At 68.4% G+C, this 57671-nt stretch carries 53 protein-coding genes and 3 pseudogenes (1 of these 56 running past the window's edge); 29 read left to right on the forward strand and 27 right to left on the reverse strand.

The genetic code is table 11. The annotated features are described in order from the left end of the window. Positions 1 to 100: 100 nt before the first annotated feature. The 4 genes from ACWD5O_RS28565 to ACWD5O_RS28580 form a co-directional block, all read right to left on the reverse strand. Positions 101 to 811, reverse strand: coding sequence for a hypothetical protein (locus ACWD5O_RS28565; protein WP_450087161.1), 711 nt, complete (start codon positions 809 to 811; stop codon positions 101 to 103). A 66-nt stretch (positions 812 to 877) separates the two neighbouring features. Next, positions 878 to 1576 carry a response regulator gene (locus ACWD5O_RS28570; protein ID WP_450087162.1) on the reverse strand — a complete coding sequence of 233 codons (699 nt, stop codon included), beginning with the start codon at positions 1574 to 1576 and terminating at the stop codon, positions 878 to 880. After that, entirely contained in the window at positions 1573 to 2763 is a 1191-nt protein-coding gene (locus ACWD5O_RS28575; protein WP_450087163.1) for a sensor histidine kinase, read from the reverse strand. Before ACWD5O_RS28575 ends, ACWD5O_RS28570 begins: the two co-directional genes overlap by 4 nt. Positions 2764 to 3046: 283 nt before the next feature. Then, positions 3047 to 3961 (reverse strand): aminoglycoside phosphotransferase family protein, encoded by a 915-nt coding sequence (locus tag ACWD5O_RS28580; protein WP_450087164.1) that lies wholly within the window; start codon positions 3959 to 3961, stop codon positions 3047 to 3049. A gap of 449 nt (positions 3962 to 4410) precedes the next feature. On the opposite strand from ACWD5O_RS28580, the gene ACWD5O_RS28585 reads away from it, so the two are divergent. Next, positions 4411 to 5331 carry an NAD-dependent epimerase/dehydratase family protein gene (locus ACWD5O_RS28585; RefSeq protein WP_354968617.1) on the forward strand — a complete coding sequence of 307 codons (921 nt, stop codon included), beginning with the start codon at positions 4411 to 4413 and terminating at the stop codon, positions 5329 to 5331. Between the two features lie 9 nt (positions 5332 to 5340). Next, positions 5341 to 6201 carry an RNA polymerase sigma-70 factor gene (locus tag ACWD5O_RS28590; RefSeq protein ID WP_450087165.1) on the forward strand — a complete coding sequence of 287 codons (861 nt, stop codon included), beginning with the start codon at positions 5341 to 5343 and terminating at the stop codon, positions 6199 to 6201. 601 nt (positions 6202 to 6802) lie between these two features. Here the strand turns inward: ACWD5O_RS28590 and ACWD5O_RS28595 are convergent. Then, positions 6803 to 7702 (reverse strand): alpha/beta hydrolase family protein, encoded by a 900-nt coding sequence (locus ACWD5O_RS28595; RefSeq protein WP_450006198.1) that lies wholly within the window; start codon positions 7700 to 7702, stop codon positions 6803 to 6805. Between the two features lie 123 nt (positions 7703 to 7825). Between ACWD5O_RS28595 and ACWD5O_RS28600 the strand changes: the two genes are divergently transcribed. Next, entirely contained in the window at positions 7826 to 8407 is a 582-nt protein-coding gene (locus tag ACWD5O_RS28600) for a TetR/AcrR family transcriptional regulator (RefSeq protein ID WP_450087166.1), read from the forward strand. A gap of 194 nt (positions 8408 to 8601) precedes the next feature. Then, positions 8602 to 9117 (forward strand): GNAT family N-acetyltransferase, encoded by a 516-nt coding sequence (locus ACWD5O_RS28605; RefSeq protein WP_449940786.1) that lies wholly within the window; start codon positions 8602 to 8604, stop codon positions 9115 to 9117. A 17-nt stretch (positions 9118 to 9134) separates the two neighbouring features. Here ACWD5O_RS28605 and ACWD5O_RS28610 read toward each other — a convergent pair whose 3' ends face one another. Both ACWD5O_RS28610 and ACWD5O_RS28615 read right to left on the reverse strand, forming a co-directional pair. After that, entirely contained in the window at positions 9135 to 9794 is a 660-nt protein-coding gene (locus tag ACWD5O_RS28610; RefSeq protein WP_450087167.1) for a LuxR C-terminal-related transcriptional regulator, read from the reverse strand. Beyond that, a complete protein-coding gene (locus ACWD5O_RS28615) occupies positions 9782 to 10969 on the reverse strand; it encodes a histidine kinase (RefSeq protein WP_450087168.1) in 1188 nt (395 codons plus the stop codon). The genes ACWD5O_RS28610 and ACWD5O_RS28615 overlap by 13 nt, the downstream gene beginning before the upstream one ends. Positions 10970 to 11221: 252 nt before the next feature. On the opposite strand from ACWD5O_RS28615, the gene ACWD5O_RS28620 reads away from it, so the two are divergent. The 3 genes from ACWD5O_RS28620 to ACWD5O_RS28630 all read left to right on the forward strand — a co-directional run bounded on the left by ACWD5O_RS28620 (position 11222) and on the right by ACWD5O_RS28630 (position 15036). Next, on the forward strand, positions 11222 to 11980 hold the full coding sequence (locus ACWD5O_RS28620; protein WP_354968598.1) for an ABC transporter ATP-binding protein: 759 nt from the start codon (positions 11222 to 11224) through the stop codon (positions 11978 to 11980). Next, complete coding sequence (locus ACWD5O_RS28625; protein WP_450087169.1) at positions 11980 to 14544, forward strand: FtsX-like permease family protein; 2565 nt, start codon at positions 11980 to 11982, stop codon at positions 14542 to 14544. Before ACWD5O_RS28620 ends, ACWD5O_RS28625 begins: the two co-directional genes overlap by 1 nt. Positions 14545 to 14628: 84 nt before the next feature. After that, positions 14629 to 15036, forward strand: a complete 408-nt coding sequence (locus ACWD5O_RS28630; protein WP_450087170.1) for a serine hydrolase — start codon at positions 14629 to 14631, stop codon at positions 15034 to 15036. A gap of 116 nt (positions 15037 to 15152) precedes the next feature. Here ACWD5O_RS28630 and ACWD5O_RS28635 read toward each other — a convergent pair whose 3' ends face one another. Further along, positions 15153 to 15599 carry an anthrone oxygenase family protein gene (locus ACWD5O_RS28635; RefSeq protein ID WP_387329531.1) on the reverse strand — a complete coding sequence of 149 codons (447 nt, stop codon included), beginning with the start codon at positions 15597 to 15599 and terminating at the stop codon, positions 15153 to 15155. 91 nt (positions 15600 to 15690) lie between these two features. Here ACWD5O_RS28635 and ACWD5O_RS28640 point away from each other — a divergent pair, with 91 nt between their 5' ends. Next, positions 15691 to 16269, forward strand: a complete 579-nt coding sequence (locus ACWD5O_RS28640; protein WP_450087171.1) for a TetR/AcrR family transcriptional regulator — start codon at positions 15691 to 15693, stop codon at positions 16267 to 16269. Positions 16270 to 16320: 51 nt separating this feature from the next. After that, on the forward strand, positions 16321 to 16908 hold the full coding sequence (locus ACWD5O_RS28645) for a serine hydrolase (RefSeq protein ID WP_450087208.1): 588 nt from the start codon (positions 16321 to 16323) through the stop codon (positions 16906 to 16908). A 53-nt stretch (positions 16909 to 16961) separates the two neighbouring features. Here ACWD5O_RS28645 and ACWD5O_RS28650 read toward each other — a convergent pair whose 3' ends face one another. After that, positions 16962 to 17738: a hypothetical protein gene (locus ACWD5O_RS28650; RefSeq protein ID WP_450005363.1), complete on the reverse strand. Its 777-nt coding sequence runs from the start codon at positions 17736 to 17738 to the stop codon at positions 16962 to 16964. 268 nt (positions 17739 to 18006) lie between these two features. Between ACWD5O_RS28650 and ACWD5O_RS28655 the strand changes: the two genes are divergently transcribed. Together ACWD5O_RS28655 and ACWD5O_RS28660 are read left to right on the forward strand one after the other, a co-directional pair. Next, the gene (locus ACWD5O_RS28655) at positions 18007 to 18579 is read left to right on the forward strand and encodes a hypothetical protein (protein ID WP_450087172.1); all 573 of its coding nucleotides are present in this window, start codon (positions 18007 to 18009) and stop codon (positions 18577 to 18579) included. Next, positions 18572 to 19414: a TRM11 family SAM-dependent methyltransferase gene (locus ACWD5O_RS28660; RefSeq protein ID WP_450087173.1), complete on the forward strand. Its 843-nt coding sequence runs from the start codon at positions 18572 to 18574 to the stop codon at positions 19412 to 19414. Before ACWD5O_RS28655 ends, ACWD5O_RS28660 begins: the two co-directional genes overlap by 8 nt. Before the next feature lie 998 nt (positions 19415 to 20412). Here ACWD5O_RS28660 and ACWD5O_RS28665 read toward each other — a convergent pair. After that, positions 20413 to 21384 carry an IS30 family transposase gene (locus ACWD5O_RS28665; RefSeq protein WP_450005394.1) on the reverse strand — a complete coding sequence of 324 codons (972 nt, stop codon included), beginning with the start codon at positions 21382 to 21384 and terminating at the stop codon, positions 20413 to 20415. Between the two features lie 393 nt (positions 21385 to 21777). Continuing rightward, positions 21778 to 22674: a hypothetical protein gene (locus ACWD5O_RS28670; protein ID WP_450087174.1), complete on the reverse strand. Its 897-nt coding sequence runs from the start codon at positions 22672 to 22674 to the stop codon at positions 21778 to 21780. Between the two features lie 211 nt (positions 22675 to 22885). Here ACWD5O_RS28670 and ACWD5O_RS28675 point away from each other — a divergent pair, with 211 nt between their 5' ends. Continuing rightward, complete coding sequence (locus tag ACWD5O_RS28675; protein ID WP_354968608.1) at positions 22886 to 23140, forward strand: hypothetical protein; 255 nt, start codon at positions 22886 to 22888, stop codon at positions 23138 to 23140. 19 nt (positions 23141 to 23159) lie between these two features. Here ACWD5O_RS28675 and ACWD5O_RS28680 read toward each other — a convergent pair whose 3' ends face one another. Continuing rightward, positions 23160 to 24209 (reverse strand): CapA family protein, encoded by a 1050-nt coding sequence (locus tag ACWD5O_RS28680; RefSeq protein WP_450087175.1) that lies wholly within the window; start codon positions 24207 to 24209, stop codon positions 23160 to 23162. Positions 24210 to 24351: 142 nt separating this feature from the next. Here ACWD5O_RS28680 and ACWD5O_RS28685 point away from each other — a divergent pair, with 142 nt between their 5' ends. After that, entirely contained in the window at positions 24352 to 24987 is a 636-nt protein-coding gene (locus tag ACWD5O_RS28685; RefSeq protein WP_450087209.1) for a low temperature requirement protein A, read from the forward strand. Positions 24988 to 25687: 700 nt separating this feature from the next. Here ACWD5O_RS28685 and ACWD5O_RS28690 read toward each other — a convergent pair. The 3 genes from ACWD5O_RS28690 to ACWD5O_RS28700 all read right to left on the reverse strand — a co-directional run bounded on the left by ACWD5O_RS28690 (position 25688) and on the right by ACWD5O_RS28700 (position 28466). Next, complete coding sequence (locus tag ACWD5O_RS28690; protein ID WP_450087176.1) at positions 25688 to 26557, reverse strand: hypothetical protein; 870 nt, start codon at positions 26555 to 26557, stop codon at positions 25688 to 25690. A gap of 142 nt (positions 26558 to 26699) precedes the next feature. After that, a protein-coding gene (locus ACWD5O_RS28695) for an IS3 family transposase (RefSeq protein ID WP_450087177.1) occupies positions 26700 to 28144 on the reverse strand; the annotation gives its coding sequence in 2 pieces (ribosomal slippage) (positions 26700 to 27775 and positions 27775 to 28144; 1446 coding nt in all). A 79-nt stretch (positions 28145 to 28223) separates the two neighbouring features. Next, on the reverse strand, positions 28224 to 28466 hold the full coding sequence (locus ACWD5O_RS28700; protein ID WP_354968832.1) for a VWA domain-containing protein: 243 nt from the start codon (positions 28464 to 28466) through the stop codon (positions 28224 to 28226). A 405-nt stretch (positions 28467 to 28871) separates the two neighbouring features. On the opposite strand from ACWD5O_RS28700, the gene ACWD5O_RS28705 reads away from it, so the two are divergent. The 5 genes and pseudogenes from ACWD5O_RS28705 to ACWD5O_RS28725 all read left to right on the forward strand — a co-directional run bounded on the left by ACWD5O_RS28705 (position 28872) and on the right by ACWD5O_RS28725 (position 36649). Next, positions 28872 to 29300 carry an ADP-ribosylglycohydrolase family protein gene (locus ACWD5O_RS28705; RefSeq protein WP_354968831.1) on the forward strand — a complete coding sequence of 143 codons (429 nt, stop codon included), beginning with the start codon at positions 28872 to 28874 and terminating at the stop codon, positions 29298 to 29300. Then, a complete protein-coding gene (locus ACWD5O_RS28710) occupies positions 29245 to 30267 on the forward strand; it encodes an ADP-ribosylglycohydrolase family protein (RefSeq protein ID WP_354968836.1) in 1023 nt (340 codons plus the stop codon). Before ACWD5O_RS28705 ends, ACWD5O_RS28710 begins: the two co-directional genes overlap by 56 nt. Before the next feature lie 431 nt (positions 30268 to 30698). Beyond that, positions 30699 to 31622 (forward strand): alpha/beta hydrolase, encoded by a 924-nt coding sequence (locus ACWD5O_RS28715; protein WP_387330297.1) that lies wholly within the window; start codon positions 30699 to 30701, stop codon positions 31620 to 31622. Between the two features lie 920 nt (positions 31623 to 32542). After that, positions 32543 to 33231: pseudogene (locus tag ACWD5O_RS28720) on the forward strand (IS6 family transposase). A gap of 457 nt (positions 33232 to 33688) precedes the next feature. Then, positions 33689 to 36649, forward strand: coding sequence for a family 16 glycoside hydrolase (locus ACWD5O_RS28725; protein WP_450087178.1), 2961 nt, complete (start codon positions 33689 to 33691; stop codon positions 36647 to 36649). 272 nt (positions 36650 to 36921) lie between these two features. Here the strand turns inward: ACWD5O_RS28725 and tnpA are convergent. Next, a pseudogene (tnpA, locus tag ACWD5O_RS28730) lies at positions 36922 to 37110 on the reverse strand (IS200/IS605 family transposase); the annotation flags it as partial. A 12-nt stretch (positions 37111 to 37122) separates the two neighbouring features. Here tnpA and ACWD5O_RS28735 point away from each other — a divergent pair. Next, a complete protein-coding gene (locus ACWD5O_RS28735; RefSeq protein WP_450087179.1) occupies positions 37123 to 38355 on the forward strand; it encodes an RNA-guided endonuclease InsQ/TnpB family protein in 1233 nt (410 codons plus the stop codon). A 279-nt stretch (positions 38356 to 38634) separates the two neighbouring features. Here the strand turns inward: ACWD5O_RS28735 and ACWD5O_RS28740 are convergent, their stop codons facing one another. Then, positions 38635 to 38859: a hypothetical protein gene (locus ACWD5O_RS28740; protein WP_450087180.1), complete on the reverse strand. Its 225-nt coding sequence runs from the start codon at positions 38857 to 38859 to the stop codon at positions 38635 to 38637. 935 nt (positions 38860 to 39794) lie between these two features. On the opposite strand from ACWD5O_RS28740, the gene ACWD5O_RS28745 reads away from it, so the two are divergent. After that, a complete protein-coding gene (locus tag ACWD5O_RS28745) occupies positions 39795 to 41570 on the forward strand; it encodes a CocE/NonD family hydrolase (protein ID WP_450087181.1) in 1776 nt (591 codons plus the stop codon). A gap of 341 nt (positions 41571 to 41911) precedes the next feature. Here the strand turns inward: ACWD5O_RS28745 and ACWD5O_RS28750 are convergent. Beyond that, positions 41912 to 42163 (reverse strand): annotated as a pseudogene (locus ACWD5O_RS28750) (helix-turn-helix domain-containing protein); the annotation flags it as partial. Here ACWD5O_RS28750 and ACWD5O_RS28755 point away from each other — a divergent pair. Further along, positions 42101 to 42277, forward strand: coding sequence for a hypothetical protein (locus tag ACWD5O_RS28755; protein WP_450087211.1), 177 nt, complete (start codon positions 42101 to 42103; stop codon positions 42275 to 42277). The pseudogene ACWD5O_RS28750 and the gene ACWD5O_RS28755 sit on opposite strands and share 63 nt — an antisense overlap. 157 nt (positions 42278 to 42434) lie before the next feature. On the opposite strand, the gene ACWD5O_RS28760 is transcribed toward ACWD5O_RS28755, so the two are convergent. Further along, on the reverse strand, positions 42435 to 42575 hold the full coding sequence (locus ACWD5O_RS28760; protein WP_450087182.1) for a hypothetical protein: 141 nt from the start codon (positions 42573 to 42575) through the stop codon (positions 42435 to 42437). A 75-nt stretch (positions 42576 to 42650) separates the two neighbouring features. Then, positions 42651 to 45167, reverse strand: a complete 2517-nt coding sequence (locus ACWD5O_RS28765) for a S8 family serine peptidase (protein ID WP_450087183.1) — start codon at positions 45165 to 45167, stop codon at positions 42651 to 42653. 66 nt (positions 45168 to 45233) lie between these two features. Here ACWD5O_RS28765 and ACWD5O_RS28770 point away from each other — a divergent pair, with 66 nt between their 5' ends. After that, the gene (locus tag ACWD5O_RS28770) at positions 45234 to 45440 is read left to right on the forward strand and encodes a hypothetical protein (RefSeq protein WP_450087184.1); all 207 of its coding nucleotides are present in this window, start codon (positions 45234 to 45236) and stop codon (positions 45438 to 45440) included. Positions 45441 to 45798: 358 nt separating this feature from the next. On the opposite strand, the gene ACWD5O_RS28775 is transcribed toward ACWD5O_RS28770, so the two are convergent. The 7 genes from ACWD5O_RS28775 to ACWD5O_RS28805 all read right to left on the reverse strand — a co-directional run bounded on the left by ACWD5O_RS28775 (position 45799) and on the right by ACWD5O_RS28805 (position 49716). Beyond that, a complete protein-coding gene (locus ACWD5O_RS28775; protein WP_450006664.1) occupies positions 45799 to 46293 on the reverse strand; it encodes a MauE/DoxX family redox-associated membrane protein in 495 nt (164 codons plus the stop codon). A gap of 266 nt (positions 46294 to 46559) precedes the next feature. Continuing rightward, the gene (locus ACWD5O_RS28780) at positions 46560 to 46745 is read right to left on the reverse strand and encodes a hypothetical protein (RefSeq protein WP_450006652.1); all 186 of its coding nucleotides are present in this window, start codon (positions 46743 to 46745) and stop codon (positions 46560 to 46562) included. Positions 46746 to 46765: 20 nt separating this feature from the next. Next, positions 46766 to 47122 carry an ATP-binding cassette domain-containing protein gene (locus tag ACWD5O_RS28785; protein WP_450087185.1) on the reverse strand — a complete coding sequence of 119 codons (357 nt, stop codon included), beginning with the start codon at positions 47120 to 47122 and terminating at the stop codon, positions 46766 to 46768. A 407-nt stretch (positions 47123 to 47529) separates the two neighbouring features. Further along, positions 47530 to 48111, reverse strand: coding sequence for a dihydrofolate reductase family protein (locus ACWD5O_RS28790; protein ID WP_450087186.1), 582 nt, complete (start codon positions 48109 to 48111; stop codon positions 47530 to 47532). Between the two features lie 66 nt (positions 48112 to 48177). Beyond that, positions 48178 to 49128 (reverse strand): helix-turn-helix domain-containing protein, encoded by a 951-nt coding sequence (locus ACWD5O_RS28795; protein WP_450087187.1) that lies wholly within the window; start codon positions 49126 to 49128, stop codon positions 48178 to 48180. Positions 49129 to 49236: 108 nt separating this feature from the next. Beyond that, a complete protein-coding gene (locus ACWD5O_RS28800; RefSeq protein WP_387329465.1) occupies positions 49237 to 49395 on the reverse strand; it encodes a hypothetical protein in 159 nt (52 codons plus the stop codon). Next, complete coding sequence (locus ACWD5O_RS28805; RefSeq protein WP_450087188.1) at positions 49396 to 49716, reverse strand: Tn3 family transposase; 321 nt, start codon at positions 49714 to 49716, stop codon at positions 49396 to 49398. A gap of 982 nt (positions 49717 to 50698) precedes the next feature. Between ACWD5O_RS28805 and ACWD5O_RS28810 the strand changes: the two genes are divergently transcribed. The 7 genes from ACWD5O_RS28810 to ACWD5O_RS28840 form a co-directional block, all read left to right on the forward strand. After that, on the forward strand, positions 50699 to 51826 hold the full coding sequence (locus ACWD5O_RS28810) for a hypothetical protein (RefSeq protein WP_450087189.1): 1128 nt from the start codon (positions 50699 to 50701) through the stop codon (positions 51824 to 51826). A gap of 178 nt (positions 51827 to 52004) precedes the next feature. Continuing rightward, positions 52005 to 53039, forward strand: a complete 1035-nt coding sequence (locus ACWD5O_RS28815) for a DUF4192 domain-containing protein (protein WP_450087190.1) — start codon at positions 52005 to 52007, stop codon at positions 53037 to 53039. A 5-nt stretch (positions 53040 to 53044) separates the two neighbouring features. Continuing rightward, positions 53045 to 53497: a hypothetical protein gene (locus tag ACWD5O_RS28820; RefSeq protein WP_450087191.1), complete on the forward strand. Its 453-nt coding sequence runs from the start codon at positions 53045 to 53047 to the stop codon at positions 53495 to 53497. A gap of 253 nt (positions 53498 to 53750) precedes the next feature. Next, complete coding sequence (locus tag ACWD5O_RS28825; RefSeq protein WP_450087192.1) at positions 53751 to 54029, forward strand: hypothetical protein; 279 nt, start codon at positions 53751 to 53753, stop codon at positions 54027 to 54029. 274 nt (positions 54030 to 54303) lie between these two features. Beyond that, positions 54304 to 54981 (forward strand): GGDEF domain-containing protein, encoded by a 678-nt coding sequence (locus tag ACWD5O_RS28830; RefSeq protein ID WP_450087193.1) that lies wholly within the window; start codon positions 54304 to 54306, stop codon positions 54979 to 54981. Between the two features lie 206 nt (positions 54982 to 55187). Further along, complete coding sequence (locus ACWD5O_RS28835; protein WP_450087194.1) at positions 55188 to 56273, forward strand: hypothetical protein; 1086 nt, start codon at positions 55188 to 55190, stop codon at positions 56271 to 56273. Positions 56274 to 56548: 275 nt separating this feature from the next. Further along, positions 56549 to 57671 (forward strand): IS3 family transposase gene (locus tag ACWD5O_RS28840; protein WP_450087195.1). Its coding sequence is split into 2 segments (ribosomal slippage): positions 56549 to 56833 and positions 56835 to 57671, totalling 1167 coding nucleotides; it runs 45 nt beyond the window's last position; the frame shifts between segments, so codons are not numbered across the junction.

Here is a 57671-nt window from a genome sequence, read left to right on the forward strand (position 1 = left end):
CCACTCCGGGCTAACTGCCGTGATCACCTGCACCCCCGGCATCCTGCCCGATCGTCCTCAACAGACAGACGCCAGGGTTACGAGACATCCCTTAGGCAGGTCATCCTCCTGACGCTCCGCGCGGGGCGCTCGCGGGACTGGCCGCCCGGCGCAGCATCGTGAGCCCGGTCGCCAGCAACCATGCCTGCGCGAGGATGGAGGCGAGGACGCCGTAGAGCAGCGCGCCGGGAAAGAGCGCCGGCGACAGGAACAGGCCACTCGCGGCTACCACTGTGACGGTCCCGACGGCCGTGCCGGCCCAGCCGAGCCAGGAGGGGTAGTCGTCCAGGACCATCGCCAGCCCGATCAGTGCCAGCGCGACGCCGTACAGCAACGCCATCGCGATCAGTGAGGGGCCGTGTGTGGCCGCGGCCACCGCATGCGCGGCCCGGATCAGGTCGGCGCGCTCGTCAGGAGCGGCGTGCGCGGCGGCGTGGGCCAGTTCCGGCAGCGCCAGGCCCTCGCTGGTGCTCTCGACGGCGAACACGGCCAGCCCGACCAGCGCGCTCGCCATCCCGGCGCGGCCCATCAGCGACGCCGCCGGCCGGGTCAGCGAGACCACCAGTGCGATCAGTCCGGCCAGCGCCAGCACGGCGGCGAAGACGGCGAAGAGGTGGACCGCCGCGTATGTTGGCCGGGAGGCGACGAAGTGCAGCGCCGCCTCGGCGTGGGCCGCCGGTGTGTCGCCGTGCAGAAGGCGGGCCGTGGTGAACGCCACGGCGCCGAGGACGGCGCAGACGCCGCCGGTCTTGAGATTCAGAGCGTCAGTCATGCCCGTGATGCTCCCGGCCCCGGCGCGCCGGTGCGTCCTCGCGAGGAAGGCGTCGTGCTGGCGCCGCTACCGCGCGGCCGTACTCCCAGGGGAGTACCCGTCCGGCGTGACCAGCCCGCTCTGATACGCGAACACCACCAGCTGGGCCCGGTCGCGTGCGCCCACCTTGACCATCGCCCGGGACACGTGGGTCTTGGCCGTCAACGGGCTCACCACCAGGTGGTCGGCGATGTCGTCATTGGACATGCCTTCCGCGACCAGCCGGACCACCTCCCGCTCCCGGGTGGTCAACAGCGCCAACTCCAGTGACTCCGGTCGCGGCCTGGCCTGCGGCTGGGCCACACCGGCCGACCGGGCGATCACCATCCGGGTGACGGCGGGCGACAGCAGCGCGTCACCGCGGGCGATCACCCGTACCGCCTGCAGCAGCTCGTCGGGCTCGATGTCCTTGACCAGGAACCCGCTCGCGCCAGAGCGCAGCGCGGCGAAGACATTCTCCTCCTGCGCGAACGTGGTGAGCACGACCACGCGGACTGCGGACAGGTGTCGGTCGTCGGTGATCCGGCGAGTCGCCGTGACCCCGTCCACGTCGGGCATCTGGATGTCCATGAGCACGACGTCGGGCCGCAGTTGGCGGGTGAGCGCGATCGCCTGGCCGCCGTTGGTGGCCTCGCCGACGACCTCGATGTCGTCCGCGCTGTCCAGCAGCGACCGGAAACCCGCCCGTACCAGCGCCTGGTCGTCGGCCAGGAGCACCCGTATCACGCCATCCCTCCCGGATCCGCGCTCGCTCGCGCCGCCTGCCGGGGCAGGCGGGCCCGGACGCGGAATCCGCCCTCACGCCCGGGGCCGGCGTCGAACTGCCCGCCCAGTCGCTCGACGCGTTCCCGCATGCCCGCCAGGCCGTGCCCGCCGCTCGTGGCCGGGGCGTCGGCACCGGCACCGTCGTCGGTCACCTCGATGTCGAGCCACTCCGGCTCCCAGCCCAGGCGCACCCGGGCACGCGCCGACGACCCGGCGTGACGCAGCACGTTCGTCAACGACTCTTGCAGGATCCGGTACGCCGCGTGGTCGACCGGTCCGGCCAGCCGGTGATCCGCCGGCTCGCCGTCGAACCCGACGTCCAGGCCGGCGGCCCGCACCGCGGCCAGCAGGTTCGGTACCCGGTCGAGGCCGGCGCCGCGACCGTCCACCGGTGGCGCACCATCGCTTCGCAACATGCCCAGCGTCGTCCGCATCTCCGCGAGGGCGGCCTTGCCGGTCTGCCGGATCGCTGTGAGCGCCTCCCGCAGCCGCTCCGGCTCCCGGTCGACGAGGTGCAGCGCGGCGCCGGACTGCACGGTGATGGTGGCAATCGCGTGTGCCACCGTGTCGTGCAGTTCCCGGGCGATGCGCAGCCGTTCCGCGGTGACCTGCCGTTCGGCGTCGCGGCGCCGTTCCTCCTCGGCCAACTGCAGCCGTCGCCGGACCTCCGCCGCGTATGCCCGCCGGCTCCGCACCAACGCGCCCAGCAGCATCGCCACCGCCACCACCGCCACCTGGGGCAGGAACATCGCGACCGCCTCGAGGGGACGCAGGCCGTCGCGAATCGACACCAGGAAGCCGATTGAGAGGAACATCGCCGGCACCGGCGTTGCCCACCACAGGCGCCCGGCCAGCAGCGCGTCGCACAGCGGAACCACGAGCACGAGCGACGGCGGGAAGCCCGGGTATCCCAGCGCGTAGAACAGGAACAGCACCGCAGCGACGACATACAGGGTCGCCACCGGAAACCGCCGCCGCGCCAGCAACGGCACGGCCATCGCCCCGCCGAGCAGGTACGCCAGCCAGTCTCGGGGAACGGCGTGCGGCTCCCGGCCAGTGACGATCGCGATCTCCGCGACGGTCAGCACTGCGGCAACGACGGTGAGGTCGATCAACCATCGCCGTACAACCGGCCGCAGCCCCGCCACGCGGACACGGTACGCACTCTGGCACCACATGACCAGAGATCACCCCGCCCGTGCGGTGCCCACCCCTCTCCACTCGGGGTTCATGCGCCCGACGGCGCACTCACGAGCGTGGCTACCCGCCGGTTCGGTGGGACGAGCCGGCCGACCTTCGGCTCGACCTGTTCGAGGTCGAGCATCCTCATTTGCCGCTGTCCGCGCTCAGGTGCTCAGCCACGGTGCGCGGTCATGCCGATGTGCGGATGGTTGATCACGCCGTCTGTCGGACGCAGTGGCGATCGCCGGGTCAGCGGATTGTGGCGATGAGGCGTTGCAGGGCGGCGTGGGCGGGCGGGCCCCAGGTGGGCTTGCCGCCGGGGCGGCCATGGACGCCGGCGTCGCCGATGAGGATGCCGCCGAGGGCGCGTGCCATCGCCCAGCCTCGGGCACGGCGCATGGTGGCGGTGTCCGGGGTCGACTGGTAGGCCGCGTAGAAGTGGTCGGTGGTGTCGTCCGGTAGCAGGAGCCACACGGCGGCGAGGTCATATGCCGGGTCGCCCGCGCAGAGGTCGCCGAAGTCGATCACGCCGCAGAAGGTGCCGCCGGCGGTGAGGACGTTGGCCGGGTGCAGGTCGGCGTGGAGCCATAGCGCCGGGCCCGTCCATTGAGGCGCGGTGACCGCGTCGTGCCAGACGGCGCGGACGGCGTCCGGGTCGTTGATCAGCCCTCGCTCGGTGGCGGAGGTGAGCCCCTTGGCGAATCCCTCGGCGCGGTCGGCCAGTGGCCCGCCGCGGTCCCGGCCTGCGGGCGCGCCGCCGGGCGCGGGTTGGTGAAGAGCCGTCAGGAAAGTGGCCAAGGATTTGGCCGCGTCTGCAGCACGCGTGACGGGGATCCGGTCGGCGGGTGTGCCCGGAACCCAGGTGGTGATGAGCCAGGGCCGAGGGAACCGTGCGGAGGGCTCGCCGAATCGCTGCGGGACGGGGATCGGCAGCGGTAGGCGCGGGGCAAGCGTGGGCAGCCAGGAGTACTCCTTGCGCAGCAGTGCGTCCGCGGACCCGGTCGCCCAGGGAAGCCGGACGGCCAGGTCGTCACCGAGCCGCCACAGTTGGTTGTCCCATCCACGTGCGCCTAACCGAACCGGGCGATCGGCGAGGTCGGGGTGCTGGTCGCGTACCAGATCCCGGACCAGCTCCGCGGTGATCTCGATCTCGACGTGGGTCATCCGGAGCAACAGTAGTCCCGCAGCGCCGCCTGTTAACCCGGCAGCGGATCGCCGTCAACTACTGCTCACACCGGTTCGTATCGCGCTTCTTCTGGTCCGCCGCCCGCTCGTGCTTCAGACAGGGCGCGCTCCACCCCGCGCATGCCGGACCCGCATCCGCTCTTGCCGCGATCCGCGCGCTACCCAGCGTTACGGTGAACCGGCGCGGTCGACGCTCGGACATGCCGATGACAGTGCACTCGATCATGCCGATGAGAGGTGCACCGACTGAGGCGTCGCCACAGCTTTCCCGTGGGCGTTTTCAAGCCTGCATCGCCAACTCGGCACCGAGACGACTATCGAGCTGCCACAAGATCCTCTCACTGTTGGAATTCAAGGCCCGGAGTGGAGGACTCGAGTGACCGGGGTCACGCCCGGGTATGTCACGGATCGGAAGGCCGCCTTGTCCCATGGCCATGACGGAGATGAAGAACCAGAGTGTGATCGTGGCCGGAGCCAGTGGTGTTTTCGGCCGGCACATCCGCGAGGCGCTGACCGACGCCGGGCACACCGTGCTAGGCGTGGGCCGCGGCGAGGGCAACGAGATCCGCGCCGACCTGCTCGACCGCGACGGACTGCTGCGGGCGTTCGAGGGGATCAAGGCCGACGTCGTGGTGCACGCCGCGACCGCGTTGCGCAAGCCGCCGATGACGCACAAGGGCATGTTCGGCACCGACGACCTGCGGGTCACCGGGACCGCAAACCTGATCGAGGCGGCCAAACTTGCGGGCGTACGCCGCTTCATCGGCGAGAACGTCGCCGTCGGCTACGGCTACCGCGACTTCGGCGACCGCGTTTTGACCGAGGCCGACGAGTTCGGGGCGTCCGTGACGGACCCGAACATCAACCGGCACCTGGAGGGCATGCGGGAGAAGGAGCGCTTGCCCCGGGAGTCGGGGCTGGAGGCGATCTCACTGCGATTCGGCTTCTTCTACGGGCCGGGGGGCACCGAGACGATGGTGCACATGCTGCGGAAGCGACAACTGCCGGCGTTCAACGACCACGGTCACATCTCGCCGTGGACGCACCTGGCCGACGCGGCCGCCGCCGTCGTCGCGGCGATCGATCGCGGCCGGCCCGGTGAGGCGTATAACGTCGTCGATGACCACATGGGCTTCGGGGAGATGATCCGGGCGATCGCCGAGACCTTCGGCACACCCAAGCCGTTCACCGTGCCCACGTGGATGATGGCGGTCGCGCCCTACATGCACCTGATGCTCGGCGTCACCATGCGAGTCTCGAGCGAGAAGGCCCGCCGCGAGCTCGGGTGGCAGCCCGCGTACGCGACGGTGCTGGACGGGCTGCGGGCGCAGGCGCTCGGTCACGTCTAGCCTGTTCCCATGATCGATAGCCAGGTCTTCGCTCAGCATCGGCGGCTGCTCTTCGACGTCGCGTACCGGATGACGGGGAGCGTCGCCGATGCCGAGGACATCCTGCAGGAGGCCTGGCTGCGGTGCCGCGACGTCGACGGCGGCCAACTCGCGAACCCCCGGGCGTACCTGGTCAAGACCATCACCAACCTCTCGCTCAACCAACTCACCTCGGCCCGCGCCCGCCGCGAGACGTATGTCGGGCCGTGGCTGCCCGAGCCGGTGCTCACCGCGCCCGACGCGGGCCAGGAGGCCGAGGTGGCCGAGTCGATCTCGATGGCGATGCTCGTCGTCCTGGAGACGCTCACCCCCGCCGAACGCGCGATCTTCCTGCTCCACGACGTTTTCGGCTACAACCACGCCGAGGTCGCATCCATTCTGGACAGGTCCGAGGTCGCGGTGCGGCAGACCGCGGTCCGGGCGCGGGCGCACGTCGCGGCCCGCCGGCCTCGCTTCGACGTCGACCAAGGCGTACGCCGAGAAGCAGTGGACCGGTTCCGCAAGGCCTGTGCCGGAGGCGACCTGAACGCGATGATGGAACTCCTGGCGCCCGAGGTGATCTGCTGGTCGGACGGCGGTGGCAAGGTGACCGCGGCCCGCCGGCCGCTGGAAGGCGCCGACAACGTCGCCCGCTGGCTGCTCGGGGTCTTCGCCAAGCCGGAGACGCAGAACACACGGCTCGTGATCACCGAGATCAACGGCGAGCCGGGCATCCTGGGCCTGGCCGACGGGCAACCGGCCGGGGCGATCTGCCTCGACTTCGACGGCGAGCGGATCACCGGCGTACGCATGCAGGGCAACCCGGACAAGCTCCGAGGCCTCACCCGCTGATCCCACCTCCCCCGTCGATCATGAACCTAAGATGATCCTCAACGGAACAGTTCCGGATCACCGTTCCATTCAGCCAGCCACATCAACGAGTACGCCGACAAGCGGTAAGTTGAACAGCCGGCGACCTGGTCGGCCACCGCAAAACACGGCCACGTCGCCCTCAACGCACGGATTTGCCGATGAGAGTGCGTAGAACGACCTCAGCTGCCTGCGGGCTGCCGTCTTCGACCTCGCTGCAGAAGCGAGCTATCTGGAGCGGATCCAGCGACGCTTCGGACCCGTCCGGACCGCCGTTGGATGTCCCCACCAGGCGAGATTTAGAGGCCCCGGTTGTCGGCCCTTGCCTGTGGCCGCCTGCGGCTGGGGATCGGTGCTGTGGGGCGACAACGAGGCCGAGTGCAAGCAGCGCGGCGGCGAGAAGGGAGCGTCTTCCCGTGTGCCCTTTCCGTGTTCCGGGTGCGGCGGCGTGAGGACCCGCACCACCCGCATGGTGTGGTGTCGGCCGCGCCCGGAACACGGAGAGGTGAACACATTCATCCTGATCGTAACCATCAATAGATGTGAGTTCAACCATTCGGGTACGCGTGGTGTCCGCTTGTCTTTACTTGGATTCGAGTCGGCCCAGGGTGCTCTCGACCGGTGCCGGCCAGGTGGAGTCCTTGAGGCCGAGGGCGTCGCGAAGGTAGGCCCACGTGAGCCGCTGGATCAGTGCAACCCGCTCGGGGCTCTCGTCCGTCGTCGCTTTGGCTTCGTAGTCGGAGATGCCGCCGAGCGAGTGCTCTGCTCCGAACAGGGTGAGCAGGCTCTTGCTGCCCGGGCTCAGGTGATACGCGTCGGTGAACCAGTCCGGCCCGCGGACTGACAGTGGGGAGTCGTCCTGGTCGCCCGCGACGACGAGGGCCGGGGTGGTCATGTCCGCGAAGCTCGGGCTCATGAAGGGGAAGTGCTCGGCCGCGAACGGGGAAAGGTCGGCTCCGCCCCGGCCGGTCACGGCCAGCAGGACGCCCGCCTTGATCCGTGGGTCGGACATGTCCTCTCCTGGGCGGCCGTCGGCGTCGAGGACTCGCGCCCCCAGCAGCGTGCTCGCCGTCTGGGCGCCATAGGAGTGCCCGGCCACGGTGATGCGGGTGCGGTCGAGGCGTCCAGCAAGGCCGGGGACGGACGACTCCAGCAGGTCGAGCTGGTCGAGGGTGCGCTTCAAGTCGTCGACACGGATTCGCCAGATCAGCGGTGTGCGGGGGTCGTCGGGCGGGAGGTTCAGTGTCCGCGAGTCGAGGTGGGTGGGCTGGATGACGACGAAGCCGTGGGAGGCCCAGAAGTCGGCCAGAGGGCGGTTGTTGGTCGCCGACTGGCTGAAGCCGTGCGAGAAGACGATGACGGGCAGTTCGTGGCCGGTCGTGGGTGCGGAGACCCGTACGTGCAGATCGTCGCCGCGATCGGGGGCCGGCAGCGTGATGGGGTGCACCGAGACGACGGGTGTGGGCTCTGGCATTGCGTGCATGGTCGTTCCTTCGTGACTTGGCATTGGCCTGCCGTTCTGGCATGCTGTCAATGCGGAACTTGGTTCCGTTAAAAACGATACGGAACACGGTTCCGATTTTCAAGGGATGTGACGGGGGTAACGGTGGCCGGCACGGGCGGTGAATTGGGTTCCCCGCGGAAGCAGCGGGCTGATGCCCGGCGTAACGAGGAGGCGCTGCTGGCGGCGGCCGCCGCGGTGTTCGTCGCCTCCGGAGTCGATGCGCCTGTGCGTGACATCGCCGCCAAGGCCGGCGTCGGCGTCGGCACCATCTACCGCCACTTCCCGACGCGGGCTGATCTCATCGTCGCGGTCTACCGGCACCAGGTCGAGGCGTGCGCTGCGGCCGGTCCGGCGCTGCTGGCGGAGAGTGCCACACCGCACGCCGCCCTGGCGAGCTGGATTGACCTCTTCGTCGACTTCCTGGTCACCAAGCACGGCCTGGCTGAGGCGATGCAGTCCGACGATGCCGCCTTCCAGACGCTGCACGCCTACTTCCTCGACCGCCTCGTCCCCGTCTGCGCCCAGCTGCTCGCCGCCGCCGCAACGGCGGGTGAGATCATCCCCGACATGGACGCCCTCGTCCTGATGCACGGCATCGGCAATCTCTGCATCGGCGCCGACAACCCTAGCTACGACGCGCGCCTCATGGTCGGACTCGTCATCGCAGGCTTGCGGCTCCGCTAGCGCTCAAAGGAAGTACGCGGCGCGCGGTCGCCCGCAGAGACGCGGCAAGGCGGTGGCATATGCTCCGCGATTGATGGGACTCGCGGTAGGCCACTGGCAGAGCCGAATCTCTGCCCGTCCGCCATCCGCATCTGCCGCGATCCGCGCGTTCATGCCGATGACAGGCCGTCTTGCCTCTATGAAAAGGTGAGGATGTGGCTTCCCCGCTGATCCGTTCGGCAAGACAGTCGGAGCTCGATGACTTGGCCCTGCTTGAGGTCCAGGCTGGCGAGCTCTTCCGCTCGGTTGGCATGTCAGAGGTGGCCGACCATGTCCCCGATCAGCAGGCCCTGAGTCGAAGTCAGCAGCAAGGGCTGATCTGGGTTGCCGAGGAAGACGGGAAGATTGCCGGCTACATCGTGGCAAGGGCGCTGGACGGTAATGCCCACATAGAGCAGGTATCGGTAGCTCCCACTCACGCTCGGCGGGGCATCGGCCGCCGGCTCATATCGCACCTCGAGACATGGGGCAGGCGCAACGATCGGCCAGCGACGACCCTGACGACATTTCGCGACGTGCCCTGGAACGGCCCCTACTACCGGACACTTGGGTACCGAGAGCTACTCGGCGCGGAGATCGGACGCGAGCTGGCAGCCGCGATGCAACACGAAGCGTCGCTGCCCGGAATAGATGCTTCCCGTCGCTGCGCGATGATCAAGTGCAACGGTTGAGCGAGTCACCGGCGTACTCAGTCGCCGCCGATCTGGCCCGCGCCGTTGAGGTAGGTGAGAACGGCGAGGACGCGGCGGTGGCCGCTGTCGGTGACGGCGAGGCCGAGCTTGTTGAAGATGTTGCCGATGTGCTTGTGCACGGCGTTGTCGGTGATGAAAAGCCGGTCAGCGATGGTGTTGTTGTCGTGTCCCTGTGCCATCAGCGCGAGTACCTCGCGTTCGCGAGGGGTGAGGACGGCGATCGGGTCGCCGCGGTTGGTGAGGAGTTGGGCGATGACTTCGGTGTCCATGGCGGTGCCACCGGCGGCCACTCGGCGCAGCGCGTCGACGAACTCATCCACCCGGCTGACGCGATCCTTGAGGAGGTAGCCGACGCCGCCGCCGGTGGTGGAGAGGAGTTCGGCGGCGTACTGCTGCTCGACGTACTGCGACAGCACCAGGACCGGCAGGCCAGGGTGCTCTCGACGGGCCTGCAGGGCGGCTCGGATGCCCTCGTCGCGAAATGACGGCGGCAGCCGGACGTCGACGATGGTGACGTCGGGCCGATGGTCCCGCACGGCGGTGAGGAAGCCCGTCGCGTCGCCCGCGATGGCGGCGATCTCGAACCCCACGCTGTTGAGCAGCAGTTCCAGTCCGGTGGCCAGCAGCACGTTGTCTTCGGCGATTACAACCCGCACGGCAGCTCCATTGTGATCGTCGTCGGCCCGCCGGCCGGACTATCGACGTCGACGGTGCCGTCGAGAGCGAGCACCCGGCGACGGATCCCGGCCAGGCCGGTGCCCAGCCGATCGTCGGCGCCGCCAGCGCCGTTGTCGGTGATCACCACCGATAACCGGTCTGCCGTGCGGCTCACCCGTACGCCGGCCGTAGTCGCTTGGCTGTGCTTGGCGACGTTGGTGAGTGCCTCGGCGACGGCGAAGTAGACGATAGACTCCACGGCCGCCGGTACAGTTTCGAGGTTGTCGATGTCCAGCCGGGTTGGCACGCCGCAGCGAGCCGTCACTGCGGTCAGTGCACCGGTGAGGCCGCGGTCGGCGAGGATCGGCGGGTAGACGGTTCGGATCACGTCGCGGAGTTCGGTCATCGCCTCCTCGGTTCCTTCGTGTGCGTCCCGAAGAAGTCCTTCCAGGAACTGCTCGTTTCGTGGATTGTTGGACAGTGCCCGCCGGGCCACGGCCAGCCGCATCGCGATGGCCACCAGCCGCGCCTGGGTGCCGTCGTGCAGGTCGCGCTCGATCCGGCGCAGCTCTGCGCCGTGTGCGTCGAGCACGTCTGCCCGGGTGCGGGTCAACACGGCGACCCGGTCGGCGAGCTGTTCGGCTGCCGAGTGCGACAGCACTACCAGGCAGATCCGGGCGTGTGCGCGAGCGATCGGCGCGAAGGCCAGGTACGCCAGCGCGGTGAGCAGGAGGATCTGCAGTGGACCGAGTGTGAGGGCTGTCGCCCAGCCGGTCACCGGAATATCGATGAACAGCCGTGGTCGATCCTGCGGTGCGAACGCCCACCACAGTGGTGTGGCGACCGCGGCGGTCAGGAGGTTGCCGACGCACAGCAGCGCGAGCAGGCCGAGCGGCACTGCGGTGATGGCGTTCACCGGCAGCCAGAGCAGGTCGCGGGGCGTCGCCGGATCGGCCCATGCCCGGCGTGCCGTCGCGCGCAGGGCAGGACGCGATGCCAACGGCGTCTCGAGCAGTCGGCCGGCGCGGTCACGGTGCCAATTCGCCCATCGCCGGGCGAGCCTCGGATGGCACAGCAGCGGCAGCGCGAGCAGCGTGGCGATCCCAGTGGCCAGTGATTTCAGGAGGTAGGCCCCGCCACGCCACGCCTGCACCCACCGTCGACCCGACGTCACAGGATGCCCTTTCTGCGTACCCTCCTTGGGGCAGCGTCCCTTCGCGTTCCCGACACGGCGCCAAGTCTGCCCCGTGGCCGCCGCCCGCAGCACTACAGCCAGCTGTACCTCACATCGGGTGGTACGGGATATCGGTATCCGACGGCGCGGAATCTAGCGTCGGAACGCATGAGGTTCAACAGCAGAAACCTATCGAGACGACGCGGGGCGCTGGTCGAGGCCACCGCGATCCACTCGCTATACCCGGATGCAATGCCGACATTTGCGACACATCCGTACGCAGTGCAATTGGATTCGGTGTCAAAGGTATACGGGTCGGGGAGGAATGAGGTACGCGCTCTCGACGGGGTGACAGTCGGATTCCCGCGCGGTACGTTCACCGCCGTCATGGGCCCGTCCGGGTCCGGCAAGAGCACGTTTCTGAACTGTGCGGCCGGTCTGGACCGCCCGACATCGGGCCGGGTCGTGCTGGGTGACACGGAGCTGTCCGGCCGGTCGGAGACCGAGTTGACCGAGCTGCGCCGGGACCGGATCGGGTTCGTTTTTCAGGCGTACAACCTGCTCGGTGCGCTGAGCGCGGCGGACAACGTCACGTTGCCCGTCCGGTTGGCCGAGAAACCGGTCGATCCCGAGCAACTAGCGAGTGTCCTCGCCGCGGTCGGGCTCGCCGAGCATCACGACCGGCGCCCGAGCCAGCTCTCCGGTGGCCAGCAACAGCGGGTGGCGATCGCCAGAGCGCTCATCAACCGGCCCGACCTGGTGTGCGCCGACGAGCCGACGGGCGCGCTGGACAGCGGCACCGGCCGCCAGGTCCTGGCACTGCTCCGGAAGATCGTCGACGACCTGGGGCAAACCGTGCTGATGGTCACGCACGATCCGGTGGCGGCCGCGCAGGCTGACACCGTGGTGTTCCTCGCAGACGGCCGGTTGGCCGGCGAGATGCCCCGACCGTCCGCCGAGCAGATCGCCGAGCGGATGACTCACCTAGGCGAGCCGTGGGCCGCCGCGTGATGTCCAAGCGCATGCTGGCGTTGGCCTGGAGCACGGTCAAGGGACGAAAGGGGGGGTTCGTCGCGGCATTCACGGCGGTGCTGTTCGGCTCGGCGGTGATCACGGCCTGCGGGATCCTGCTGGAGAGCAGCGAACGCTCGGGCGTGCCGACCGAGCGCTATCAGGCTGCCGACCTGGTGGTGGGCGCCCCGCAGGCACTGCTGGTGGCCGACGACGTGGATCCCAGGTTCGGCGAGCGGGCCACCCTGCCGGCCGACCGGGTCGGCGATATCGCGCGAGTGCCTGGCGTCCGGGCGGCGATCGCCGAGGTCAACGTCCCGGTCAGCCTCGTGATGGCCGACGCCGAGGTGCTCGCCGGGCCGGACGGCACGCCCGCGCTCGGGCATGGCTGGCAGTCGGCCACGCTCGGCCGGTTCACCACGAGCGCTGGCCGGGCCCCGACCGGGCCGGACGACGTGGTGCTGGACTCCGCGCTGGCCGAGCGGGCCGGCCTCACTGTCGGCGCGTCGGTTCGGCTCGTGGTCGGCTCGAACACGTCGACTTTCCGGGTGACGGGCATCGCGGGTCTGCCTGCAGGCAGTCTCGTCCGGCAGTCCGCACTGTTCTTCACCGATGACCGGGCCCGGGAACTGACCGGCCAACCAGACCGGGTGGACGCGATCGGCGTGCTGGCCGCGCCCGGTGTCGATGCCGACGAGTTGGCAAGCGCCATCAAGGCGGCGGCCTCCGATGTGGTCGTCTACACCGGCAGTGACCGCAGCGAGGTCGAGTTCCTCGACATCGGCAGCACGCGTTCGTTCATCAGCGAGCTGTCGCTGGCGTTCGGCGGCAGCATGGTCTTGGTGATCATGATCGTCGTGGCGAGCACACTTGCCCTGTCCGTTCGGCAGCGGCTGCGGGAACTGGCGCTGCTGAGGGCGATCGGCGCGACCCCGAAGCAGGTGCTCGGCATGATTGCCGCCGAGACCATGGTGGTGGGCACGCTCGGGGCAGTGCTCGGCGTGATTCCGGGCATCGGGCTGAGTTTCCTCTTACACGAAGCCTTCACCCTGGTCGGCGCGGTACCGGACGACTTCGAACTGTCGATCAGCCCGCTTCCGGTACTCGTGGCGATGGTGCTGTGCCTGGTCGGCGCCCGTCTGGGCGGCTGGATAGCCGCCCGGCGAGCGGCCAAGCTCAGGCCGGTGGACGCGCTCGGCGAGGCCTCGGTGGAGCCGCCCAAACTCGGATGGCTTCGGTTGACCATCGGCTTGCTGCTGATCCCCGTCGGTCTCGCCACCGCGGCCGTGCTGCCGCTGGTGCTACCCGGTGAAGGGGCCGTTGAAAGCGCGGCCTTCTCGGCGTTCCTGCTCGTCTTCGCTGTCGCGCTGCTGGGGCCGCGGTTGCTCGGCGGTGCCGTCACCGTGCTGGGCCCCTGGCTGAACCGCAGTTCGGGCGTCAGCGGGTTCCTCGCGACCGCGAACGCGCACGCCAACTCCCGGCGGCTCGCCGCGGCGACCACTCCTGTGATCATGGGCATCACCCTGGCCGCCGCGCAGCTCTTCAGCGCGACGACCTCGAGCTCGGCCGCGCAGGATCAGGCCGCGGACGGACTGCGCGCGGACTACGTCGTCACGTCCACGTCCGCTGGCGTCTCGCCCGAGGTCGCGGACGTGCTCCGGGACGTGCCCGGCGTCTCGGCGGTGACCCCGGTCGTCCGCACGCGGACGCTGGCGTTCACCTCGGGAGATGACCCTCAGATCAGGACCTACCCGGCGCAGGGGATCATCGGCGACCGGCTCGCCGAGACCATGGATCTCGCCGTTCTGGAGGGCGATGTCGCGGATGTGCGGGACAACGCGGTCGCGTTGAGCCGGATCGCGGCGGGCACCCTCGGCGCTGCTCTCGGCGACACCGTGGACCTACGTCTCGGTGACGGCACGCCGATCAGACCCACGGTGGTGGCGCTCTACGAGAGAGGACTCGGCTTCGGTGACGTCACGCTGCCGCACGACCTCGTCCTGGAGCACACCACCGACCGCCTGGACTTCGCGGTGCTGATCGCGGCGGCCACGGGAACCGACGTCGGGGCACTCGGCGATGCGTTGCGATCGGCCGTCCAACACCTCCCGAGCGTCCAGGTCAACAACCGCGAGTCGTTCGTCGCCGCGCAGCGCGATGCCGCCGCCGGCGAGTCTGCGGTCGGCCTCATCCTCAACGCGGTCATGCTCGGCTACCTCGCGATCGCCGTGGTGAACACCCTGGTGATGGCGACCGCCGCACGCTTGCGCGAATTCGCCCTGCTCCAACTGGTCGGCGCCACCCGTCGCCAGGTGTTCGCGATGATGCGCAGCGAGACGAGGATCATCGTCGTCGCAGCCGTTCTTATCGGTACCCTGGCCGCGATCCCGTCGTTGATCGGCACGAGCATCGGGCTGACCAGGACGCTGATCCCGTCCATCCCACCGCTCATCTACCTGGGAATCGTCGCGGTCGCCGCGCTGCTCGGCTGGGCCGCCATCATGACCTCGACCCGGATCGCCATGCGGTCGCAGCCGGTCGACGCGATTGGCGTTCGCGAGTGACGCCGGCGACGCTACAGCGAGCTGTACCGGATCGGGTGGGACGAGGTATCGGTCCGCGTCAACGCCGCTCCTAACGTCAGTGCCATGAGACTGAACAGCAGAAACCGAGGCAGCGGGTCGCGCTGGGTGCGGCGGCGCAGCTTGTCGCCCTCACGTTCACGGCCATCGGGCTCGACCCGGGCCGAAGGATCGGTGACCGGTTCCGGCCACGCCGCCGGCCGGTTGCAACGGGACACCGACGCGATCCACGCCCTCGGGGTGACCGGCGTTCAAGCCCGAGTGACCACCTCCGACGGCCGGCACCTTGTCGCCACCAGCGGGGTCGCCGATCGTGACACCAGGCGCCCGGTGTCACCCAACGGACGCTTGCGGATCGCTAGTACCCGCAAGGCGTTCGAAGCCACCGTCGTCCTGCAACGTGCCTCGGTGATCTGGATCAATGACCTCACCCGAACCAGAGCCCAGAGCCGCGCAGGTCATCGAGGGGCGTAGCTTGTCGGGATCCCAGTTGTGGGCTCTCAGCGGCAGCTGCATTCCCGGATGTCGGGCCCGCTGCCGCCCGGGGGAGTGGGGATTGCGCGCCGCGTGCGCGGTGTCGGCCCGCGGGCTCAGGTGAGGGCGGTGACCAGCAGGGCGAAGGCGGCGATGATGACGGCGACGCGGACGTAGTGCAAGCGGTCCCAGCGGTTCATCTGCTGCTTCCAGTCGGCGGGCCGGTTGTCAGGGGTCCACGTCTTGCCCCGGTTGTTGATCGGGACGAGCAGCAGGATCGACATGATCACGCTGAGGATCAGCAGTGCGCCGGCGGTGACGACGAGGCCGGTGCCGTGGTGGTGCCATCCGGCGATGGCCCAGACCGCGACGAGGACGAGCGAGCCGATGTACCAGACCGGCATCACGGCGCCGAGCATCCGGCCCCCGTGGGCGCGGCCGAGTTGGCCAGAGTCCTCCGGGAGGGCGTTGAGGATCGGGTTGATGACGAAGGCGACGGAGAACTCCACCCCCACCATCACGCCGACGACCACGGTGGTGAACACCTCGAGTGCGTTGAGCATGAAGACCCCTCCTGGGATCTAGCGTTGATAGCTGGCGTGGCAACGCTAGCACTGCTGCCGCTCGGTTGCCTAGCGGTGCTAGGATCGAATCATGTCGGTACAGGAACGCAAGGACCGCGAACGGGCGGACCGCGAACGCCTCATCGTGGCCACGGCCCGCGACCTCGCCGAGCAGCAGGGCTGGGACGCGGTCACCACCCGCCGGCTCGCCGAGCGCATCGAATACAGCCAGCCCGTCCTCTACAGCCACTTCCGCGGCAAGCGCGAGATCATCGGCGCCGTCGCCCTCAAGGGCGCCGCCGAGATGGCCGCGGCGGTGCGGGCCGCGACCGCCGCCGCGGACGGCCCTCGTAGCCGGGTCACCGCCCTCGCCCGCGCCTACCTCGACTTCGCCGCACGCAACCCGGCGGTCTACGACGCCATCTTCCAGCTCGACGGCGGCCTGGCGTTCGCCCACGAGGACACCCCGGCACCTCTCAAGGACGCCTTCGCCGCGCTACTGGAGAGCCTCGGCGAGGTCGCCGGGGACGGCGTCGACCCGGGGCTGTTCACCGAGACATTCTGGGCGGCCCTGCACGGGCTGGCCACCCTGACCCGGGCCGGACGGCTGCCGCCGGAGCACACCGAGCAGAGGGTGAAACTGCTGGTGGACCGGCTCGCCATGCTCTGACGCACCGTCCCGGCGGGCACACAGCCGGGGTCCCCGCTGCCTGCCTGCAGCATCGCTTTCGGTCACGCGCGCCCACACGGCGCAGCCGCAGATCGCCGGGCCCCGGACCCCCGACGGGGCACCCACCCCGGAACCTGCGGTGCTCGCGCCCTAGTGGACCCGGACTCCATGGTCTCCAGCACCCGGAACCTCGACCGGTTCTTCCACGCGCTGCTGGGCGGCCCGCTGCTGCGCCCCGCGCAACTGGCCGAAATGAAACGAACGGTCGAGATCAACGAGGACATCAATGCGATCTGGCCGCGCGGCCTCCACGGGCTCGGCCTGGTCAGCCGCCCGCTGCCCTGCGGCGGCGTCTACCAGGGCCACGACGGCGGCTACATCACGGTCACCGGAGTCACCGACGACGGCCGGCGCAGCGCCGTGGTGTCCATGTCCACCTCGCTCGGCGATTCGCTGAACAGCCTCCTTGAGCAGCAACGCGACGCCGACACGCTGATCAAAACGCTCTATGCAACCGCGATGCGCGCGCTTGCGCCGGTGGCGCAGGGATCGGGTGTAGCCGGTCGCAGTGGTCAGCTCGGTAACGAGAACAGCCCCGGAGCAGCCGCATTGATCGCGTCGGAAAGTAAGTCCTTGTAGGTCACGGCGTACCTACCGATGTACTCAGGCTGTATGCCCACAGGGCGGTGTTGTCAGGCCGCCATGGCGGCTTCGTGGCAGCCGGACGAGCGGCTCGGGCCGGACAGGTCGCCCCGCGTGACTGCGGCGGCCACGACGCGTTCGGCGCGGCGGCGGCGCATCCGCAGGACCGACGCGGTGACGCCCTTCTCGGCGGCCAACTGCTCAATCAGCGCGTCCCCGAAGCGGGTGGCGCTGATCAGCTCAGCGGCCTCGGCGGTGATCAGGCCCGCGGCGGCCGCCCGGCCGAGCAACAGATCCGGATGCCCGTAGGGCATCCTCGGCGAACGCGAGCCGGTGGGCAGGTCCAGCGGCAGTTCCTCGCCGTCGTCGGCCTTGACGACCGCGGCCCCGGCGCGCCAGGCCGCCCAGCACAGCCGCAGCCATAACCGGGGCGGGGTGAGGTCCGCCGCACGCAGTGCCTGAAGGAACCCGGCGAGGACTGCGGAGTCGACGTCGTCGGCGTGCCGGGCGTAGCCGCGGCTGATCTTCGCTGCGAGGTGTGTCAGGGCGGGCAGGGCCACGCCGATCGCGCCGACGACCCAGGCCGGTCCCCATTCGCGGGCGTGGTGGGCCAACTGCCGCCACAGCTCATCGGTGGTGTCGCTGTCGTAGCGTCCGTCCATCAGCAGCTCGCGTAGCTCGTCCAGCGGCATCGTCGTGTCCGGCAGACCTGGTACCGGGCGAGCGTCGAACACCAGCGGAGCCGGTTCGCAGGTCAGTAGCTCGAAGGCTGTCTCGGCAGTGGTCAGCGCCGTGTCGCCTGTCCTCGTGCGGGGGGTTGTGGCCATGGTGATGCCTCCTCCACGGGAGCGCTTCGCCCTGCGCGAACGCTTCGAGACCCCCGATTGGGACAGCCCGACCTGACACCACGAGCGAGTGTCAGACCAGGACAGGTCGTGTCCGCTCGTGTCAGGTTCGCCGGTGCGCCGCCCGCCCGCGGGGCTGTCTGGCGGCCGAGCTGACCGTTCCTGTCAGGGGAGGGGCGGGTTCGATCGGCCTGTCAGCGGCGCACTGGGGATCGTCAGTACGCCCGCCGGTCCGGGGGCCACCGTGCCCATGACCGATAGAAACGTCCACCGCGCACCGGTCCCCGTGGGGGACGTGGTGCCCGGCGACCCGCCCGTGCCGATCACCGTCTGGCCGGTCCCTGCTCCGCAGGAGGGCGAGACCATGTCCAACGCGATGGGCGTGCGGCTGGTCCACAACCTCACCCACCCGTGCGACCTCATCATCGACCTGGCCGAGGGGCCGCAGTTTGCCCGCGCGGTCATCGCGGCACACCGCCGCAGCCACCTGCAGGCGGCCCGCCCGGTTGCCTGGGGGCGTGAGGCGGCGACGCTGATCGTCACCGGCTGGGCCGTCGCCGACGCCTGCCCGGTCGAGTTCTTTCTCCGCTGCCGCGCCCGCCTCGCGCCGGGCGGCTGCGTGGCGGTGCTGCTGCCGCACGGCAACGTCACCCTGCCGGTCGACGTCGTCGTCGCCGCGAAGCGGGCCGGGCTGGCATACCTGCAGCACATCGTGGCGGCCGACCGGCCGCCCCGGCGTGGCCAGCAGGCGCAGCTAGCGATCCACACCGACGTGCTGATCCTGACCCGCAGCGCGATGGCGAAGGGGCACGCCGATGGCTGAGACGCTGCCGGTCACCTCGGTGTGGCTGACCTGCCAGATACCCGCGCGTGACCAGCGGCGAGGGCGCTACGTCCGGGGGACCTCCAGCCATCCGGCCAAGATGTTGCCTCACCTGGCCGCGCACGCGATCAGCGCGTATACCGCGCCGGGCGATGTGGTGTTCGACCCGATGTGCGGGTGCGGCACCACGTTGGTGGAGGCCATGCACCTCGGGCGGCAGGGCATCGGGATCGACATCGAGCCCCGCTACACCGCACTGGCCGAGGCCAACGTCGCCCTCGCCGCGTCGCAGGGCGCCGCCGGAACGGCGACGGTATTGACCGGGGACGCCACCGGTCTGCTCGACCTGCTGCCCGCGTCCGCGGTCGGCCGGGTGAGCCTTGTACTCACCTCGCCGCCGTACGGGCGCGGAACGCATGGCCTCGTGCAGACCACGAGTACCGGGGTACGCAAGCGAAACCACCTGTATGGGGACCGCGAGCGTGGCAATCTCGCCTATGCGGGGTGGTCCCGCCTGCTTGGCGGGTTCGCCGCGATCCTGGCCGCCAGCTATCAGCTGCTGCGTCCCGGCGGCACCGTGGTGATCACCTCCCGACCGGTACGCCGCCAACGCGATGACCTGATCGACCTGCCCGGCGAGCTGCTCGCCGTCGCGCAGTCAGCCGGGCTGGCCCCGGTGCAGCGGACGGCGGCGATGCTCGCCGCCGTCCGTGACGGGCAGGTCGTGCACCGGGCCAGCATGTTCGGCCTGATGGCGGTCCGGCGGACCCGCGACGAAGGCATCCCGGTGCACCTGGTGGCGCACGAGGACGTGCTGGTCCTTCGCCGCCGTTGAGAGCTTTGCCAGGTTCAGGAGTTCTGAACCTGGCAAGGCAGACGCCGGGAAACTTGACCAACCGTGCGGTCGTGGTCGATGGCGAGACAGCCGCTAGCCAAGCCGATCGGTAGTAGTGACCGACGGCCAGGACGAAGACCTCGGGGCTCCGCCCCGAACCCCCGGCTCTCCTCGGAGATCAGCCGGGAGATCACCTCGCCGGGCACCACAAGGGCTACCAACCTCCCCGACGGGGACAAGGTGGAGCGCTTTACCGGACGTACGATCGTGGCCCCGTCCGGGGAGGCTGGACGGTCTGGCGACTGCCCGACGAGGAGATCCGCCGCAACAAATGGGTCAGTGTCCGTCAGCCTCCGGATGTTCGGCGGCAGTTGGAGGAGCGGAAGCGGCCATGACCCTCATCAGGGCGCGTCAAGAGGCCGCTGTCTCTGTCGTCGTTCCAGGTCACTGCTTCCACGAGCCTGTTGTTCTCGTCGGCGACACCCCGGATGCCGTGGGTAAAGCGTTCCGCCTGGCGGATGTCTTACGTCCTGAGCGGTCCACGCTCGCGGTACCTAACCTAGACCGCGGCCATGCTCGTCACGGGTCTGCGCGTGGAAGTCAGGACCGTAGTCCCTCTCGTTGCGAGAGACGCTGACCCCAGCGGCCTGTAGCGCCACCCCGACTTTGGAGGCGTAGAGCTCGCTTCGATAGACGGCCGGTACTCGGCACCGAACCACGCCCAACGCATGCGCCCCCACCTGCGGTCTCGCGTCTCCGCAGGTCAGAGTCGGTGTAGCGTCCTGCTTCACACCGTAGAGGTCACTGGCTCGATCCCAGTTTCGCCCACAATGAATATTTGCAGGTAGCGAGCCCGTCACCGGAACCACCGGTAACGGGCTTTCGCGCTGTTGCCCTTAAATTGGGGGCAGATTGGGAGCACGCAGCTTCCTGGCGGCACCGGCCTACGCCCAGCCGGCCTCACGATGAACCGCTTTGCCGTTGAGAGATGGGCGGGTTCAGCCAGTGGAAGCATTTGCCTCGACGAGCTCGGTGAATATCTCGGAGGGCTTCTTCCAACCGTGGATCTTACGGGGTCGGTCGTTGATCTCGGAAGCCACCATCGCCAGATATTTGGGGTCGGAGGTGATCGGGAAGCCCTTGGGGAAGTACTCGCGCAGGATCCGGTTGGCGTTCTCGTTGCTGCCGCGTTGCCAGGGTGAGTGCGGGCGGGCGAAGTACACCGGCAGTCCGGCGGCGGTGATCCGGGCGTGTCCGGCCATCTCCGACCCGCAGTCCCAGGTCAACGAGCGGGCCAGCTGCGGTGGGAGGGTCCCGGCGGCGGCGATGATCGCGTCGCCGACGGTGAGGGCGTCCCGGCCGGTAAGTGGGACCAGGACCACGAACCGGGAGGTGCGTTCGACCAGCGTCGCCACGGCGCTCTTGCCTGCCTTGCCGATGACCAGGTCACCTTCCCAGTGCCCGGGGACCTGCCGGCCCTGCACCTCGGCGGGGCGTTCGTCCAGGTAGCGGGGCTCGCGGATGCGTGGTGCCGGAGCCGGCCGGGCCCCGCCACGACGGGCCGTGCGGCCGGTACGCAGACCGATCAGCTCCCGAGCCAGAGTGGACACCGGCTGGGCGTACACCCACTGGTAGATCGCCTCGTGAGGCACCCGGTAAGCCTGATCGTCGGGGTAGTCAAACGCCAACCGACCCGCGATCGACGCCGGCGACCAACCCAGCCGCAGCCGCTCGCGGACCACCTCAACCAGGCCCGGTGCCCGCTGCACCGCCCACGTCTTCGGCCGCCGCCGCGCCACCGCCGCACCGGTGTCGGCGGCCGCGGCCCGGTAGGCGGTCCGGCCACCGTGCCGGGCGACCTCCCGCGACACCACCGACGGGTCACGGCCGATCAGGACCGCGATCTGCTTGTACTCCAAGCCTTCGGCCAGGCCACGGGATATCTCTTCCCGATCATCCAAGGTCAACAACGCACGCACGGCAGAACATCCTGTCCCACCGAACCGCCAAGATCAAATGCTACGACCGACTGAACCTGCCGACCGCAAGTTGCGCTCGCCTTCACAGTCGGCCTAGCACAGGAGGCGCCCGCGGCGAGCACCCGGGCCAGCTCCGGTTCGACGTCCGCGGAAAAGATCTGGCCCGGCTGGTACAGAGGGGGCGCCGGATTTAGACGGGCTCCGCCGAACGCACTTCAACCGTCCCCAACGTCTCTGGGCAGAACACATAGCCGCGCCTTCGGTGGTTCGGATCTCAGGATAACGGCATTTCAGCGGCCATCCTGATCACGTATTTGGGGTTCAACTCGCCCCACCGACACGAACCCCCTTGCCTGCGCTTTGCTGGGTGGCAGATCACCAGGATCACTGCCCGGGCCCGGGCTCGTCGCGCCACCGTTCGATGGTCTGCGCCATCCAGAACACGGCAAAGAACGCGGCGACGACGATCTCGAGCAGGAAGAGGCTGATCCAGTCGACAAGCCACAACAGCGTGCCCACGGCGGCAGCCCCTAGCAGGATCCGCGCGAACCATGCGTAGAAATCCCTGGATCGGGCTAGCGCGCCGGGAACGGCGTTCAGAGTCTCCTGCCGTCCCTGGTCGCGTCGAAGTGCGTTGGCCACCGCCACGACGATGATGCATGCAAGCAGACCAACGGCGGCGATGTAGTGGGCGTTATCAATGAACCACGCCCTGGACGCCGCGAAAGCACCGGCAGATCCGCCGTACACCACCAACGCCGCTGCGTATGCCCACCGAGGGAACTTTGCCCCAGGCGTCCTCCGGTCTTTCAACGAGTAGAAGAGTATGGCGGCGAGGAGAGCCAGCGCGCCCACAAACAGCAGAGCAACGGTGCTGTTCTCGACGTTCGCTTTGGTGGCCTCGGCCAACGTCCGGACCGTGGGGCAGTCCAGCTCTTCGAGCGCCGGACTGTCCGCCTGCTCGCAAGCGCGAACCGCCGTCCTATAGTCAGAGCCGCGCGACGTGGGAACGATTGCGACCACGGCCGCAAACATCCCGCCGAGGTTGAGAAATACGTCTTCGACCTCGTTCGTCCCTTTCAAGGCGATCATGCAGGCCCCGAGGGCGATGAGGGCGCCGACGAAGATCGCCTGCGCAGGCGTGTAGTAGTAGGCACTAACGGATGCCAGGAAAGCGCCCGCTTGTAGGCTGTGGTACATCACCGCTGCTCCAAGGCCGAGCAGCAAGGCGACCATCGCAGTTCGCAGGTACCGGTAGGATTTCACCTCGACGTCGGACATTTCGATGCTCCTCGACCGCGGTGAGCGCGCCTTTGTATACGCATCGTGCACTGTGAAAGTGCGCCTGGTGGGCACCGGCGTCCAGCGTGGTGTCGTCAAGCCGACAGCCAACGAAATGCGAGTGGATACTAGCGGGATCAGTGTTGCCGGCCCGGCTGGCGGTTGTTGGGTGAGTCAGGCGGCCAGCGGTCCACGCCGTCGGGGGCATCGCATGCTGTTCCGCGTCGCGGAGTTGCTGGCCGGTGGCGTCGATGAAGTGGTGAAAGTTGCCAGATCGACGGCGAGGCGGAGTGCAGCTGCGCCAGCTGTCGCCGTCGAAAATCTCGCGCAGCTTGCGCGCGGACACACCGCCGAGCTTGATCAGTGCCGGGCCAAGCTCGCCGCACTGGAGCGCAAGCAGCCGGCAATCGATGCGCTTCTGCACACGTTGTGCGCCCATGGCCACCGGGCCCACGGCGGGCGGTAGGTGGCGCGGGCCACCCGGCTCAGTCGCCGGCCAGAGTGAGCAGCCCGTCGGCGGCGACCTCGAAACGGGTGCCGAGGCGGCTGAGCAGATCGGCGAGCCAGCGCGCCTCGTCGGGGCTCGCGGTCTCCAGACGCATCCGGCGGATCCGCACGGGGGCGGCCCGCAGGCCGCGCAGCCGGCCGGTGTCCGGGTCGAGGGCGGGCAGCCAGAGCAGCCGCAGTTCAGGCCGGTACACCTCCTGCCCGCTGATGCCCTCGTAGTCGTCGACCAGGTCCCCGCAGCCGTAGAGGATCAGCCGGTCCCGGTAGACCTCGACCGGTCGGAGGTGGTGCGACGAGTGACCCTGCACCACGTCCACGCCGGCGTCGAGCAGGCGGTGCGCGAACTCGACGTGCTCGGCCGGCACCTCGTACCCCCAGTTGGTGCCCCAGTGCACGGAGACCAGCACCCGGTCGGCAGGCTCGGCCTCGGCGGCGATCCGCCGCGCCATCTGCTCGGCGGTGGCGGCGGAGGTCTCCGGCAGGTACGCCACCCCGGGCCCGTCGGCGGTGGCCGCCCAGTACGGGGGCACCCCGCTGGACGGGGCGGCCACCGAGAAGACCAGCATCCGGCGACCTCGGCCGAGGTCCACCCGGGCCGGCTCCCACGCCGCCGCGGCGTCCCGGCCGGCGCCGGCGGCGGCGATCCCGGCCCCGGCCAGCGCGTCGAGGGTGTCGGTGAGGCCCACCGGGCCGAAGTCGAGCACGTGGTTGTTGGCCAACGCGCAGACGTCGAGCCGGGCGGCGGCCAGGCAGGACAAGTTGTCCGGGTGCATCCGGTAGTGCACCGACTTGGCCGGCGCGTGCTCGCCCCGGCCGGTCACCGCGGTCTCCAGGTTCACGATCCGCGCGTCCGGCCGCAGCTGGTCCAGCAGTGACAGGGCGACGCCCCAGGGCCACCGCGGTGGCCCTGGGGCGTGGAATCGGCCCGATGACCGACTCGGCCAGCCTGACGTAGGTCTCCGCGTCGCGGACCGCGCCTTCGCGCAGGTCGGACGGGCCCGGCCGGGGCAGGATCCGGTCCACCCCACGGCCGGTCATCACGTCGCCCGCGAGGAAGAGGGTCAGCGCATCGTCGGCCATCCGGCCGCTTTCCCCGCTGCGCCCGACCCTCACCTGCCAACGAGCGGCGACGCGCGGCGAGCCGGTCGGGCCGCTTCGCGGCCGTGGTGTCTGCGGCGATCCGGCCCAGCGCGGCGCCCGGATCGTTATTGTGGGCGCCCGAGCGCCCGAGTCAACGGGCGCTGCCCAGTCAGCGACACCCCGCCCCCCGCCTACAGTGACAGACCCTTTCGCCCCGCTGCCGCCGCAGCGTTCGCGGTGTCGTTCACCACCACCGTGCTGCTATTTCGGATCTACCTCTACCGGGCCGGTCGGCTACTGCCCGCCGCGATCACGGCGGCTCCCGAGTCCAGCCGCCTCATCCGAGAGGCGTTCCTCGCTCACGCGCTCATGGTGTCCGGCATCGTCGCCGTCGCTGTCGGCTACGAGCTTGTCATCAAACACCCGACAGGGCACACCGACCGGGCCTGGATCCTCGTCATCCTCGGCGGGCCCATCTTGTTCCTAGCCGGACGCGCCCTCTTCGAACACGCGGTATTCGCCCGAGTCTCCCGCTCCCGCCTGATCGGTGCACTAGTGCTCGCCGGCACCTCGCCCGCCATGATCCTCCTGCCGGCACTGGCCGCGGCCACCACCGCTGCTCTCGTCCTAGCCGGCATCGCCACCTTCGACACACTCCGCACCAGAAAACAGCCACCCGAGCCGCCGTTACCACCCGCTAGACAAGCAGAACGGCCCCCAGCTTGAGACCCGCAAACACCACGCGATCAATCAGCCGAATATCGAGCATGTCAAGCATCTGGCGGGACGCTGTCACGCGGGTTCCGAGACCAGACAGCCTGCTGCCGGCCTGCTGCCGGCCGAGTGGACGCTCCCATTTCTGTCAAGTTGAGGTCGGGGGCTTAGCGTCGCGCCCGGCTCTCGGCCGGTTCGCAGCTGTTCTGAACCTGGGTCCACCGCCACTTGTGAGGGTGCCGTGCCCGCCAACAGGTTCTAACGCGTCCGGCGGACGATGGATCATGAGCGGCGGCAGTCTAAGGTCGGCCTTTCGTGCAGTCCGGTGGACCTGGAGGTGAGGGTGTCGTTCATCCCAGGTTGTAACCTCGTCGCCTGCTGGCGCAAGTCCGGTCCGGGTAGGTGCCAGGAGGCCCGGTAGCAGGCTGGCGGCCTGGTCTGGAAGGGGTCTGCCGCGGTTGGCGAGTAGCAGGAGATGCTGCCCGCCGCCGGCACCTTACCGGCGCAGCCCGCCACGCCGCAGTCCACGGAGGGCGCGCGACTGGGGCAGCGACGGCATTGTGGCCATCACGGCCGTCGGTTGATGCCCGCAGTGCGTGGCCTGCTCACCCTGATCCACCCGCCCTCGAACGAATGGACTCACTGTCTCTGGCATCGACACAGGTTGCCTTCGGTCGTGAGCTCAACGCCGACGTGCGCAGCTGGTCTGCGGTCAGTTCGGCTCGCTTGACGGCGGGCGGGTTCGGCCGCGCTTGCCCGACTTGTACGCAGCGTCCATCGAGGAGTACTTCGCTGCTCGGGCGATCATTCCATGTTCGGTCTGGTCGGAGAGGTAGGCCAGGGCGGTTGCCTCTTCGGTCAGGTCGTCGTGCAGGTGGGCCGGCGCTGCGGGCAGGGCGTCGGAGAGGGCGTCCTGCGCGTGACGGATCTCGGCGAGCGCTGCGTCGGGGGCACCGGCGCTGAGGTGGCCGGAGGCGCGTCGTTTGGCCTGCTGTACCTGCAGGTAGATCAGTTCGGTGCGTACGGTCGGGTCAGGTACCCGTCCCGCGGCCTGGTCACCGGGGACGACGTTGACGTGCAGGGGCACGGTGATGGTGTGCTGGGCCAGCGTGGGTAACTCGACCCAGGTGAACTGGCAGGTGGCGACCTGGGCCAGGCCGAGGGTGGCGATGGCGGGGATGTCGAAGGTCAGCAGCAGTTTGCGGGTCTCGTCGGCGTAGAAGTTGCCGAGTTCGGCGAGTAGCCCGTCACCGGTGGTGGTCGCGGGCATGTCATTGACGATGTGGACCGCGCGTACGTGCGGTGAGGGCTGGATCAGCAGCGACGCTGCTTGGACGGTCTGGGAGAGCAAGCCCTCGACCTCGCCGGCGATGAGCGCGCCGGCGGTGTCGGCTTCCTCGGCGAAGAGTTCGTTGCCGGCCCCGCCGCGGGCGATCGCCGACATGAGCCGTTCGTCGTAGCCGAGTCCGTAGCCCAGCGTCGAGGTGGTGATGTTGTCAGCGTGGGCCTTGGCGGCGATGGCGCCCAGAGTGTCAGCGTCGGTGACGCCGGCGTTGGCGTGGCCGTCGGAGATGAGCAGCACGTTCGCTCCGGCCGGCCCGGCGATGCGGGCGGCTTCCTGCAGTCCGCGCAGGTAGCCGGCGGACAGGTCGGTGCTGCCGCAAGCGTCGAGCTTGGCGATCGCGCGTTTCGGAACTTGTCAAGGTCGGTGGGACCAGTGGGTGTTACGCCGCTTGGGGTAGTGGTTGATCGGTTGCCGGTTCGGGCGGGTTGATCCAGACGGCGTCGGGCAGGTGCAGCGCTTTCGGTCTGGGCCGGCGGGAGAAGCGTTCGGGGTGGGCGGTCCAGGCGGTGTCGAGGGCCTGTTCGCGTTGTTTCTGTTGGGTCGCGGCGTGGCCGTAGTGGACGTCGGCGGGGGTGTGCAGCCCGATGCCGGCGTGGTGGTGTTCATGGTTGTACCAGGCGAAGAACGTGTCGCAGAACGCGCGGGCGTGGGCCAGGGACCCGAAGCGTTCGGGGAACGTGGGGTGGTACTTCACGGTCTTGAACGCGGCTTCGGAGAACGGGTTGTCGTTGCTGACCCGGGGTCGGGAGTGCGTGCGGGTGACGCGCAGGTCGGCCAGGAGTGTGGCGACGCGTGTGGAGGTCATGGAGGTGCCGCGGTCGGCGTGCACGACCTGCGGGACGCCGTGCAGGGTGATGATCTCGGAGATGAAGTCGTGGGCGATCTCGGCGCTTTCTCTGGCGGCGACGTGGTGCCCGACGATGTACCGCGACCAGATGTCGATCATGACGTAGGCGTCGTAGTAGACGCCCTTGGCCGGGCCGGGGAGCTTGGTGATGTCCCAGGTGAACACCTGCCCCGGCCCGGTCGCGGTCAGCTCCGGACGGGCCCGGGTGGGGTGTCGGGCCTGGCGGCGCCGGTCGACGACCTGATCGTTGGTGCGCAGGATGCGGTAGAGGGTGGAGATCGAGGCCAGGTAGACGCCCTCGTCGAGCAGCGTCGCGAATGCCTCGGTCGGGGTGGTGTCGACGAACCGGTCGCTGTCGAGCACCGCCAAAACGTGAGCGCGTTCAGCGTCAGACAGTCGGTTCACCGGCGCCGGCCGCGACGCCGGCGCACGCCCATCAGGGGTGCGGGCGCGTCGGTGGGCGGTGCTGCGGGCGATCCCGGTCAACCGGGCCGCACTGCGGGTCGACGTCGCCGCGGCGAGCAACTGGGTGTGGGCGTCGGTCAGGGCTTGGTCGGCTTGGTGTCGGTGTCCGCGCTCTCGGAGATCTCGGCCAAGAGCGCGTGTGCTTTTCCCATGATGTCCAACGCCGCCTCGGTCCGGGCGATCTTGCGGTTGGCCAGCTCCAACTGGCGGCGTAGCCGGGCGATCTCGGCCTGCTCCCCACTCGGGTGTCCGACGCTCTGACCGGGCTTCTTCCCCTGGAGCAGGCCGGCATCACGGGCGCGGCGCCACTCACTCATCAACGACGAGTACAAGCCGTTACGGCGCAGATACCCGTTGCCGTCGCCGTCTGCCACGGCTTGTTCGTACTCGGCGAGCAGCCGCAGCTTCTCCGCCGCAGGAAACGACCGCCGCCGTGGCCGGTCTGATCGAGGTCCTTCCGTCGCCATGACCCCATCGTGCCTGACGGACATATCTGTGCTGGGAATCGTCATCGAAGGAAGATCCATCCTCGCCCCGGGAGGGCTACTTGCTCTGAACCACTGGACTCACCCAACCCTGACACCCAGGGTTTCACCGCCTGCTTGTCCGAGAGGGGCCGGCTGCGACCGCTACCTCGACTCGGTCGTCGAAGGCGACCAGCCCGAAGTTGTCGCCGGGATCGAGTTTGTCGATCAGGCCGAGCAGTGCGGTCTTCGCGCCGTCGAGGCGGCCACGGGCCATCGAGCCGCTGCGGTCGAGCACCACCTGCAGCGTGGATGCCGGGCGGGCGGCGGCGCGGGCCGACGCCGTGGGTGCGGTCAGTTCGACGAGCACGGACAGTTGGTCGTCGGTCTCGAGTGCCAGCAGGTCGACATCCAGATGTGCGGAGATTGCATGTTGCCTCCTTGGTGGCACGGCAGGGGTACCGAGCAGGGCTTGCCTTGCGGGACGGTAGTGAATCATCGCGGTGCGACATTCCGGCGGCCGCTGCTAGCCTCCGCTTCGCCAGGCGAACGATCGGCGGCGTGAGCGTGATAACCGCGCAGTGCCGATCCGGCGGGCGGCAAACCCGGCCGGGGTGAGGATGTTTCCAGCCGCGCCGTCGCAGTATGGTCGCCGGACTGGCCCAGGCCGATGAGGGTGTGAGGAGTTGGCGAGGGTGGGGGAGTTGATGGCAGCGACTGTGCCGCTGGACGCGATCCAGAGCGACCGGGCTGCCGGGGTTCTCCTCGGGGCGGCATGCCGTACGAGTTCCAGCTGCCGCTCGCGGTCGGCGAGCAGCCGGTGATGCGCGGTGGGGGGCTCGGCCCGTACGCGCCTGGTGAGTACAGCGATGACACCCAGATGGCAGTGTGTATCGCAGAGGTATCCGCCACCGGGGCGGACCTGCGCACCAGCGACTCCCTCGACCGGATCGCCGGCAACTTTCTGCGATGGAGACGGGAGGGCGCCAGCGACATCGGGGTGCAGACCCGGCAGGTCCTCGACGCGGTCTCCCACCTGAGCGGAGCGGGCATCGCCGCCGCGATGCGAGACGCAGCCGCAGAGCTGCACCGGAGAACCGGCCGCAGCGCGGGTAACGGGTCCCTGATGCGCAACCGCGCCGGTTGCGCTGGCCTATCTCGGCGAGCCGGAGGCGCTCGCCGAGGCCGCCCGGGCGGTCAGTGAGCTGACCCATCACGATCCCCTGGCCGCGGACGCGTGTGTGCTGTGGTGCGCGGGGATTCGCCGGGCGGTTCTCGACGGGACGTTCGACGGCGTACGCGAGGGTCTGGACCTGCTGCCCGCAGGGCGGCGTGACCAGTGGTCGGGCTGGTTGGCTGAGGCGGAGTCCAAGCCGCCGGAGCAGTTCCGTCCCAACGGGTTCGTGGTCGCGGCGTTGCAGGCCGCCTGGTCGGCGATCACCCACACCGACGTGCCGGAGCACAATCCGGGCCACGGGAGTTTTCCCTGCCAGCATCTCGAACGCGCTCTGGCGGCGGCGGTGCGTGTCGGCGACGACACCGACACGGTCGCGGCGATCGCCGGGGCGCTGCTGGGCGCACGGTGGGGCTCTTCCGCGGTGCCCCAGGCCTGGCAGCGCGTCGTTCACGGCTGGCCGAACAAGCGTGCGGCGGACCTGATCCGCCTGGCCTTGTTGACGGCCCACGGCGGCCAGGCCGGCCAGGGCGGTTGGCCGGGCTGCGCTCACGCGCCGCGACCTGCGGTTGCACCGTTGATGCTGGCGCATCCGCACGATCCCGGGGTGATCCTTGGCAACCTTCACACCGATGCGGCCTCGGCGGGCGCCAGCGCGGTGGTCTCCCTGTGCCGCGTCGGCTGCGACGACTTCGACGACGTGGCTGACGGCAACTGGGTGTCGGTGTGGCTTGTCGACCAGCCCGGCGCCAATGCGCAGCCGCACTTCGTGGTCGATCAGGCCGCCCGGATGGTGCTCGAGTTGCGTAAGGAGGGGCATGTGGTGCTGCTGCACTGCGCCGCCGGTCAGAGTCGCACGCCGGCGGTCGCCGCCCGCTACACGACCTTGACCACCGGCATACCGGCGCGCTCCGCGCTGGCCGAGCTGCGCGGGCTGCTCGACACGCATGGCTGGACACTCAACCCGGAACTGCGGCAGGTCGTCGAACAGCTGTAACCGGCACGCCGCGGCTGCGCTTGCCGGACCCGGTGCCGTCGCGGCACCGTGCATGCAATGGGTGAGTTAACGCTCCAGTGGGAAGCGGCCAAATGTGCGGGGCGCACCGGGATACAGCTCGTGGCGCGTGGCCTACTTGGTACATTGCCAGCAGAGAAGCAGGATCAGCGCGTGGCAGCGCGGTCTACGGCGACTGACGGGCGTTCAGTGCGCTGGTGACCGGTTCAGGTGGTTCAGCCTGCTGGTGTCGTCGGTGAGAACGGAAGCTTGACCACGGCTCAGGGCTGGAAGCTGGTTCAGCCTGAGCAGTCCGATCTGCGCGAGGACCGATGCCTGGTCCGTCTCCGCGCCAGGAACGTCAACGGCAGTGGCAGGGCCGGGTTGCCCAGGAGAACACTGTCACCAGTTGGCAAGGGGGTCGCAGAGTGTACATGGATCCCGAGCTGGCAGCAGCCCTGCCCACGCTGCCGGACCTGCACATCCACGACCTCGCCGGGGCCCGCGCCCGGATGCGGGAGCTCGCTGCGGGCGCGCAACGACCCTCACGGGGCGAGGTCATCGTTGCCGACCACGAGGTGCTTGGTATGGATGGCAACTGCGTGCCAGTCAGGGTCTGCACGCCGCCCAACGTCACTTGCCCACTTCCCGCTCTGCTCCTGCTGCACGGCGGCGGATTCGTTATGGGCGACCTGGAGACGGCCACCGCACAGGCCATGGACTTGTGCACCCAAGTGCACGCAGTCGTCGTGGGGGTCGGCTACCGGCTGGCCCCCGAGCATCCGTACCCGGCTGCCCTGCATGACTGCGAGGCCGTGTTGCGCTGGATCGCCTCCGAATACGATGGACTCGGCGTCGATGCCGCACGGATCGGCGTGTACGGCATGAGCGCCGGCGGCGGCCTCGCCGCAGCACTGACGCTGCTCACCCGCGACCGCGGCGGACCACCTCTGTGCTTCCAGCTGCTCGACGCCCCCGAGGTTGATGACCGGCTGGGCACAACCTCGATGCGTACGTTCGGCGACACCCCGCTGTGGAACCAAGGTGACGCGGTGCTGAGCTGGCGGCACTACCTGGGGGGGCGTGACGGGGTCGTTCCTCCCTACGCGGCACCGGCCCGCGCCGACGATCTCTCCGGCCTCCCCCCGGCGTACGTATCGGTTTACGAGAATGACCCGCTGCGTGACGAGGGCTTGGCCTACGCATCCAGCCTGCTGAATGCCGGCGTGTCGGTTGAGTTGCACCTGTTCCCCGGCACCTTCCACCGATCGGCCACCATCACGGGCGCGGCCGTATCTCGGCGCCAGGCCGCCGAAACAGTCGATGCGCTCCGACGCGGCCTCAACCCAGTCAGGTAACCGACGCCAACCGCCTGTGCCCCGGCCCCAGTATCGCGCGAGTTGCCCCGCTGGCTGCTCCTCTCGATGGGGGGTGTCGGACTGGTGCTGATGGTGGCCTACCTGCGCCGGACCGGGCCCATCACCCGGGGTAGATTCACGAAGGCGTGGACCCGCGGCTACATCGGGCGGGGAGCCTAGCGGCTGCGCGAGCAGCCAGGAAAGCAGCCAAGCCAGCGATAACCGGCGGACGATCGCGGACTGGAACGGCGCGTGGAGCACGAGAACCAGGCGGCGGACCAGGAGCCTCGTGATCTCGAAGGTCAGGTCGGTGATGGTCTTGCACTCGCTGTGCAACCGGGCGTACTCGTCGCGTCAGAGCCATCCGGTTGGCTTACGCCGGCAGCGACGGGCCATCGGCGTGCGGCTCAGCAGGGCTAGCTGGCTCCGCCGCTGACATGAACGGCGCGAATGCGGGAAGAAGCGGTGTTCGGTGCAGGTGGTGGCCGCGTGCCCTTGGCGGTCGCGCTCGAGCGGCTGCCGCCTCAGGGCTACGTATCCGCTCGTCCGCGCGGTCGCGAACGCGGGCGGCCATACACGCTTTCCCATTTGTCGTTCACTCCAGCTCCGTAGGCACCGCCTTCGGGCGGCAGCGATCGTGGTCTCTCGTTCGATTAGAGGCCCTCCCGCCGGTGTACGGATCTGACAAGGCGTGCTAGCTGCTCGCGCTACCGTCACAGTCCGTTCGCCGTCACTGCCCGTCCGACGCGCGCGCATGCCGAGGACCCGGCCGGCCCGGTCAGAGGAACTTGAGGCCCGTCGGCGTGTTCCGGTAGCGGGGCTTGTGGCGGAGGTTGTCGGCTTCGGCTCTGTTGCATTGAACGTCGGCAAGATCGAGGCAGGCTTGAGCAGTGAAGTCATCGACCCGACCTGGACCGTGGCTGCCTCCGACGTCCGCGTTCGCCGGGTTCCGGTTCCCACCGGAGGTGATCGTGGTCGCGGTTCGTTGGTATCTACGCTTCAACCTGTCGTATCGCGACGTTGAGGAACTGCTGGTCGAACGTGGCGTGGAGGTCGATCACGTCACCGCCTACCGGTGGGTGCAGCGGTTCACCCCACTGCTGGCCGACGCCGCCCGCTTCAGCCGCCACTCGCCAGGTGACCGCTGGTTCGTCGATGAGACGTTCGTGAAGGTCAACGGCGTGTGGCGGTACGTGTACCGGGCGGTCGACCAGGACGGGCATGTCATCGACGTGCTGGTCTCGGCCCGCCGGGACGCCGAAGCGGCCCGCAGGTTCTTTCGCCGGGCGCTGTCGACATTGAAGGTGACACACAGCGAGGTCGTCACCGACGCCGCGCCGGTCTACCCCGGGGTGCTGGATGAGCTGGTCCCGTCCGCGTGGCACCATGTCGAGCCGTACGCCAATAACCCGATCGAGGCTGATCACAGCCAGCTCAACACCGGTTGAGACCGATGCGCGGGCTACGAACAGACAAGACAGCACAGGTGATCATCGCCGGCCACGCGTTCATGCAGAACCTGCGCCGCGGCCACTACGAACTCGCCATCGACACCCCGCCCGCTCTGCGGGTCGCCGCCGCGTTCACCGAACTCGCCCAAGCGATCTGACCACGGGGGCCGACACGGGTTCAACGCGTCCACCGATCCGACAATGCAACAGCGCCAGTCCGACCATGACCGAGCCGTTGATCGGTTCGGGCGGTTAAGCCCTCGGCGATGGCGAAGAGTCCGTACCGGCCACCTCGGCGATCGCTCCCGACGGCACGTGTCTGGCCCGGCCGGGCACCCGGTGGCTTGTTGATCGCGCTACCGCCGCGTTGCTGCGCGCTGCCCAGATGCAGCCAAGGTCATGGACCAGCGGGGGACTTCCATCCACAAATCTAAAAGTTCCGTTTAATCAATGCAAAGTGTTAACGTCAGCGATCGATCTTTTGTCTTCCGAGACCGTACTGGCCGGTCCAGGGGGAGAAAGTTCCACGGCTCCTGCCTCGGCCAGGACCCGCACCCACCGGGAGGAAGCATGACCGCACCGAACCGATGGCGCCGACGCCGTCGTGTCAGGCTCGTGGCCGCAGGTGCCGCTCTATCGACCCTGCTCGCCGCGGTCACCATCACCCCAGCCAGGGCCGCACCCGTCACTGTCGATGTCCCGCCGCAGGAACCCGGCGTCACCCTGCGTTCGTACGACATGGGAACTCCGCTGTCGACGTTGTGCACCCTCAAGCCGGCACAGACACCGAACGTCGACAAGCTCATGCCGAAGATCAACTGGACCACCACAGACGAGTTCGGACTCTCGGACCGGTTCATCAGCCACGTCATCGCCAATCTCGCCGCGCCCGTCGATGGCGACTACACATTCCGGCTGACCAGCGACGACGGGTCACGGCTGACGATCGGCGATCAGCGTGTCGTCGACCACGACGGTCTGCACGGCGAAACCTCCAAGGAAGGGTCGACCACCCTCAGCGCCGGCCTGCACCCAATTCGCCTCGAGTTCTTCGACAATGGCGGCGGCCAGGTGTTGCGGCTCGAATGGCGCCGCCCGGGTGCAGCCGACTTCGAGCTCATACCGAACTCCGCGTTGAGCACCGACGCCGGTGTCGTACGCGTCACCGCCCCGGGATGGAAGTACTGCGAGGGGGCGACCGACTCGGCCGGCGACGGCCTGCCGCTCGACCGGGTGCACCCGGGCTACACCCTCACCGACCTGCGCCCCGAAGGGCTCCAGCCGCAGGTCACCGGCATGGCGTTCCTGCCCGAGGGCGACCTTATGATCTCCACCTGGGGCGGCACCGACACCGCGACCGGCGAGGTCTACGTGGTCGAGGGCGTCACCGGCCAGACCAGCCCCGAGCAGGTGACATACCGCAAGTTCGCAGACGGGCTGCGCGAACCCCAGGGCGTTGCGGTGGTCGACGGCACCGTCTACGTCAGCCAGAAACACGAGCTGACGGCCCTGCGCGACACCGACGGCGACGGCCTCGCCGACGACCGCCGCACCGTTGCCACCTGGCCATGGGGCGGCAACTTCCATGAGTTCGCGTTCGGCCTGCTCCACCGGGACGGGTACTTCTACCTCAACCTGTCAGTCGCCATCAACCAGGGCGGCGCCACCACCGTGCCCCAGCCCGCCCCGAATCGCGGAACCTCGATCAGGGTGAACGCCAAGACCGGCGAAATCACGTATGTCGCCGGAGGGCTGCGCACCCCCAACGGGATCGGGTGGGGCCCCCGCGGCGAGGTCTTCGTCACCGACAACCAGGGCGGCTGGCTGCCAGCATCCAAGCTGGTCCAGATCCAGCAGGAGGCGTTCTACAACCACTACACGACGCCCGCGGGTCCGTTCGACGACAAGCCCGTGACGCGTCCCATCGTCTGGATCCCGCAGAACGAAATCGGCAACTCACCGTCCACTCCCGTGCTGTTGAAGCAGGGGCCGTACGCGGGACAACTGGTCGTCGGCGACGTGACCTACGGCGGCCTGCAGCGCGTCTTTCTTGAAAAGATCGAGGGGCAGTACCAGGGCGCGGTGTTCCGGCACACGCAGGGCCTGGAGGCCGGCGTCAACGAGGTCACCCTCGGCCCCGACGGCGCGCTCTACACCGGTGGCCTGGGCGCCGGCGGCAACTGGGGCCAGGAGGGCAAGCTCACCTACGGCCTGCAGAAGCTCACACCCAACGGCACCTCGGTCTTCGAGGTCAAGCAGATGCGCGCGTCGCACGTCGGGTTCGAACTGGAGTACACCAAGCCGCTGTCGGCCGAGACCGCGCAGGAACTCCCCGACGCGTACCAGGTGACGCAGTGGCGCTACGGCGCGACGAGCCAGTACGGCGGTCCCAAGCTCGAGCTGGAGACGCTCAAGGTGGCCAAGGCCGAGCTGTCGGCCGACGGCCGCACCGTCAAGCTCCAGATCCCGGGCCTGAAGGAGAACCGCGTGGTGCACGTGCGCTCCCCGCGTCCGTTCTCATCCGCCGGCGGCGAGGAGCTGTGGAACACTGAGGCCTGGTACACGCTCAACGAGATCCCGGGCCGGGTGGTGCAGCCGCAAACCTTCTTCGAGGCCGAGGAGGGCCGTACGGCCGGCGTCGGCATGGCGACCGACCACGCCGCCTACTCCGGCGCCGGCTTCGCCGCCGGGTTCGCCGGCGACGGCGCGTCGACCCGTATGTCCGTCGATGTCCGCGAGGCCGGGACGTACGACCTGGCGATGCGCTACAGCAACGGCCCGAATCCCTACTCCGGCGAGAAGCAGCTGAGCCTGTACGTCAACGGCGAACGGGTCGAGCAGACGGTCTTCCCCTCCACCGTGACCTGGGAGGAGTGGGGCACCGTCAGCACCACGGTGCGCCTGAACAAGGGTCGCAACCTGGTCGAGTACCGCAAGGAGGCTGCGGACTCCGGGCACGTGAACCTGGACGTGCTCGCCGTTCGGACGCACGGCAAGCGCATCACGCTGTTCGACGGTGGCGAGCTCACCGAGTGGCAGCACAGCGACGGGCGCGAACCGGAGTGGGCGATCGCCGACGGCGCCATGACTGTGCGCAACGGGGACCTGCGCACGGTGCAGGCCTTCGGCGACTTCCGGCTGCACGTGGAGTTCAACCTGCCGCTGTACCCGCCGGACGTGACCGGCCAGGCGCGCGCCAACAGTGGGGTGTACCTGCAGGACCGCTACGAGATCCAGGTGCTGGACTCCTTCGGCATCGACCCGCCGCAGACCAACGACGCCGCGGCCATCTACACCCAGAAGGCCCCCGACGTGAACGCGGCGCTGCCGCCGCAGGCCTGGCAGACGTACGACATCGTGTACCGGCAGGCCCGCTACGACGCATCCGGAAACAAGGTCGACAACCCCCGCGTCACCGTGGTGTGGAACGGCGTCAGGGTGCACGACGACGTCGAGATCCTCGGCCCGACTGGCGGCAGCCGGCCCGAGGGCCCGGCGACGGGTGCCATCCGACTGCAGGACCACGGCAATCCGGTCCAGTACCGCAACATCTGGATCGAGCCGCTGGACCAGTAGCTTCGCCAGCTGCCAGAACGCGGACGGCCGGGTACCGGTTCACCGGCCCGGCCGTCCGCAGCAGAGCCTCGGCCCAGGCATGCTGGGCCGAGGCTTGGACATGTTCGAGGAGGCTCTGCTCGCCATCGCCGGGCTCGACGTCCACTCCTTCGGATCGCAGGGCAGGCCCGTCGGCCACCGATCGTCGTCGCTACCAAGATGCGGGCCTGTGCTGCGCCCTTTAGGGCGGGGGTGGGGGCCCGCGCGGGAGGGCCGCCAGGCCCGAGCGTGCTCTAACCGGGACGGTTTTGCTGCTCGATGTACTGGCGCAGGACGGTCAAGGGTGCGCCGCCGACGGAGCCGGCGAAGTACGAGGCTGACCACAGCTTGTTGCCTCGGTAGTAGTGGCGGGTCAGGTCGGGGAACTCTTGTCGCATCCGCCGCGAGGACACGCCCTTAAGGCTGTTGACCAGCTTCGACATAGACTGTCCCATGTGCAGCTTCGGTACAACTACCGCGTCTACCCGACGCCCGCTCAGCAGGTTTTGCTGGCGCGGGCGTTCGGGTGCGCGCGGGTGGTGTTCAACGACGGGCTGCGCGCACGCCAGCAGGCGCGCGAGGCAGGCGAGGCGTACCTGTCCGATGGTGACCTGTCGAAGCGGGTCATCACCCAGGCCAAGCAGACGCCTGAACGGCAGTGGCTGGGCGAGGTGTCGGCGGTGGTACTCCAGCAGGCCCTGGCGGACCTTAACGTCGCGTACCGGAACTTCTTCACCTCGATCAGCGGCAAGCGCCAGGGCCGCAAGGTCGCCCCGCCGAGGTTCCGGTCCCGCAAGGACAACCGGCAGGCGATCCGGTTCACCGCGAACGCCCGGTTCAAGGTGCTCGACAACAGCCGCCTCAGGTTGCCGAAGATCGGCGACGTTGCGGTGCGTTGGTCCCGGCATCTGCCGGCCGCACCAACCTCGGTCACGGTCATCCGGGACGCGGCTGGTCGGTACTTCGCCTCGTTCGTTGTGGTCGCCGCCGACGACCCGCTGCCTGCGGTCGACGCCGAGGTGGGCATCGACCTCGGGTTGACCCACTTCGCCGTCCTGTCCAACGGCAAGAAGGTCGCCGCCCCGAAGTTCTTGCCTCGGGCGGCCCGCAAACTGCGCCGGTTGCAGCAGGACCTGTCCCGAAAGCAGCGGGGCAGCAACAACCGCAAGAAGGCCGTCGTCAAGGTCGCCCGCGCGCACGCTCGGGTGGCCGACAGCCGGCGGGACTGGCAGCACCAGCTCTCGACACGGATCATCCGCGACAACCAAGCGGTGTACGTCGAGGACCTATGCGTCGTCGGTCTCGGCCGGACCCGGCTGGCCAAATCGGTGCACGACGCGGGCTGGGCGCAGTTCGTGCAGATGTTGGAGTACAAGGCTGCCCGGCGCGGGCGGACGTTTGCAAAGACCAACCGGTTCCTGCCCACGTCGCAGACATGCTCGACGTGCGGCCGGATCGACGGACCCAAGCCGCTGTCCGTCCGGTCGTGGACCTGCCCGTGCGGGGCCGTCCACGACCGGGACGTCAACGCGGCCAGAAACATACTCGCGGCGGGACGCGCCGAGAGCCTAAACGCCTGTGGAGCGCAGGTAAGACCGGCACCCGTGCCGGCACCGCGCCGAGAAGCAGGAATCCGCCCCGACGCTGTGCGTTCCGCGCGCAGCGTGGAGGGAATCTCCGTCCTTTAGGGCGGAGAGATCGTCAAGACACGTCCGCTTGCGGCGGCCAGGGCTGACCGTCCAGAAACGACCCACGGCGCGGCGCAATGCCTCAAGGCATGCTCAAATCCGGGTCGCGTGACCCATCGATGCCAGGAATGCACATAAGCTCGCCGCACCTGCATCCAGCTTGCTCACGGCCCTCATGATTCTTCACGACAGAGGCCATCGCCGTACCCAGGCTCACGGCTCGCGAACTCAGGACGACCGTCCTGAACGCCTCGAGCCGCACGAGGGCTGGCCACCGCGCTAGTCGGCGGATTTGCGGACGATCTCGTTGGTGGTGCGCAGGATGTCGCGGGCCCAGTCGACGAGTCGTCCGGCGGCGGTCTTGGCACCGTCGCGGTCCTGCCAACTCCCCGCCAAGACGGTCACGGTGAACAGCAGGCCCGCGGTGTCGGTGACGATGAACCGCTTGTCCGTCAGGACGCGGTCGGGTCGGCACCGGGGTCGCCCGCCGTCTGGGCGGGGCACCCGGATACCGCCTAGGACCGGGATGAACTGCGGGAGTGGACGGACGAGCGTGGCCGGCTCGGTCGAACCGGCTCCGTCGAACGATCGGCTGCGGCAGGCGGTCGACGAGTTGAACCAAGGCATCGCCTACGCACGCCCGTTACACCCGTTGCCCGCGCAGGTCGCCGACCCGAACAAAATCGCCCGCCTCGCCATACGAAGACACGACCGTCTCGGCGGTGTTCTCCACGAATACAAGCATGCTGCGTCAAGTGCAGGGTGGCTGGTCGGCGGCCATCGAAGGAGGTCTTGCACAAATCTTCGTATACAACATACGCTCCCCAGAGTCGCCGACTCGAGGAGCTGCCATCGAACCCCTTCCCGAGCGAAACGAGCCCAGCCCACGCGAGCTCCGTCCACTCCGGACAGCGGTGGTGACGGTCGCCCTTGCCTGCACCGTCGCAGCCTGCTCGCCGGTGTCGAACAGCGGGGACGGCACCACATCTGGCGAGTACCAGGCGGCCCTACAGCATGGCCGCCGACGACTCGATCGACGCACTGCTCGACGAGGCCCGCGCGGTCGTGGACTTCGACGCGCGGAAGGCGCTACCAGCAGGCCATCGGGGAGTTTCTCGAACGCCGCAGCACGATCTACGACTACCACCCGAACGTCTTCGTGGCGGGCACCTCGGCCATCACCGGCTTCGAGTTCCTCGGCGACTGGCTGCCCCGCCTGACAACCGCCCGCTTCACCGACTCGTCGGTGGTCCCAACACGTCATGCCCATGCCCTGCGCACCGAAGGAGCCCGTTACCATGCATCTCCGCGTCCATCGACAGCGACGATCACGACCACGAAACTGGCTGCCCGGCGCCGTAGCGCTGGCGCTCGTTGCCTCGATTGGGTTCGCCGCCCCGGCGGCCGGCGCCCAGGAGCAGCCGACCGGGCAGCGTCCTGTGTTCGAGAACGGCCGAGCCCAGCCGGTGTACGCCGGTGAAGAGATCATCACCCAGAATGTCTGGGTCGAGGTCGAGGGCATGGACACCGACCGGGACGGTGCCGATGACCGCATCCGGGTGCAGATCCGGCGGCCGGCGTCGACCGACAAGGGCATCCAGCTTCCGATCATCATGCAGGCGAGCCCTTACTGGGGTGACGGAGGGGAGTTCCTGAACAACGAGGTCCACGTTCCGCTCTACGCTCCCCAGCGGCCGGGCTACGCGCCGCCGCCGGATCCCGGCCCGTTCCCGTACTTCCCGCTGCCGGACAAGCCGTACGACGGCACCGAGCCGCCGCACCAGACAATCAACGGCGGGACGTACCAGAACGAGTTCCTCTCACGCGGCTTCATCTTCGCCCACGCACAGATGCTCGGTACGGGCAGCTCGACCGGGTGCACTACTGGGGGCGGTCCCGAGGAGCACGATTCGCTCAAGGCGGTCATCGATTGGTTCAACGGCCGGGCCGACGCCTATGACATCGACGGCAACCCGGTCAAGGCCAACTGGACCACCGGTCTGGTGGGGATGATCGGCACCTCCTATGACGGCACGCTACCGATCGGGGTGGCCACGACCGGTGTGAAGGAACTGCGGGCAATCGTGCCCATCGCGGCGATCTCCAGCTACTACGACTACCGCCGGATGAACGGCACGCCGATCTCGACCAACACCAACGTTGGGGGCGACCAGAACTCCAACCACAACTCCAACATCTCGCGGAAGTACCCGGAGGTGTGTGACTACACCAAGGAAGAGGTCCGGCGGGGTCAGGACCGGCTCACCGGTGAGTACAACCAATGGTGGCACGAGCGCAACTACCTGCCGAACATCGGCAACATCGCCGGCGGCGTCCTGGTGCAGCACGGCCTGAACGACCAAAACGTGAAGTTCCGCAACGCCGCCCAGCTCGTTGACGCCCTCGAAGAGAACGGCATCCCTCATCAGGTGTGGCTGCACCAGGGCGGGCACGGCGACCGGGCGCTCTCGAACAACCGGGCAGCCTGGCTGGACCTGCTCAACCGCTGGTGGACCTACTGGCTGCACGGGGTGAACAACGATGTGCTGGACGAGCCCCCAGCAGTGGTCGAGCGCGAAGACGGCACCTGGACGCCGTACGACAGCTGGCCGGCGCCCGGCTCCGCCTCCACACCTCTCTTCCTAGGAGCCAGTGGCGACAACACCACCGGCAGGCTCACGCTGACACGCAACGCCGCAGACAGGCCGGTCACCGAGACCTTCACCGACGACATGACGATCGACGCGACGTCCTTCGCCCGCCCCGAGCAGTCGCCGAACCGCCTCGCCTACCGCACCGCGCCGCTCACCGAGCCCGTCCATCTCAGCGGGACGGTGCATGTCTCGACTCGGATGTCGATCAACGCCCGGGCCGGGATCGTCAGCGCGATGCTGGTCGAGTACCCGGAGTCGGGCAACCCGAAGATCATCGCGCGGGGCTGGTCGGACCCGCTGAAGAGGTTCGGCTTGGATCGCAGCTACGGCATCATGCCGGGAGCCCCGTTCACTCACAACTTCGACCTGCAGCCGCACGACTACGTGTTCAACGAAGGTAGCCAGATCGGGCTCGTCGTGTACTCCAGCGACCGGGTCTTCACCCTCCGGCCGCCGCCAGGCACGCAGCTGAGCCTGTACACGCACCACAGCCAAACCAGAGTCGACCTCCCGCTCGTCGGGGGCGCGTCCGCACTCGCGTCCGCCCTCGGCGGCGAGTAAGACCAATTGCTTCGGCCCGGTCCGGGTGGCGGGTTTCCGCCCACTCGGACCGGGCCGGGCATTTTTGAAGGAGCCCGGATGCTCACGGCGCCCTCCCCTTCGAGGTCGGCGGTGAACTGGCGGGCGAGCTGGGTGGCCCATGCCGCGGTCGGGTGGGCGGTGATGCCGAGGAGGTGTACCCGGCGGCTCTTGGCCTCGATCACGAAGGCGACGTAGAGGCGTTGGAGGGTGACCGCACAATCCACGTGGAAGAAGTCCGTGGCCAAGATGGTGCCGGCGTGGGCGCGAAGAAACGTGCGCCAGGCGTCGTCGTGCTGTCGTGGCGGCGGTATGCGGTGGGAACGTAGGATCCGGCGGATCGTGGACGCGCCGACCCGGTGGCCCAGGCGGCGCAGTTCGCCCTGGACGCGGACCACGCCCCACGTCCGGTTCTCTCTTGCCAGGCGGATGATGAGCGCGGCCAGCTCATCGCTGATCGGTGGGCGGCCCGGTGGTCTGGGCTGGCGCCATTTCGCGGTGAGCAGGCGACGGTGCCAGCGCAGGAGCGTCGCAGGCGCGACGAACCGGTGAGCTCGCAGTACCTTCGGCAGGATCCGCGCGAGCGCGGCAAGGACGGCACGGTCGGTCCAGTCGAGACGCGGTTTCGAGTTGCCGCGGCGAAGCATCGCGACCTCGTGACGCAGCACGAGTATCTCCGCGTCCTTTGACGCCGACGACTGCGCCAGCAAGGCCAGCCACGAGATGACTTGGATGAGGAGCTGGTAGATCAGTCGCACGGCCACGAACCCGATCATGAGGGCTAGGACTCCGAACACCGGGCGACGTCAGCGCCGCGAGACACAGCCCGACCCTCGAAACCGCAGCTCACGAGCCGCGACCGAGTATTGGATTAGGACAGGCGTAGAGGTAGTCGTCGCCGTCGCGGGAGGACTCGAGGAACATCCGTGCCTGTTCGCTCGTCCACGAGCTGCCCTTGCGCTTGCGCAGTGGTGGCAGCTTCGTCAACGCGGCCACGTTGGGCGAAGGCCTGGCCAGCCAGGCTCAGGCGAACCTGAGCCTGGCTGGCCAGGCCACGTGCGGCTAGACGCCGCCGGACCCTGCCCCGGGCAGCGTCCGCACGACGGTCAGCGTCACATCGCCGTCCTGGTAGGACACCCTGAACATGTGGTGGCCCGCGTTCAGGATCCGCCGTTCTGGCAGGGAACGGAAGTTGCCCTTGATCGAGTCGCCGCTCATGATCGTCAGTACCGTGCCTGGAGTGAGGGGCGCGCGAATGTCCAGGGCGAGTTCGCCGTCCAGCACCAGGTCACCCGCGGCCCGCACGCTCGTGTAGTCGTGGTCGCCGGAGATGGTGATGGCGAGGCGACCCGCTCGGCTGACGGTCACGTCGCCGCCGACGTTCAGGACGTTGCCGGGCGCGACGTCGGTGAGGGTGATGGACGCCGCGGACGCCGCTTCCCCGGACGACAGACCGGGCTGCAGCACGCCGCTGTCGACATCGATGCTGCCTGCCACGAAACCGCTGCCGCCGAGCGTGCCGCCCTTGACGTCGATCGAGCTTGCGTGCGAGCCGGTGATCGAAAGCTTACCGCCTTCAACCGTCGTGCCGCCCTCGTAGGTGTCGTCGCCCGTCATGATCAGCGTCCCGGGGCCTTGCTTGGTCAGAGAAGCCGTGTAGAGGTTGTTGTCGATGTTGTTCTGAATGTAGGCCGCGCGCTCGTCCATCCATTCCTTGCGCCACTTGACGGCGTCCTCATAGGTGATCTTGTCGTACAACTCGGGATGGCCGTTAGTGATAGCTTGGATGTAAGGATCAGCCAAAATGCCCTGAAGCATGAAGGCCTGTTCGTTAAGCGCGCCGTCCGGGTTCAGCACGTTGGGGCTGAATTCACCGGCGTAGGCAATGCCTTGCTCCTTGTAGCGCGCCAGCCACTCCAGATCTTCCCTTTCCCTTTCCTTGATCGCGATCTGGCTGACGTCGTTCGACCAGACGTCCAGGGGCGCTTTATCCATGTTGTAGGTCATGGGGCTCAGGATCTGGCCGGGGCCGTACATGCCCTTGGCCAGATCGGGAATCCCCCAGCCCCAGCGTTCGTCCGGAAGACCGTCGGGAGCGGTCCAGGCGATGGATGCCCCGGAGGGGGAGGTTTGCCCGGTGCCGAGGAATCTCACGCCGTCGGACATCTTGTTGTTCGCCGTGGTGAACATCAGCTCACGCACCTGCTTGGCGTCCATGTTCGGATAGCGGGAGAGCAGAACCCCCATCACCGCTGTCGCAACGGGCGTTGCCGGTGACGTGCCGCTTGAGTTTGAATAGTTAGTGTCACCACCGCTGTTCGTGGTCCGAACGCTGTTTGAAGGGGTAGACACGGTCCACCATTTGGCGAGCCCCGCCTCGTTATACCCGAACTGCTTTGTGTATTCGGGATTGGCCGCAGTGGGCGGTTGCACCCCGCCGACGGCTATCCACTGCTTTTCCGCCAAGGGATTGAAGAAGGGATACGCCGGGCGAAAAAACGGGTTGCTCCAGTCGTTGTTGCCGGACGACCTTACGTTGACGGTACCGCTGTCCTTGATGGCGTCCCAGATGGCGTCCATAAAGGAACGTCCGGGGTAGTTCGGATTGTATTGAATGCCGCCTTCCGAATAGCTTTTCTTGAAGAAGAAATACTGGTACTCCAGATCCTTCAGGTACTCGTTGGGGATAATGGTCGCCATTGCCGTGGCGCTGGCGCTGTCTTTGCCAGGCAGTTGGTAAGCGTTGGCGAGGTTGCCGTTGACTCCAAGGTCGTTTCCTAAGCCGTCAAAGCGGGTTCTGTCAATAGTCTGGACATAAGAGCCCCAACTGCTGTTGATGACCTGGGCGCCTGCGTCGACCAGGGCCTTATTGGCTGTATGCCAGTACACGTAATCGTGGAAGGGACCGTGGGACTGGGTATCGGAACCGCCGGTCTTGGCAACATACATCTTCGATCCAAAGGCGATGCCGTGCTGGTCTTTACCATCGCGCATGCCGGAGGTAACCCCAAGCATACCGGTCCCGTGCGAGTAGTCACTTGTTCTCGCCTGATCACCGGCCACAGTGAACGGCTCGCCCGCAGTAAAAGGGTTCGACGGGGTCGCGCCACGATAGCCGTAGCCGGACGTGCCGTAGACACCCTCCGCTCTCACCGAAGCGATCAGCCCGGTCTGAAATGCTTCGTGTGTAGCCCTGTAGCCCGAATCCATCATGCCCAGCGTGACGCCCTGCCCGCAGTACCCTAGGGCGTAGGCGGTGGACGCGTTTACCGCGACGAGCTGCCATGGGGAATTGACCGCTGTGCCAGGAGTAGAAGGATTATGGCCGGTATAATAACCATACTCCGGCGTTTCCCAACTGGCTTTAGCGGCATCTAGTTCCCCTGGACTCGTGGCGACAAAGCCGGGGTCTCCCGGGTACGCCGGCCCGCCGCCCGTATGGCCAGGGGTCGATGTCGGACCGGTCTTGGACGATGCCGAGGCGAACCCGGCCGGAAAAAACGCGATGCCTACTCCGGCAGCAAGGGTGCCTCCCAGCCGCCGCAGCAACTGCCGCCGACTCACGGACCTCATGCTCATCTCCGACTCCTTCTCGATGGGTCGATATCTCTAACGGACCGGGGCGGCCTGTTGCGTCCCAGCCCCATGATCTACACGCGCTGGTCGAGACAAAATGATGTGCCGTTCTGCCGCTTCTACCAGGCGGCGGATGTCGACGGCTTTGTTCGGGATCCCGACTGCGGCGACTCGGCCATCGCCGTCGATCACGACGCCATACGGCGTTCCTTGGACCTGGAATCGGCTCTTGAGCGCGGTGGCGCTGGTCGCGCCAACCACCACCCAACCGGGTAGAGGCGGAATCGGCGACTGATCCTTGGCATCCCATACCAGCACCCGACCCCACTCGCCCGGATCAAAGGGGTGGATGATCAGGTCAGCGACAAGAGACGCGCACGGGGAGCAACCCTCAGACGTGAAGACCATCACCGAACGACTCAGCTGCACGGGTTCGCCCCCGTCGGACGCGGCGAACTCCAACAGGGCGCGGCCTGGCCGACCTCCAGTCCACCGAGGGCGCGTACGTTGCTTGGCGGCCGGGACGTGATCTCATCCAGCGCACGGTCCACCCTGGCGAGCACGCCCAACACAAGAATCGTGAGCGCTACGACCATGACTACGAGCGCACCGAAGGCAGCAATCCATGGACCCGTCATCGCCGCAGCGCCTCCAAACGGTTGTGCACGCGAAGGCCGACCGTCAACGCCCGCCAGGTCATGCCAAGTAGCAGCAGCGCGATGAGCGTGGCGAGTGCTGCATCACGCGACAAGCCCGACGTCGCGCACCACAGCACCTGCAAACCCAAAGGGGGAGGAATAGCGCTGGACAGGCCCGCAAAGATAGCCAAGCCACCGGTCCGCGCGACGAGCAGCCAGCTGACGGGCCTGTCCTCGCCAACACCGCAGCCGCAGGACGGTCGGCGCCCTCGAAGGAGTGCCGATGCCATCGCCAGCCCGAAGGAAGCGAACAGTGCAGCCGCGAGCCGAAGCATGATCGTCGGGTGCCAACCGCTGATGAGGCCGGCGCCGAGGATGACTTCGACGCCGGGAACGCTCCATGCCAGGGCTCGACCAAGGCAGACGGCGCAAGCCGGTAACCGGCAACGGCCATTGCGAACCGACGCGGTGCGCGCACTTTGCGGCGGCAGCCGCGATCAGAAGGAAACCCTGCCACGTCAGAACGGCGAACTCTCCCACGAGTGGGCCTCCCTATATGGTCACCAAATTAGACTGCGACAGAAGTCCCTCGTCAAGAGGGCAACATCTGTCCACCAGAAGCGGTTTGAGCGACCGTCTACATCGATGCACATAACTGTTATGGACCGGGCCATGGGCTCCTCGCGGGGCCGGATGAGTGACGGTCCTGGTCGAAACTCGGTCGGTGTTGAGCTGGGGCTTCATGTGGTGGCTTCTATCAGTCCACTGCAGCCCAGCGTGCGCGAAGCGCGCGTGGTCCCGGGTTGCCTCGGCGCAGCACCGCCACCTCGTGACGCAGCAGGAGGATCTCCGCGTCCTTCGACTCGGAGGAGCGGGCGAACAGCGCCAGCCACGAGAGCACCTGAACCAGAATCTGGTACAGCAGTCGGACGATCACGGACATCGATCGTCGAGTACAGACGATCACGAGGTCAAGGGAGCTAGCCGAGTCCTCGACCAGGACAGCCGCCACGTGCCGTAGTACAGGTTGGCGCGCAACGAATCGGTGAAGGAGTACGGAAACTGCGAAGCGTACGCGATCCGCCGGCGCCACCGGTCGATGTCGACGTCGCGAAGTACCGCATCACCGATGATGACGATCTCGCCTCGCTCCGGCGTGATCAGACCCGCGATGAGATCGGCGAGCGTACTCTTGCCGGCACCGCTCGCACCGACAATGGCGACCGCCTGACCGCGCCGCAGTGCCAGGTGCAGGTCCGTGAGGACGGTGCGCCGACGCGACGGACGAACCCGCGCACGTCGCAACAGGCCAAGCAGCACACACCGCCGTCGACACCACCACCGCGACGAGTCTGCGGCAAGAGAACGCCCGCCTCCGCCGCGACAACGAGAACCTTGCCGCGAACCTCGAAGTGGCAATCGCGAACATCCAGCGACTCACCCTGCAAGTGCACAACCTCACGGAGGCTTTTGAACACGCCCGCGGGGTTACCCGCTTGCCCCGAGTGGCTCGCTGACGGCACACACCGGACGGGCGTAGGAAATCGCGGCATAGCCGGCGAGACGACTACGCTCCTGTGCATGACGGGACATGACCGCGGGTCGGCGGCGGGATCCGACGGCGACACCGCCCAGGATCCGAGTTAGCCGTGGCAGGAGCTCGCTGCGGACTACGAGCAGGCGCGCGCCCGGGAAGACTCACTGGATCGGCTACCCGCTCAGATCCGTCAACGGCGCACCCGATAGCGCAGGTGAAGCACCCGGTTGCTCTGAATCACCACGTCAGGATCCTCCAACAGGTGCTGCGCGTCGACCGACCCGAAGTAGCGCTTGCCGGACCCGAACACCACGGGCACGACGTCCATGCGCACCTCGTCGACCAGACCCGCGGCAAGCACCTGGCCACCGACGTCGCCAGCGGCGACCTCGACCAAGCGGTCACCCGCAAGCTCCTGCGCCTTGGCCACGGCTGCCTCGACGCCGTCGATGAAGTGAAACGGCGCCTCGGGGTCCCAGCCCTCGGGCTGCGGCCGGTGCGTCACGACGACCACGTGGTCGATCCCGCTCGGAGGCTTCCCGTCCCAGCCGTCGGTCATGTCGAAGACGTGGCGGCCGGCGATTGTCGCCCCGATCTGGTCCCAGTACGGCCGGGTGTAGTCGTAGGACGTCTGCGACACCTTCACCTCGCCGCTCTCGTCCAACGGGACGTCACCGCTGGACAACCAGTCGAACAGCGGTCCGGGCTGGTCATTCTCGTCCGCGATGAAGCCGTCCACCGACACCGAGCTGTACATGACCACCTTGCCCACGGGACTCTCCTCTGCTTTGGGGTGCCCCCAAATTAGCGGGTCGTGAGCTGTCGCTCTTGTAAGAAATCAATCGGCCGGCAGCGGCCAGCCGTCCAGCACGTGGCCGGGATGTTCGCGCAGGAACCGCCGCCGGACTTCGACGTACCGGGTCGGCGTGAGCCCGGTGAACGCCCGGAACTCGTGGCCGAAGTGGGCCTGGTCGAAGTAGCCTGCGCCACCGGCGAGGTCGCCCCAGTCGATCGGTCCGGCGGGGTTGATCGCGAACACGGTGGCGGCGAAGCGGTAGGTGCGGGCCAGCCGCTTCGGCGTGACGCCGATGAGCTCCTTGAACCGCTGTGCCAGATGAGTGCTGCTGACACCGGCTGAAACCCTCAGGTCGTCGATAGCCACCGCCCCGCTGGTCGCCGCGATGACGCTGCTCGTATGGCGGACCAGCCCCAGGCCGGCGGCCTCGCACAGCCGTCGCATTAGCTCCTCCTCGAGCAGCGTCAGCATCTCGTGCGGTCCGTCCGCTGTGGCCAGCCGGTCTCGCAGCTCGGCGATGGCGGGCCGGCCCCAAACCTGCTCTAGCGTCACCGGCCGGTCACACAGCTCGGCCGCGGGCATCGGCAGGAACGGCGCCGGCCCCCACGGCTTGAAGTGCACGCCGACGGACCGGGTCCGGGGTGGGTAGCCGAACTCCCACGCGCGGGTGGGCATGGTGACCACGCAGCCGTCGGCGTACTCGGCCGTCTCGATGTCGGTGCCGGCGCGGATGCGGAACGGCGCCCCGAGGTTGACGATGAGCAACGCCGCCGGACTTGCCGGCAGCGTCAGCCGGGCGTACGGCGGCGCACCCTGCAGGTAGTAAAGGTCGTCGATCAGCCCGTCCAGCGGCGGTCGCGGCACTCTGGACACGTACTCCATGCCCACAGCATCGCCGACGCCCCGCCGGCATCGCGCGCCGGGATGGTCCAGCCGCGCTGCCGCCAGCATCGAGCCGGCGCCGATCCCGGACGAGCGCCCGGCCGCGGACATTTGCGTGGGATACGCGTGCTGCGTGAGAGATGGAGGAGTCTCGGCCCTCCAGTGTCGCCCTGCATGGGGGAGGCGCTAAACCACCCCCTGCTGCGTTACCGTGCCCTGCTACGCGGCCGCGGGCTGTTCGCCGCCAAAGTCGACCTCGTCCAGCGCGGGGTCGAACACGTCCGGCGGGATGTGGAGTTCGTCGGTCGCGTAGGCGCCGATCCGGAGGATGTGGGAGGTCAGGTAGGGCGAGAGCTGGGCCAGATCCTCAGCGGTCACCTACCACCCCTCGGCAACCAGCTGCCGGATGACCTCCATCATGTCGATCGCGATGTGGAACACGATCAGGTTGCACAGCAGCGAGTTCCATTTGACGACTTTTCCTGCTCGGCCGGGTCGTTCTCGGCGATCACGCCCTGATTGCCGAACCGGGGCCCAGGCGGAGAACCCGTTGTAGGCCTCGGCCTTGTTGGTGGCCGCGGTCACCCGTGCCCGCAGCCCCGAGTCGGCGAGGAACCGCAGCAGCGCCACGGTCCGCATCACGCGCCCGACCTCCCGGAACGCCTTGTAGATCTGGTTTTTGCACGAATTCGACGACAATCAGCGCATCAGCGTCACCGAAGACACTTTGCATTGTGAAGAGCCGTCAAACCTGATGGCTCTGCACTGACTGCACCCGCTGCGGTCAATCGGTCAATCGCAAACCCTGGCTGCAAGACTCCCTCGATGCCGGTCGCGACCGACCAGTGGATCAACCAATCCGACACCTGCCGCATGTCCGCCGTCTGCGGAGTCAGCGTGAGCTGCGCCGGCGCCGGTTCCGCTGCACAGGTCACCAGCTGCCTACCAGGTGATCGGTAGGCCCGCCCCGGTCCGGTTCACAGCGGGACCGGCCCGCGGCGAAGAGTCCCGCAGCGGTCTCCCGTCACCGGCCGAGCAGCGAAGGCTCGCTGGCTGACGAGATCAGCCAGGCGGGCCGCAGGTCCGGCGGATTCCCCTCCGGCCAGCAGCCCTGACACGGGGGAGGGGATTGCCGGGCTGTCAGGTCCTGCCAGGAGGCCGCACCTGACAGCCCAGCCGAAGGCGCTCCCGCAACGGCTACCTTGAGAGCTCCCCTTACTTTCCACGTGCCTCTGATCTGACGCCTCGCGCGACGGCATTGCGCCCACCAGCCACGGTCGGCCGCCGCTGCCAGCCTCGGATCTGGCACGCACAAACCCAACGCCCCTCGCCCACGCGACTGGGGCGCGGCACCACCATCCCTTCAGGCGGCCACCAACCGGTGGCCGCCTTCTTGCTGTTCTACGGAGGGCAACATGCTTCATCCCACCCGGCACCTGAGAGACGGTGATCTCCCAGCCGACCTCCACCCCGCCGCCTCGCCCGACCTCCTGCGCAGCACCATCGCGGCCGCCGGCGAACACACCAAAGTGCGCCCAGCCCGCGACATGGCCACCGTGCCGGTGGCTACGTGCGCCGGGTTGGTCACGGGCAGGCCCTCGGCTACTGCCGGCAGTCGGGCGGCGCAGCGATGACCGGCGGGACCCCGGCGGACCAGGTCCCTACCCTGCATGCCGAAACGATGGCTGCCATCGAGCAACGGGCGGCGCTGGCCGTCGAGGCCCGCTCCGCCCTCATCGCCGCGCTGCGCAGCAGGCTGATCTGCCGCCCGGGATGCGAGGACGCCCTCGCAACATGGGGCCTGGAACCGCTGCCGCAACAGTGGACCATCTCCGCCCAGGCGCACCTGTCGTACACGCGGTCGCACACCGACGAGGACGAGGCCCGAGAGCAAGCGCGCTGGGGTGTACCGGACGAGCTGTGCCTGCTGCAGCCGGCGATGGCGGTCTACCCGCAACACGTCATCGACGTGGCACCCACCTCCAACGGGCCTGGGCCGCACCGATACCGCATCACCGTGCAGTTCACGCTCCAGACCTGGGCCACGGCGACCCGGGAGGCGGACGCGCGCGACGCCGCTCGCACGACGATGGACCACCAGCTACAGGCGCTGGCTGACGCCGGCATCACCCTGACCAGGCTGACCTGGCAAACCGCCGACAGCCCTGACGAGGCCCCGCCGGACGACATCCACACCAATGCGCAACCCCTGGTCGGCGCGGTAAACCTGACCGACGTCGACCGCCTCACCGCTGCGACGGCGGCGCGTGACGCTGCCGTACAGGCCCTCACCGGGCTGCAGCGCAGCATCCGCGCCCGCGCGATCCGCGCCCTGGTCGACGACGAGTTCGGCGGCATCTATCAGCACGCCGCGCAGCGGGTCGACCAGTTCCTCATCGACCTCTGGCTCGACCCCCTGCCTCGAGCACACCACATCACGGTGATCGCCGACCTCACGCTGCCGGTCGGCGACGGCACCGCCCGGGACGCCTGCGACGCGGCACGACACAGGATGCGCACGGTCACCACCAGCAGCCCGGACCAGGCACGGCCGTGGACCGCATACGGCTGGACCATCCCCGAGCACGCCACCGTCGACCAGGACGGCTGGCGAATTCCGTGGCAGCACGAGTACGAGATGTGGCTACGCGGACACGCCACTCCCGCCGACGCCACCACCGCAGCCGAAGCCCTCGTCCGCGCAGACCTGACCCGGGCACTGGCCGGCATCGACCACCACCTGGTCACGGTGACCGCCACCGTCGAACGCCTCGGCATCGACCTGCACCTGGACCCCGACAGCGACTGAACCGTCCGCCGGATATCTCCGCGGCCCCGAGCAGGTGCCACCCGAGCCCTCCCGCCTACGGGCAGACCTCAGTTGGCGCCTGCTCGCGGATCGATGCTGCGCGCGGCGGCAGCCACGACTACGCGGTCACGCCGGCGTCCCACCCTCTGCCGAACCCACCTTCTGTTGGGAGATCATCGTGTCGCTCTCCGAGAACAAACTGACCGTCCGATCCTCAGCCGACCTGGCGACCGCGGTGCCGTACCTCATCGGCTTCCATCCCGGCGACGGCAGCATCGTCGTGATCGCCTGCCGAGACCGGCGGATCGTGTTCGCCGCCCGAGGCGACCTGCCGGCCCCCGGAGCCCCCGCCCACCAGCTGCGCGAGCTCACCGCTCACCTCGTCCCGGTCGTGCAGCGGCAGCAGCCGATCACCGACCTCGTGATCGTCGGCTACGGCACCCAGGCACACGTCGACCCGGCACTGCGTGCCATCGGCGATGCGTTCACCTCCACCGGCCTGGCCGTGCGGGAACTGCTACGGGTCACCAAAACCCACATCTTCAGCCTCACCTGCGACGATCCCGCCTGCTGCCCACCACGCGGAACCCCCTTCGACCCCACCACCTCCCTCATCGCCGTGCAAGCGACTGTCGCCGGGCTCGTCGCAAGGCCGGACCGGGCGGCAGTGGCCAGCCGCTTCACCGCCGTAGACCGCGCCGGCGACGGCATCCGACACGCCACAACCGACGCGACCGCCCGCATGGCGACCTTGAAAACCGCCGGCAGCACCGCGGTGTACGAGGCCGGCGTCCACGCGGTCCGCGGCGCGCTACGACAGAACGACGGCGGCACACATCTCACCGACGACGAGGTGGCCTGGCTGACCGTGCTGCTGACGCACAGGCCCGTGCGGGACCTCGCCGTCGACCTCACCCAACCGCACGACCAGCACGTCACCTTCTGGGCCGAGATCACCCGCCGCGCCGACGAGCCGCTCGCGCCAGCGCCCGCGACCGTACTCGCGCTCACCGCCTGGCGCTGCGGTGACGGCGTCCTGGCCGCCATGGCCGCCGAACGAGCCCTGCAGGTCAACCCCGACTACCAGCTCGCCGACCTGCTCCTACAGGCCCTGCACGCCGGTCTGCCGCCCTCCGCCATCGAGCAGGCAATCGCCAGCACCCACCCCAACCCATCGACCCCGAGCCTGAACACCCCTTCAGAACAGGAGTAACCACGGTGGATCCCATCCGCAGCATCCTGCTGTCTCTCGCCCGCACCGCCGAAGAAGCCCGACTGCGCTCGCACGCCGAACGCGCCGCCCTGCGCGCCCGCGGCGAAACGCCCACCCGCACCGAGGCATTCGTCTACGACATCCAGGCCAGCCTGTGCCTGATCACCGCGATCACCGCAGCCGACCTTCCGGTGAACTTCCGCCTCTACGACACCACCTTGTCCCGAGACCCGCTCACGGCAGCCGCACAGCTTCGCCAGGTCACCTCCGCCTACGACCACAGCGGGCCGATAGAGGCCGCACACGAGGCAGCGCGGCTGGCCTACAAGGCGGCGTTCGCCGAGCCGCTAACCGCGCGGGAACAGCACTACGTCGACCTGCTCGTCGACCTGCCCGCCGCGCGACGCGACAAGATCATCGAAATGGCGGAGGAACGCGCCCGCCACCTGCCGGCATGAGCATCGGCGCACCTACCGACGGCACCCCCACTCGCCCTTCAACCCGAAGCGCAACAGCACGCCGTGCTCCCCACCCGACAGTGGGCGGACGAAGTCCCGCCGCGCCTAACAGCGTGGGCCACGACGGGGGAGTGAGTCACGACGGCGCAACATCCCGCCCGGCAACCCCATCCGGCTCAGCGGCCGCTGCTGCACGACCTGCTGCGGGCGCACGACGTACCGGGCGTGGGCAGCAACCCCAGGGAAGGAACCCATGAGCCTGTACACCCTCACACCCAAACCCGGGTTCGAGCTGTACACCATCCAGGTCGGGTGGAATCCCCACCGCACGTACGTCGCCACCGTCGTCGACTTCACCTGGGACCCGGTCACCGAACCCCACCACGAACCCGACACCATCCACCTTGGCCGGATCGAGACGATTCTCGACCCGGCCGAGGTGCTTCTGGCCGTCGCACCCTACGCCGAGATACCAGCCGACCTACCCGCCAGACTCCGCGCCGACCAGGCCGCGCACCCGCTGGGCCGCTGACACCAACTCCCGGTCGGCTGACGTCGCATCGCGCGCCAACGGCGGCAACCAACTCTCAGGCACGCCACCACGAGCACTGACTGAACCGCCCCGATGACGCCTCCTCGGGGAGGTCGTCGTCATCACCGATGCCGTGAGCCCGAGCGGCACGAACCCGCAACCCGGCCCGCCAAAGGCGGGCCGTCGTCGTATCAGGACCCGGGACGCGCCGCCTACGAAACGTCCGCGTCCCGGGTTCTCCTGAAGGAGGAACCCAGTGTCCCTACCACTGATCATGATCGCCACCGCGGTGGTGGCGCTCGCCCTGGGCAGGCTCACCGCCTGGCCAACGATTTACAGCCTCCGCACCCAACTCGCCGACGCCACCGGGTCGATGCTCCACGACCCGCTGACCGGCATGCTCAACCGCGCCGGCCTGCAGGCCGCGCACGCGACCCTCGCCAAAACCGCCCCCGCACAGCCCCTCATCGTCGCCCTGATCGACCTCGACGACTTCAAACGCGTCAACGACACCCACGGCCACGGCCGGGGAGACGACCTCCTCATCGAAGTCGGCGACCGCATCACCGACATCGCCGCTGTTCACGGAGGCACCGCCGCGCGGCTCGCCGGCGATGAATACGCCGCGCTCCTGCCGGCCCGCACCGACGACCTCGACCGCATCGCCGACACCTTCGCCACGATCATTTCCCAGCCCGTCGCGCTTCCCGTAGACGGCAGCCCCGCCGCGGTCACCATCACCGCCAGCGTCGGTCTGGCACTCGTCGACACCAGCGACCCCCTCACCGACGTGGCCCTGCACCGCGCCGATATCGCCATGTACCACGCCAAGCGAAATGGCCGGAACCACCACGCCATCTACCAGCCGGGCATGACCATGCCGCCCGCACAGCACCGTCGCGGACCTCGCCTGCGCGACCGGCGCCAGCCGACCGACGGGGTCACGGCATGACCGCCCCGCGTGAGGAGATGGCCTGCCAGAGCTGCCTCTCCCCGCTGAACACCCTCGGCGTACCACCCACCTACGTACACCCGACCCACCTCGCCACCGACGGACACGAACCAGCGCCCGTCCCGGTCAGCAAGCTCGACACCGTCCGCCGCAGCTGCGACTTCTGCGGCGACCCGTACCCGATCTGGACACTGCACGGCGGCGAGGTGACCGCCATCGCCATCGGCCCCACCGCAGGGCTGGTCCAAGGCTTCGGCGACTCCTGGGCAGCATGCGCGGCCTGCCAAACCCACATCGACGAGGGCCGCAACGACAAGGTCATCGACCGCGCGGTACGGGCACTCGGCCTCGCCAACCATCCACAGGCGCGAGAACGAATCGAGGAACTGCACCTGGCGTTCCTCAACGCCCGACTCCCCGGCCGAACGCTCATCACGACGACCGCCTGGCCGGCAACCACCATCACCGCCGCAGAGCTGCCCAAGGTTCGTGACCGGCTCACCCGCTTCTACCGAGGCACCGACAACCTGCCCGCCACGCTCGGAATCACCGACGCACGTCAGCAGATAGCTGCCGGTCTCGAACGATCACACCTGTACTGGATCGACAACGACTTCACCGACCTGGCCGAGCACGCCACAGCCCAGCTTCCCGACGTACGCATCAGCCGCGACCTCATGCCCTCGGCCGACGGAATGCTCATCTGGCCCCGGCCAGTGACACACCGGCAGCTCACCGCCGCATCCTGGACCGACACCATCCACGGCCGGAAAATAGTCCTCTACCGCACCATCGGCGCGGGACTGCACGGCAAGCCACTGCAGCGGCTACGCGAACAGGTCGGTTGGCTCGCACCGATGAGCGCAGCCCGCCTCGCCGAACAGCACCTGATACACGGTGACCAACCGGTGGCAGCGCTGGTCGCGACGTGGCTGCTGATCGCACAGCAAACCGCAGAAGTCACCACCACAGGAGTGGACAAAGCCGTCGCCAAGACCTACGCCCGCACCAACCGGCCCGTACCCGAGCTGCGCATCGTGCGCATCCGCGGCCGCCGCACCAGCCCAGGGCCGGACCGGGAACCGACGCCAGGCAGCCAAGGACGCTCTCAGACCAGTCGGTTCTGGGTCTCCGGCCACTGGCGCAACCAAGCCCACGGCCCCGGCCGATCGCTGCGCCGCCCCGTCTACATCCACCCCTTCCTCAGAGGCCCCGACGATGCGCCGATCAGGCTGAGCACCACCGTACGCATACTCAGCAGCCACCAACCCAAGCCCCAAGATCATAAGTAGATAGCGTCGTCGGCGGTGGCACAGTTCCGCCCGTCCCACCGCCGACATCGGAAACTTGATCACCGATAGGAGGGTGCCGCAGCACACGGAGCAAGAGGGTGGAGGCGCCGATGGTGTCAACCATCAACCGGCGCAGGACAATCTTATGGCACCGATAGTTGGCGCCCTGGCGGAGGAGTCCTGAGCTACCTGGTGAGCCGGGTGTCCGGGTCTGCTGCACCGATAGGTGACATCTGAGATGGCTTGCCCTGGTGGTGGGCTGGAAGGATGTTGCTGTGCCCAAGCCCTACCCTCGTGAGTTCCGTGATGATGTCGTGCGGGTGGTCCGTGACCGTGATCCGGGCGTGACGGTCGAGCAGATCGCGAAGGACTTCGGAGTACACCCGATGACGTTGTTCAAATGGCTGCGCCAGGCTGACGTTGACGCTGGAACCAAACCGGGTGTCAGCGGCAGCGAGTCAGCCGAGCTGCGTGAGGCCCGCAAGCGGATCAAGCTGCTGGAGCAGGAGAACGAGGTCCTGCGCCGGGCTGCGGCGTATCTGTCGCAGGCGAACCTGCCGGGAAAGGCTCTACCCGCTCGTGAGCGAGCTGGCCGCCGACGGAATCCCCGTGGCGGTGACGTGCCGGGTATTGAAGATCGCTCGCCAGCCCTACTACCGGTGGCTGGCCCGACCAGTCACGACCATCGAGCAGGTAGCGGCGTATCGGGCCAACGCGTTGTTCGACGCCCACCGTGATGATCCGGAGTTCGGCTACCGGTTCCTGGTCGACGAGGCCCGCGACGCCGGGCAGTCGATGGCCGATCGAACCGCGTGGCGGATCTGCTCGGGTAACGGCTGGTGGAGCGCGTTCGGCAAGAAGAAGCGTCGCGGCAAGGGCCGCAAGGTTGGCCCGCCGGTGCATGACGATCTCGTGCGCCGGGACTTCACCGCGCAGCGGCCGAACCGGCTGTGGCTAGCCGACATCACCGAGCACCAGACCGCCGAGGGCAAGCTCTACCTGTGCGCGATCAAGGACGTCTGGTCCCACCGGATCGTGGGGTACTCCATCGACTCGCGGATGAAGTCCCGCCTGGCCGTCGCCGCGCTGGACAACGCCGCCACCCGGCGCGGTGACCTGGCCGGCTGCGTCCTGCACGCCGACCGCGGATCCCAATTCCGGTCCAGGAAGTTCGTCCGAGCCCTCAACCGGCACCACATGGTCGGATCGATGGGCCGCGTCGGCGCCGCCGGCGACAACGCCGCCATGGAATCCTTCTTCGGGCTCCTGCAGAACAACGTCCTGAACCGACGATCATGGGCCACCCGCGAGCAACTACGGATCGCCATCGTGACCTGGATCGAACGGACCTACCACCGCCGCAGACGACAGCGGTCGCTGTCTCGGTTGACCCCCGTT

The sequence above is a fragment of the Micromonospora sp. NPDC005161 genome, assembly GCF_053599855.1.

Bases quoted from the DNA above. Each gene is read 5' to 3' on its own strand.
- ACWD5O_RS28650 (WP_450005363.1), bottom strand. From the start codon at position 17,738: ATGGCCACAACCCCCCGCACGAGGACAGGCGACACGGCGCTGACCACT.
- ACWD5O_RS28825 (WP_450087192.1), top strand. From the start codon at position 53,751: ATGAGCCTGTACACCCTCACACCCAAACCCGGGTTCGAGCTGTACACC.
- ACWD5O_RS28640 (WP_450087171.1), top strand. From the start codon at position 15,691: ATGTCGGTACAGGAACGCAAGGACCGCGAACGGGCGGACCGCGAACGC.
- ACWD5O_RS28830 (WP_450087193.1), top strand. From the start codon at position 54,304: ATGATCGCCACCGCGGTGGTGGCGCTCGCCCTGGGCAGGCTCACCGCC.
- ACWD5O_RS28810 (WP_450087189.1), top strand. From the start codon at position 50,699: ATGGCTGCCATCGAGCAACGGGCGGCGCTGGCCGTCGAGGCCCGCTCC.
- ACWD5O_RS28595 (WP_450006198.1), bottom strand. From the start codon at position 7,702: ATGCACGCAATGCCAGAGCCCACACCCGTCGTCTCGGTGCACCCCATC.
- ACWD5O_RS28630 (WP_450087170.1), top strand. From the start codon at position 14,629: ATGAGACTGAACAGCAGAAACCGAGGCAGCGGGTCGCGCTGGGTGCGG.
- ACWD5O_RS28715 (WP_387330297.1), top strand. From the start codon at position 30,699: ATGGATCCCGAGCTGGCAGCAGCCCTGCCCACGCTGCCGGACCTGCAC.
- ACWD5O_RS28590 (WP_450087165.1), top strand. From the start codon at position 5,341: ATGATCGATAGCCAGGTCTTCGCTCAGCATCGGCGGCTGCTCTTCGAC.
- ACWD5O_RS28620 (WP_354968598.1), top strand. From the start codon at position 11,222: ATGCCGACATTTGCGACACATCCGTACGCAGTGCAATTGGATTCGGTG.
- ACWD5O_RS28770 (WP_450087184.1), top strand. From the start codon at position 45,234: ATGATCTACACGCGCTGGTCGAGACAAAATGATGTGCCGTTCTGCCGC.
- ACWD5O_RS28765 (WP_450087183.1), bottom strand. From the start codon at position 45,167: ATGAGCATGAGGTCCGTGAGTCGGCGGCAGTTGCTGCGGCGGCTGGGA.
- ACWD5O_RS28655 (WP_450087172.1), top strand. From the start codon at position 18,007: ATGACCGATAGAAACGTCCACCGCGCACCGGTCCCCGTGGGGGACGTG.
- ACWD5O_RS28780 (WP_450006652.1), bottom strand. From the start codon at position 46,745: ATGTCCGTGATCGTCCGACTGCTGTACCAGATTCTGGTTCAGGTGCTC.
- ACWD5O_RS28675 (WP_354968608.1), top strand. From the start codon at position 22,886: ATGCTGTTCCGCGTCGCGGAGTTGCTGGCCGGTGGCGTCGATGAAGTG.
- ACWD5O_RS28580 (WP_450087164.1), bottom strand. From the start codon at position 3,961: ATGACCCACGTCGAGATCGAGATCACCGCGGAGCTGGTCCGGGATCTG.
- ACWD5O_RS28705 (WP_354968831.1), top strand. From the start codon at position 28,872: ATGCCGTACGAGTTCCAGCTGCCGCTCGCGGTCGGCGAGCAGCCGGTG.
- ACWD5O_RS28585 (WP_354968617.1), top strand. From the start codon at position 4,411: ATGGCCATGACGGAGATGAAGAACCAGAGTGTGATCGTGGCCGGAGCC.
- ACWD5O_RS28565 (WP_450087161.1), bottom strand. From the start codon at position 811: ATGACTGACGCTCTGAATCTCAAGACCGGCGGCGTCTGCGCCGTCCTC.
- ACWD5O_RS28625 (WP_450087169.1), top strand. From the start codon at position 11,980: ATGTCCAAGCGCATGCTGGCGTTGGCCTGGAGCACGGTCAAGGGACGA.
- ACWD5O_RS28795 (WP_450087187.1), bottom strand. From the start codon at position 49,128: ATGTCCGCGGCCGGGCGCTCGTCCGGGATCGGCGCCGGCTCGATGCTG.
- ACWD5O_RS28670 (WP_450087174.1), bottom strand. From the start codon at position 22,674: ATGTCCGACGTCGAGGTGAAATCCTACCGGTACCTGCGAACTGCGATG.
- ACWD5O_RS28635 (WP_387329531.1), bottom strand. From the start codon at position 15,599: ATGCTCAACGCACTCGAGGTGTTCACCACCGTGGTCGTCGGCGTGATG.
- ACWD5O_RS28660 (WP_450087173.1), top strand. From the start codon at position 18,572: ATGGCTGAGACGCTGCCGGTCACCTCGGTGTGGCTGACCTGCCAGATA.